Annotated in this window: 49 protein-coding genes (2 of these 49 running past the window's edge); 16 read left to right on the top strand and 33 right to left on the bottom strand. The window is 65.7% G+C overall.

The features are described from left to right. The 3 genes from CYJ07_RS09825 to CYJ07_RS09805 form a co-directional block, all read left to right on the top strand. Positions 1–282, top strand: partial view of a GNAT family N-acetyltransferase gene (locus CYJ07_RS09825; RefSeq protein WP_104203517.1) — the 3' portion only. 243 nt of this gene lie to the left of the window's left edge; the window shows 282 of its 525 coding nt (coding positions 244–525); the start codon falls outside the window, past its left edge; the stop codon is at positions 280–282. Between the two features lie 456 nt (positions 283–738). Further along, a complete protein-coding gene (locus CYJ07_RS09810) occupies positions 739–1,296 on the top strand; it encodes a dihydrofolate reductase family protein (RefSeq protein ID WP_104203516.1) in 558 nt (185 codons plus the stop codon). Positions 1,297–1,381: 85 nt separating this feature from the next. Beyond that, on the top strand, positions 1,382–1,519 hold the full coding sequence (locus CYJ07_RS09805; protein ID WP_231489593.1) for a DUF1304 family protein: 138 nt from the start codon (positions 1,382–1,384) through the stop codon (positions 1,517–1,519). Positions 1,520–1,642: 123 nt separating this feature from the next. Here CYJ07_RS09805 and guaD read toward each other — a convergent pair whose 3' ends face one another. The 4 genes from guaD to xdhA all read right to left on the bottom strand — a co-directional run bounded on the left by guaD (position 1,643) and on the right by xdhA (position 7,902). Further along, positions 1,643–2,965: a guanine deaminase gene (gene guaD, locus CYJ07_RS09800; protein ID WP_104203515.1), complete on the bottom strand. Its 1,323-nt coding sequence runs from the start codon at positions 2,963–2,965 to the stop codon at positions 1,643–1,645. 161 nt (positions 2,966–3,126) lie between these two features. Further along, on the bottom strand, positions 3,127–3,990 hold the full coding sequence (gene xdhC / locus CYJ07_RS09795; RefSeq protein WP_104203514.1) for a xanthine dehydrogenase accessory protein XdhC: 864 nt from the start codon (positions 3,988–3,990) through the stop codon (positions 3,127–3,129). Beyond that, on the bottom strand, positions 3,990–6,461 hold the full coding sequence (xdhB, locus tag CYJ07_RS09790; RefSeq protein ID WP_104203513.1) for a xanthine dehydrogenase molybdopterin binding subunit: 2,472 nt from the start codon (positions 6,459–6,461) through the stop codon (positions 3,990–3,992). Before xdhB ends, xdhC begins: the two co-directional genes overlap by 1 nt. After that, the gene (gene xdhA / locus CYJ07_RS09785; RefSeq protein WP_104203512.1) at positions 6,445–7,902 is read right to left on the bottom strand and encodes a xanthine dehydrogenase small subunit; all 1,458 of its coding nucleotides are present in this window, start codon (positions 7,900–7,902) and stop codon (positions 6,445–6,447) included. The genes xdhB and xdhA overlap by 17 nt, the downstream gene beginning before the upstream one ends. Before the next feature lie 318 nt (positions 7,903–8,220). Between xdhA and CYJ07_RS09780 the strand changes: the two genes are divergently transcribed. Further along, the gene (locus CYJ07_RS09780) at positions 8,221–8,904 is read left to right on the top strand and encodes a TetR/AcrR family transcriptional regulator (RefSeq protein ID WP_104203511.1); all 684 of its coding nucleotides are present in this window, start codon (positions 8,221–8,223) and stop codon (positions 8,902–8,904) included. Here the strand turns inward: CYJ07_RS09780 and arsJ are convergent. Further along, complete coding sequence (gene arsJ / locus CYJ07_RS09775) at positions 8,876–10,093, bottom strand: organoarsenical effux MFS transporter ArsJ (RefSeq protein ID WP_104203510.1); 1,218 nt, start codon at positions 10,091–10,093, stop codon at positions 8,876–8,878. The two genes, CYJ07_RS09780 and arsJ, sit on opposite strands and share 29 nt — an antisense overlap. Beyond that, on the bottom strand, positions 10,090–11,106 hold the full coding sequence (locus CYJ07_RS09770) for an ArsJ-associated glyceraldehyde-3-phosphate dehydrogenase (RefSeq protein WP_104203509.1): 1,017 nt from the start codon (positions 11,104–11,106) through the stop codon (positions 10,090–10,092). The genes arsJ and CYJ07_RS09770 overlap by 4 nt, the downstream gene beginning before the upstream one ends. Before the next feature lie 64 nt (positions 11,107–11,170). Between CYJ07_RS09770 and hrpB the strand changes: the two genes are divergently transcribed. Beyond that, positions 11,171–13,636 carry an ATP-dependent helicase HrpB gene (hrpB, locus tag CYJ07_RS09765; protein WP_197038311.1) on the top strand — a complete coding sequence of 822 codons (2,466 nt, stop codon included), beginning with the start codon at positions 11,171–11,173 and terminating at the stop codon, positions 13,634–13,636. Here the strand turns inward: hrpB and CYJ07_RS09760 are convergent, their stop codons facing one another. Beyond that, positions 13,637–16,423, bottom strand: coding sequence for a cation-translocating P-type ATPase (locus tag CYJ07_RS09760; protein WP_104203507.1), 2,787 nt, complete (start codon positions 16,421–16,423; stop codon positions 13,637–13,639). It abuts the gene before it with no gap. 221 nt (positions 16,424–16,644) lie between these two features. On the opposite strand from CYJ07_RS09760, the gene CYJ07_RS09755 reads away from it, so the two are divergent. After that, on the top strand, positions 16,645–17,130 hold the full coding sequence (locus CYJ07_RS09755) for a YchJ family protein (protein ID WP_104203506.1): 486 nt from the start codon (positions 16,645–16,647) through the stop codon (positions 17,128–17,130). Between the two features lie 11 nt (positions 17,131–17,141). Here the strand turns inward: CYJ07_RS09755 and CYJ07_RS09750 are convergent, their stop codons facing one another. The 5 genes from CYJ07_RS09750 to hutI all read right to left on the bottom strand — a co-directional run bounded on the left by CYJ07_RS09750 (position 17,142) and on the right by hutI (position 24,059). After that, entirely contained in the window at positions 17,142–18,488 is a 1,347-nt protein-coding gene (locus CYJ07_RS09750) for a Na+/H+ antiporter family protein (RefSeq protein ID WP_104203505.1), read from the bottom strand. 108 nt (positions 18,489–18,596) lie between these two features. Continuing rightward, a complete protein-coding gene (gene hutH, locus CYJ07_RS09745; RefSeq protein ID WP_104203504.1) occupies positions 18,597–20,129 on the bottom strand; it encodes a histidine ammonia-lyase in 1,533 nt (510 codons plus the stop codon). Then, complete coding sequence (gene hutU, locus CYJ07_RS09740; protein ID WP_104203503.1) at positions 20,126–21,832, bottom strand: urocanate hydratase; 1,707 nt, start codon at positions 21,830–21,832, stop codon at positions 20,126–20,128. The genes hutH and hutU overlap by 4 nt, the downstream gene beginning before the upstream one ends. A 36-nt stretch (positions 21,833–21,868) precedes the next feature. Further along, positions 21,869–22,846 carry a formimidoylglutamase gene (hutG, locus tag CYJ07_RS09735; protein WP_197038310.1) on the bottom strand — a complete coding sequence of 326 codons (978 nt, stop codon included), beginning with the start codon at positions 22,844–22,846 and terminating at the stop codon, positions 21,869–21,871. Beyond that, positions 22,839–24,059, bottom strand: a complete 1,221-nt coding sequence (hutI, locus tag CYJ07_RS09730) for an imidazolonepropionase (RefSeq protein ID WP_104203502.1) — start codon at positions 24,057–24,059, stop codon at positions 22,839–22,841. The genes hutG and hutI overlap by 8 nt, the downstream gene beginning before the upstream one ends. Before the next feature lie 325 nt (positions 24,060–24,384). Here hutI and CYJ07_RS09725 point away from each other — a divergent pair, with 325 nt between their 5' ends. Beyond that, a complete protein-coding gene (locus tag CYJ07_RS09725) occupies positions 24,385–25,716 on the top strand; it encodes a YjiH family protein (protein ID WP_104203501.1) in 1,332 nt (443 codons plus the stop codon). A 64-nt stretch (positions 25,717–25,780) separates the two neighbouring features. On the opposite strand, the gene hutC is transcribed toward CYJ07_RS09725, so the two are convergent. Beyond that, complete coding sequence (gene hutC, locus CYJ07_RS09720; protein ID WP_104203500.1) at positions 25,781–26,497, bottom strand: histidine utilization repressor; 717 nt, start codon at positions 26,495–26,497, stop codon at positions 25,781–25,783. A gap of 119 nt (positions 26,498–26,616) precedes the next feature. On the opposite strand from hutC, the gene CYJ07_RS09715 reads away from it, so the two are divergent. Beyond that, entirely contained in the window at positions 26,617–28,002 is a 1,386-nt protein-coding gene (locus CYJ07_RS09715; RefSeq protein WP_104203499.1) for an HTH domain-containing protein, read from the top strand. Positions 28,003–28,028: 26 nt separating this feature from the next. Here CYJ07_RS09715 and CYJ07_RS09710 read toward each other — a convergent pair whose 3' ends face one another. After that, positions 28,029–29,522: a GGDEF domain-containing protein gene (locus CYJ07_RS09710; RefSeq protein ID WP_197038309.1), complete on the bottom strand. Its 1,494-nt coding sequence runs from the start codon at positions 29,520–29,522 to the stop codon at positions 28,029–28,031. Between the two features lie 229 nt (positions 29,523–29,751). Between CYJ07_RS09710 and CYJ07_RS09705 the strand changes: the two genes are divergently transcribed. Further along, positions 29,752–30,987, top strand: a complete 1,236-nt coding sequence (locus CYJ07_RS09705; RefSeq protein WP_197038308.1) for a DUF418 domain-containing protein — start codon at positions 29,752–29,754, stop codon at positions 30,985–30,987. A gap of 49 nt (positions 30,988–31,036) precedes the next feature. Here the strand turns inward: CYJ07_RS09705 and CYJ07_RS09700 are convergent, their stop codons facing one another. Next, on the bottom strand, positions 31,037–31,288 hold the full coding sequence (locus tag CYJ07_RS09700) for a hypothetical protein (RefSeq protein ID WP_104203497.1): 252 nt from the start codon (positions 31,286–31,288) through the stop codon (positions 31,037–31,039). Positions 31,289–31,448: 160 nt separating this feature from the next. On the opposite strand from CYJ07_RS09700, the gene CYJ07_RS20295 reads away from it, so the two are divergent. Continuing rightward, positions 31,449–31,589: a hypothetical protein gene (locus tag CYJ07_RS20295; protein ID WP_156085487.1), complete on the top strand. Its 141-nt coding sequence runs from the start codon at positions 31,449–31,451 to the stop codon at positions 31,587–31,589. 52 nt (positions 31,590–31,641) lie between these two features. Further along, entirely contained in the window at positions 31,642–32,253 is a 612-nt protein-coding gene (locus CYJ07_RS09695; RefSeq protein ID WP_104203496.1) for a DUF938 domain-containing protein, read from the top strand. Between the two features lie 5 nt (positions 32,254–32,258). Here CYJ07_RS09695 and CYJ07_RS09690 read toward each other — a convergent pair whose 3' ends face one another. The 9 genes from CYJ07_RS09690 to speB form a co-directional block, all read right to left on the bottom strand. Beyond that, the gene (locus tag CYJ07_RS09690; RefSeq protein ID WP_231489592.1) at positions 32,259–32,474 is read right to left on the bottom strand and encodes a hypothetical protein; all 216 of its coding nucleotides are present in this window, start codon (positions 32,472–32,474) and stop codon (positions 32,259–32,261) included. Positions 32,475–32,550: 76 nt separating this feature from the next. Beyond that, positions 32,551–33,810 carry a TRAP transporter large permease gene (locus CYJ07_RS09685; RefSeq protein ID WP_104203495.1) on the bottom strand — a complete coding sequence of 420 codons (1,260 nt, stop codon included), beginning with the start codon at positions 33,808–33,810 and terminating at the stop codon, positions 32,551–32,553. After that, positions 33,807–34,349, bottom strand: a complete 543-nt coding sequence (locus CYJ07_RS09680) for a TRAP transporter small permease (protein ID WP_231489591.1) — start codon at positions 34,347–34,349, stop codon at positions 33,807–33,809. Before CYJ07_RS09680 ends, CYJ07_RS09685 begins: the two co-directional genes overlap by 4 nt. Next, positions 34,350–35,345, bottom strand: a complete 996-nt coding sequence (locus CYJ07_RS09675) for a TRAP transporter substrate-binding protein (protein ID WP_104203494.1) — start codon at positions 35,343–35,345, stop codon at positions 34,350–34,352. It lies immediately after the preceding gene. Positions 35,346–35,436: 91 nt separating this feature from the next. Beyond that, positions 35,437–35,925 (bottom strand): GNAT family N-acetyltransferase, encoded by a 489-nt coding sequence (locus CYJ07_RS09670; RefSeq protein WP_104203493.1) that lies wholly within the window; start codon positions 35,923–35,925, stop codon positions 35,437–35,439. Positions 35,926–36,049: 124 nt separating this feature from the next. Next, positions 36,050–37,501 (bottom strand): aldehyde dehydrogenase family protein, encoded by a 1,452-nt coding sequence (locus tag CYJ07_RS09665; protein ID WP_104203492.1) that lies wholly within the window; start codon positions 37,499–37,501, stop codon positions 36,050–36,052. A 39-nt stretch (positions 37,502–37,540) separates the two neighbouring features. Further along, the gene (locus CYJ07_RS09660) at positions 37,541–39,148 is read right to left on the bottom strand and encodes a 5-guanidino-2-oxopentanoate decarboxylase (RefSeq protein ID WP_104203491.1); all 1,608 of its coding nucleotides are present in this window, start codon (positions 39,146–39,148) and stop codon (positions 37,541–37,543) included. 12 nt (positions 39,149–39,160) lie between these two features. Continuing rightward, positions 39,161–40,543 carry a YjiH family protein gene (locus CYJ07_RS09655; RefSeq protein ID WP_104203490.1) on the bottom strand — a complete coding sequence of 461 codons (1,383 nt, stop codon included), beginning with the start codon at positions 40,541–40,543 and terminating at the stop codon, positions 39,161–39,163. Positions 40,544–40,595: 52 nt separating this feature from the next. Then, the gene (gene speB, locus CYJ07_RS09650; protein ID WP_104203489.1) at positions 40,596–41,546 is read right to left on the bottom strand and encodes an agmatinase; all 951 of its coding nucleotides are present in this window, start codon (positions 41,544–41,546) and stop codon (positions 40,596–40,598) included. A gap of 218 nt (positions 41,547–41,764) precedes the next feature. On the opposite strand from speB, the gene CYJ07_RS09645 reads away from it, so the two are divergent. Then, positions 41,765–43,180 carry a sigma-54 interaction domain-containing protein gene (locus tag CYJ07_RS09645; protein ID WP_104203488.1) on the top strand — a complete coding sequence of 472 codons (1,416 nt, stop codon included), beginning with the start codon at positions 41,765–41,767 and terminating at the stop codon, positions 43,178–43,180. Here CYJ07_RS09645 and CYJ07_RS09640 read toward each other — a convergent pair. The 7 genes from CYJ07_RS09640 to CYJ07_RS09610 form a co-directional block, all read right to left on the bottom strand. After that, the gene (locus CYJ07_RS09640) at positions 43,177–44,289 is read right to left on the bottom strand and encodes a pyridoxal phosphate-dependent aminotransferase (protein ID WP_104203487.1); all 1,113 of its coding nucleotides are present in this window, start codon (positions 44,287–44,289) and stop codon (positions 43,177–43,179) included. The two genes, CYJ07_RS09645 and CYJ07_RS09640, sit on opposite strands and share 4 nt — an antisense overlap. Positions 44,290–44,341: 52 nt before the next feature. After that, positions 44,342–45,268: a DMT family transporter gene (locus CYJ07_RS09635; protein WP_104203486.1), complete on the bottom strand. Its 927-nt coding sequence runs from the start codon at positions 45,266–45,268 to the stop codon at positions 44,342–44,344. A 5-nt stretch (positions 45,269–45,273) separates the two neighbouring features. Next, complete coding sequence (locus CYJ07_RS09630; RefSeq protein WP_104203485.1) at positions 45,274–46,665, bottom strand: FAD-binding oxidoreductase; 1,392 nt, start codon at positions 46,663–46,665, stop codon at positions 45,274–45,276. A gap of 23 nt (positions 46,666–46,688) precedes the next feature. Continuing rightward, a complete protein-coding gene (locus CYJ07_RS09625) occupies positions 46,689–48,311 on the bottom strand; it encodes an ABC transporter ATP-binding protein (protein ID WP_104203484.1) in 1,623 nt (540 codons plus the stop codon). An 11-nt stretch (positions 48,312–48,322) separates the two neighbouring features. After that, positions 48,323–49,159, bottom strand: coding sequence for an ABC transporter permease (locus tag CYJ07_RS09620; RefSeq protein ID WP_104203483.1), 837 nt, complete (start codon positions 49,157–49,159; stop codon positions 48,323–48,325). Then, a complete protein-coding gene (locus CYJ07_RS09615) occupies positions 49,156–50,133 on the bottom strand; it encodes an ABC transporter permease (protein ID WP_104203482.1) in 978 nt (325 codons plus the stop codon). The genes CYJ07_RS09620 and CYJ07_RS09615 overlap by 4 nt, the downstream gene beginning before the upstream one ends. A 70-nt stretch (positions 50,134–50,203) precedes the next feature. After that, entirely contained in the window at positions 50,204–51,760 is a 1,557-nt protein-coding gene (locus tag CYJ07_RS09610) for an ABC transporter substrate-binding protein (protein WP_104203481.1), read from the bottom strand. A 177-nt stretch (positions 51,761–51,937) separates the two neighbouring features. On the opposite strand from CYJ07_RS09610, the gene CYJ07_RS09605 reads away from it, so the two are divergent. The 3 genes from CYJ07_RS09605 (at position 51,938) to CYJ07_RS09595 (ending at position 54,539) form a co-directional block, all read left to right on the top strand. After that, complete coding sequence (locus CYJ07_RS09605) at positions 51,938–52,624, top strand: GntR family transcriptional regulator (RefSeq protein ID WP_104203480.1); 687 nt, start codon at positions 51,938–51,940, stop codon at positions 52,622–52,624. A gap of 91 nt (positions 52,625–52,715) precedes the next feature. After that, on the top strand, positions 52,716–53,171 hold the full coding sequence (locus CYJ07_RS09600; RefSeq protein WP_104203479.1) for a tellurite resistance TerB family protein: 456 nt from the start codon (positions 52,716–52,718) through the stop codon (positions 53,169–53,171). 123 nt (positions 53,172–53,294) lie between these two features. Then, on the top strand, positions 53,295–54,539 hold the full coding sequence (locus tag CYJ07_RS09595; RefSeq protein WP_104203478.1) for an NAD(P)/FAD-dependent oxidoreductase: 1,245 nt from the start codon (positions 53,295–53,297) through the stop codon (positions 54,537–54,539). Between the two features lie 61 nt (positions 54,540–54,600). Here the strand turns inward: CYJ07_RS09595 and CYJ07_RS09590 are convergent, their stop codons facing one another. Continuing rightward, the gene (locus tag CYJ07_RS09590) at positions 54,601–55,029 is read right to left on the bottom strand and encodes a hypothetical protein (RefSeq protein ID WP_104203477.1); all 429 of its coding nucleotides are present in this window, start codon (positions 55,027–55,029) and stop codon (positions 54,601–54,603) included. Between the two features lie 197 nt (positions 55,030–55,226). Between CYJ07_RS09590 and pyrC the strand changes: the two genes are divergently transcribed. Further along, entirely contained in the window at positions 55,227–56,264 is a 1,038-nt protein-coding gene (pyrC, locus tag CYJ07_RS09585) for a dihydroorotase (RefSeq protein ID WP_104203476.1), read from the top strand. 87 nt (positions 56,265–56,351) lie between these two features. Here pyrC and mtnN read toward each other — a convergent pair whose 3' ends face one another. Continuing rightward, positions 56,352–57,069: the 3' portion of a 5'-methylthioadenosine/S-adenosylhomocysteine nucleosidase gene (gene mtnN / locus CYJ07_RS09580; protein ID WP_104203475.1), read on the bottom strand. Its footprint extends 23 nt past the window's final position; the window shows 718 of its 741 coding nt (coding positions 24–741); its start codon lies beyond the right edge, outside the window; the stop codon is at positions 56,352–56,354.

Below are 57,069 nucleotides of genomic sequence, written 5' to 3'. Positions count from 1 at the left end.
ATTAAGTCCATGAGGACTGCAAAGCGGTACTTGCGAAAGGGTATTGCGTCAAAGCTCCTTTCGCACATAGTGCTTGAGGCACAAAAGTACGGGTACAAGCAGCTCAGCCTAGAAACCGGATCAATGGAATACTTCAAACCTGCGAGGGAGCTGTATGCTTCCTTTGGATTTACTCCATGCTCCCCTTTCGGAGATTACGTGGAAGATCCAAATAGCGCATTTATGACCAAGTCCATAGATGAGGATAAGCGCCTAACAAGGGATGCTTGCCCATTACACTGAGCAGACACAACACAGCATTGAGATGCTGAAGGCGGTTCTGGAGGCAGGCAAGAGCGCACTACACTCCTTACTAATCATCAACGGTGGCGCAGTCGTTGCGCTACTTGGAGTTCTAAGCAATCTAGTCGGAAAGGCCAGTGGTCCCGATTTTGCGCTACGCTATTTTATCCAGGCATGCTACTCCGAGAGCGATGACGACAACGACAACTATGAGAAGTGGGGCGATCGCTTTCGGTATTCAGCCATTGCTGCTGCACTCGCGGGATATACTCTGTTCGGTACAGCTATCGTATACTCCTATAAAGCGGTACTTTTGGCGTTCATGCCCTAACAAGGCCAGGCACAGCGACGGTTTTTCCGTTGCGGCTTCGCCTACACTACAAAGCCGCGCGTGCTGGCGGCGTTAGCAGCTAGTGACAGTTCAGCGTGTCGCCAACTCGGAGTAAACTCGTATCCATGGGACTTTTAACCTTCAGCATCAACGTCACCCTCGACGGTTGCGTCGACCACCAGGAGGGAAGCGCCGACGACGAGACACACGCTTTCTTCACCTGTCTCATGGACGAGGGAGGGGCGATGCTGTGGGGCCGCGTCACCTACGAGATGATGGAGAGCTACTGGCCAGCGGTCGCCCGCGGCGACGTGGAGGCACCGCCGGCGATGCGCGAGTGGGCGGCCAAGCTGGAGGCCAAGCCGAAGTACGTCGTGTCCTCGACGCGAAAGGAATTCTCGTGGACCAACAGCCACCACATCGCCGACGACCTGCGCGCGGGTGTACAGAAGCTCAAGGACGCGACCCCGAACGGCGTACTCCTCGGTAGCGGCAAGCTCGCGACCGAGCTGGATCGGCTGGATCTGATCGACGAGTACAAGTTGCTAATCCACCCCAGGATCGCCGGTCACGGCCCGACCCTGTACGAGAGCGGGCTGCCCAGCACGCGACGGCTAGAGTTGATCTCGGCGAAGCCGCTCCGTAGCGGCGCGGTCGCAATGTACTACCGGCGCGCGCGCTGACTTGGAGATGGGGCATGTCGCCTAACAAGCGCAGTCACGACGATGGCTTTTTCGTTGCGGCTTCGCCTCCACTACAAAGCCACGCGTGCTGCGTGACGTTAATTGCCAAGGAGTCAATTTGGTCGCTGGTCTCAATGGCGGCCTGTCTGCGAACAAGAAGATTCTCCTCATTCAAGTCGTTCCCGCCGCGCTTGGCCTTGTTTTGCTGCTTCTTGCTTCGTAACAAACCGAGCTTAACCCTGTGCTCGAGCTATCGAGCGTTTCACCTATGGCGAGTAGTCCTCATGAACCCTGTTCTAATGGAACAGTGGATTCACGAGAACCACTCGCCATTTTCGTTTTAGTGTTAGGCCTGCTCGCGCCGGTGCTGGCAGCTCCCGCTGGCCCAAGTCTCCAGTATGCTGCGGTCGTCGCCGAGCATCATCAGGGCGAACAGCCGCTCACCGAGGGTTTTGCAGCGTGCATGGCGGCGAGCCAGCAGGGGAGCGCCGTCGGGGTCGATCACGACGAAGTCGGCCTCCATGCCGGTGGCGAAGCGGCCGATTTTGTCATCCAGCGAAAGTGCCTTGGCATTGCCCAGGGTGAGGCCGTAGAGGCCTTGCCAGGCGGTGAGCGGCTGGCCGCGCAGCTGGCCTACCTGATAGGCGGCCTTGAGCGTGGCGAGGCCGGAGAGGTCGGTGCCGCCGCCGACGTCGCTGGCGTAAGTGACATTGAGGCCGACTTCACGTGCCGCCAGGCGGTCGAACAGGCCACTGCCGAGGAACATGTTGGAGCTGGGGCAGAAGGCCAGGTTGGCGCCGCGCTCGGCCAGCCGGGTACGCATCTGCTGGTCGAGATGGATGCCGTGGGCAAAGGTGCTGCGCGGGCCGACCAGGCCGGACTGCTCGTAGACCTCAAGATAATCGCGGCTCTCGGGGAATAGCTCGGCCACCCAGTCCAGCTCGCCGGGGTTCTCGGAGAGGTGGGTCTGCAGCCACAGGCTATCGTCGTTGCGCAGCAGGCTGCCGGTGGCGTCGAGCTGCTCGCGGGTGGAGGTCGGCGCGAAGCGTGGGGTCAGGCTGTAGCCGAGTCGCGCGGTGCCATGCCAGTCACCGATCAGCCGTTCGGTGTCGCGAATGCCGCCATGGGTGTCGTCGCACAGCGCCTCGGGGGCGTTGCGATCCATCAGCACCTTGCCCGCCAGCATGCGCAGGTCGCGCTCGCGGCAGGCCGAGAAGAAGGCTTCCACCGAGGTGGGGTGGCTCGAGCAGAACACCTGGGCGGTGGTGGTGCCGACCCGCAGCATCTCGTCGAGGAAGGCGTTGGAAATGACATCGGCGCGCTCGCGCTGGGCAAAAGCGCACTCCTCGGGGAAGGTGTACTCGTTCAGCCAGTCGAGCAGTTGGCGTCCATAGGAGGCCATGATCTCAAGCTGCACGTAGTGCACGTGGCTGTCGATGAAGCCGGGCATCACCAGCTTGCCGCGATGATCCACCGTCTCGATGCCTTCGGGTAGTCGTGGCGACAGTGTCGCGTAGTCATCGATGGCTTTGATGCGGCCGTTCTCCAGCCACAGTACGCCGTCGACGTAGTGACGTACGCTGCCTTCGGCGGGGCTGTCGCCTTCGCCGGGGTCGGCATCGAAGCTCAGCAGTTCGGCGCGTATCACGCGCGAGTTGTTCTGGTTCATCTTGTCAGGGCCTTAATGGATACGATGGCTGGGGCTGTTCCGGCGACAGACCTTCGGGGAGGCGCTGTAAATCCTTCCTTGGACGCTACCTTCGCCATCCATGGCAAAGGACCTCCCCTTTGGCCTGTCTCGGGAGCCCCTAGTCTTGGCATTGCTATGCATCATCGTGACTGTTCGCTGAACAGAGCTCTAAGCTCTGCCGGCTCCAGGCCGCGCTGGTCGACGCGCTCGGCGCTGCCCACCATCGGCAGCAGCTCGGCCAGGGCGGCGATGGCGATGGCGTAGGGCGTCTTGTCGCCGCCGGTGCCGCCGCAAGCTGTGCCGATGGGGCAGCGCACCCGGGCCAGGGCGTCGGCGTCGTGGCCGGCATCGGTAAGCCGTGAGCGGAAGTTGGCCCACTTGCTCTTCGAGCCGATCAGGCCGATGGAGGCGATGTCGTCGCGGCGCAGCAGAGCGTCGACCAGAACGCGATCCTCGGCGTGATCGTGGGTCAGCACCAGCGCGTGGCTGCCGGCCGGCAGCGCCGCCACGGCGGCCTGTGGGTCGGCGGCGTGGCGGCAGTTCAGCCGTGACTGATCCGCGGCCCAGGCCGGGAAGACGTCATCACGGCTGTCGTGCCACAGCACCCGCCAGGGCAGCGGGGCGGCCAGTCGTACCAGCTCGGTGCCGACGTGGCCGGCGCCGAAGAGGGCGAGCGTCGCCGCGCTGCCGGGAAATATCTCCAGCAGCACGTTGACGAAGCCGCCGCAGCATTGGCCGCTGCGCCCGCCCAGGGCGAAGGCCTCGAGGCTCATGCCGGCTTCGCCCCGCGCCAACTTCTCGCGGGCCGCGTCGATCACCTGGAACTCGAAAGTGCCGCCGCCCAAGGTGTCGAACACCTCGCTCTCGGCGATCACCATGCGCGCGCCAGGCTCACGAGGCGTGGAGCCGGCACTGGTCACCACGGTGGCCAGCGCATGGGGCAGTCCCTCGCGCTGCAGCCGATGCAGCGCCTCGTGCCAGGCCTGCGGGCGCGGCGCGTTCATCACACCGCTCCCTGTGCCTGTGCGGCGTCGTATCGGCTGCGCAGGGCCTCGGCGGCCATCAGCACCCGCTCCGGCGTGGCCGGGGTGTCGAGGCGCGGGGCCTCGGCGTAGTCGGCCAGGCTCGCCAGGGCGTCGCGCAGCGCCGACCACACCGCCATGCCGAGCATGAAGGGCGGCTCGCCGACCGCTTTGGAGCGGTAGATGCTGGCCATGGAGTTGGGGTGGCCCTCCATCAGCTTGACGTTGAACACCGGCGGCAGGTCCCCGTAGGTGGGGATCTTGTAGGTGGCCGGGCCGTCGGAGATCAAGCGTCCGGCCTCGTTCCACTTCAATTCCTCGCTGGTCAGCCAGCCCATGCCCTGGATGAAGCCGCCCTCGACCTGGCCAAGATCGATGGCCGGGTTCAGCGAGTCGCCCACGTCGTGCAGGATGTCGACCCGGTCGACCTGGTACTCGCCGGTCAGGGTGTCGACGCTGACCTCCGCCACGGCGGCGCCGAAGGCGTAGTAGTAGAAGGGGCGGCCCTGGCCGACATTGCGGTCGTAGTGGATCAGCGGCGTGGCGTAGAAGCCCTTCTCGGAGAGCGAGATACGGTTCAGGTAGGCGGACTGGACCAGCTCGCCCCAGGGGATGCGACGCTCGCTCTCGCCGTAACCGGCAACGAGATGACCGGACTCGAGGCGCATGTCTTCGCGATCGAGTCCTTGGTCCTTGTAGAGGTGCTCGTGGGCGAAATCGAACAGGCGCTCCTTGAGCTTCACACAGGCGTCGCGTGCGGCCTGACCGTTGAGGTCGGCACCGCTCGACGCCGCGGTGGGCGAGGTGTTGGGGACCTTGTCGGTGCGCGTGGCGGTAATGCGCACCTCGTCGGTATCAAGCCCCAGTTCGCGGGCCACCACCTGGCAGATCTTGGTGTGTAGGCCCTGGCCCATCTCGGTGCCGCCGTGATTGATCATGACACTGCCGTCGGTATAGACGTGCAGCAGCGCACCGGCCTGGTTCAGATGCTTGGCGGTGAAGGAGATGCCGAACTTCACCGGCGTCAGCGCCAGGCCGCGCTTGACAATGGGGCTTTCGGCATTGAACTCGGTGATCGCACGGCGCCGTGTCCAGTACTCGCTACTGGTCTCGAGCTGTTCGACGAGTTCGCGCAGCAGGGCGATCTGATCCACCTGCTGGCCGTAGTGGGTCGTCTGCCGGCCGGGGCGGTAGAAGTTCCGCTTGCGCACCGTCAGCGGGTCTTCGCCGATGCGCCGAGCGATATCGTCCATTGCCGCCTCGATCGCCATCATGCCCTGGGGGCCGCCGAAGCCGCGGAAGGCAGTGTTCGAGGCGGTGTGGGTGCGCGCGCGATGGCCGGTCACCCGGGCCTCGCCCAGCGAGTAGGCGTTGTCGCTGTGGAACATGGCGCGGTCGACGATGGCGTCGGACAGGTCGGGGGAGTAGCCGCAGTCGCCGATCACGGTGATCTCGCCGCCCTGGATTACGCCTTGGTCGTCGACACCCAGACGATAGCGGTTATGGAACGGGTGGCGCTTGCCGGTGGCGCGCATGTCATCGGCGCGGGGCAGGCGGACGCGAGTGGCGCGGCCGGTACGCCGGGCGATCAGCGCGGCGATGCAGGCCCAGGGCGAGGCCTGGGTCTCCTTGCCGCCGAAACCGCCACCCATGCGGCGAACCTCCACGGTCACGGCATGGAACGGAATGCCCAGCACCTCGGCCACCAGTTTCTGGGTCTCGCTGGGGTGCTGGTTCGAGGTATGAACGATCACACCCTCGTCCTCGGTGGGTTGCACCAGGCAGGCCTGGCCTTCCAGGTAGAAGTGCTCCTGGCCGCCGACGAACTGTTCGGCTTCGATCACATGGGCGGCATTGGCCAGTGCCTGCTCCCAGTCGCCGCTCTGCTGCACGTGGGTGGGGCGCACGAACTCGCCGCGCTCGGCGGCGGCGACCGGGTCGAGGCAGGCCGGTTGTTCGTCGATTTCCACGCCTGCCGCTTGAACGGCTTCCCGCGCGGCGCGATGGCTCTCGGCGGCCACGGCGAACATGACCTGGCCGACGTAGCTGATCTCCTCTTCGACGAAGATGGGGTCGCCCGGGAAGACGGGGCCGATATCGGTATGCCCAGGTACGTCATGGAAGCCGACCACGTCGACCACACCCGGCATGCCGCGCACCTTGTCCAGGTCGAGCCGCGTGAGGCGGCCGTGGGCGACCGGAGAGAGGCCCAGCGCCACGTGCAGGGTGTCGGCGGGCGCTTTCAGATCGTCGATGTAGGCGGCGCGACCGGTGACGTGCTTGACCGCGCTCTCATGGGCCTGTGCATGCGGATGGGGAGCCGCATGCATGGTATCCCGCGCCAAGGGGCTTGAGCCCTTGATGCGACCGTCGAGTTCGTGGCGGGCGGTTGCCGACTCGGCACTCACGTCGTCGGCGACAGTGGAATTGTTCAGCTTAGTGAGCGTACGCATGGAGCATCACCTCCCGGGGGCTGTCGGTCTCGGCTTGCGCGATAACGAGACGCAGGCGCTCGAGCAGATTGGCGGCGGAGAGCCGGCGATAGTCGGCGCTTCCACGCACGTCGGACATGGGCTGGAAGTCCTCGGCCAAGGCCTCGCGCGCGGCAAGGAACGCTGACGCGTCGGGGGCATGACCCTCCAGAGCCGCCTCGGCGCGAGCGGCACGCTTGGGCGTCGCCGCCATGCCGCCGAAAGCCAGGCGCACGTCACGCAGGATCCCGTCTTCCATGCGCCAGGTGAAAGCGCCCAGCACCGCCGAGATGTCGTCCTCACGACGCTTGGACAGCTTCCACACCTTCAGAGTTTGGCCCGCGGCGGGGCGGGGCAGGAAGATGGCGCGAATGGCCTCGCCCTCGCGCAGGGCGGTGCGCTTGTAGTCGAGGAAGAACTCGTCGAGGGGCAGTTCACGCTCGCCCTCGGGCCCGACCAGGCGCAGGCGCGAGCCCAGCGACAGCAATACCGGCGGAGTGTCGCCGATGGGCGAGGCGTTGGCGATATTGCCGCCCAGGGTGCCGCGGTTGCGTACCTGCTGTGAGCCCAGCCGATGCAGCAGGTGGGCGAAGGCGTCGTAGTGCTCCTCGAGCAGCGGTTCGAGGCGCGAATAGGTGACGGCGGCGCCGACCCACCAGCCGTGCCGGCCATCTTTCAGCGTGGCTTCGTCTACGGCATTGAGTTCGGCGACGCGGGTGACGTCGATGATGCGCTCGAAACGTGCCAGGCGCTGGGTGGTTTCGAGCCATAGATCGGTGCCGCCGGCCACCAGGCGAGCCCGGGGATGCCGCTTCAGGCATTCGTTCAGCTCGGCGAGAGAGGTCGGCTGCAGGAAGGTGGCGTCGGCCGGGGGATCGGCTTGCTCGCCCTGTTTCGGCGCGGCCGCGTCCAGCCACAGCGGGCGATGGTCCGGGTGCGCGCTCATGGTCATGGCGGCGTCGCGGATCGGCCGATAGCCGGTACAGCGGCACAGGTTACCGCCCAGCGCCGCTTCCAGGCGCTGAGGGGTCAGCGGGGCCGGCGCCTGGCGCTGTTGTTCGTGCAGGGTGAACAGCGACATGACGATGCCCGGGGTGCAGAAGCCGCACTGGCTGCCATGGCATGCCACCATGGCCGCCTGGGCGGGATGCAGCGCTTCGCCTTCGGCCAGGCCGTCCACGGTAACCAGGTGGCGACCGTTGAGCTGATGGGCCGGGGTGATACAGGCATTGGCGCTGTGGTAGCGCAGCTCACCGTCGGGCCCGGGCTCGCCGATAGCCACGGTGCAGGCGCCGCAGTCGCCGGAGGCGCAGCCCTCTTTGGTGCCGGTAACGCCGAGCGTCTCGCGCAACAGCTCCAGCACGCTGGTTTCGGGGGTCGCCTCGCATCGGCGCGGCTGCCCGTTGAGCATGAAGTCGATCATCGCCTTGTCTCTTGTGAACTCTCTTGTTGACGGACTCTCGTCGATGTCTCGCGTTGACCTTGTGTTCGCAGACCTGACGTAGTCGTTCGCACGGCTTGGTGGGATCGCCACCTGTTGACCAAATGGTCAGGATATATTCAGCATGGGCCAGAATGTCGCACTTTGCAAGCCTGGGAATAGCTCCCGGCGAGCCCCACCGCAGCGCACCGGGAAGATATCCCTCCTGCCGCGGCGCGCCTGCCATGGTCGTATTTGCAGGAAACGCCCGCCTCGGGCACTCTCTTTGCTTCACAGGACCACCACAGGCAGGGGCCGTCGATGACAGACGCGACCGAAACCGAGACCTTGCAACGCCCATCCCAAAGCAGTGAAAGCAACGGCGCCACCCGCGAGCGTAACGAGCGCTCCATCCTGTCGGCCGCCGAGCGGGTCTTCGCCCAGTACGGCTATCGCGGTGCCAGCGTCCAGGCCATCGCCGAGGAAGCAGGGCTGCCCAAGTCCAACGTGCTCTACTACATGGGCAACAAGCGCGGTCTCTACGTTCGCCTGCTCGAGCGAATGATGGCGCGCTGGAACGCACTGCTGGACGACATCAGCGTCGAGGACGATCCGGCCCAGGTGCTGGAGGCGTTCATCCGCAGCAAGATGCAGCTCTCGCGTCGTCACCCGGAGGGCTCGCGCCTGTTTGCCGCCGAGATCCTCGGCGGCGCACCGTTCCTCCAGGAGTACCTGCGCGGCGAGCTGCGCGACTGGGTGCAAACCCGGGCGAAGGTCTTCGAGCAGTGGGCGGAGCGGGGGCTGATGGACCCGGTCGACCCGGTGTGGCTGATCTTCCTGATCTGGTCCGCCACGCAGCACTACGCGGACTTCGAGGCCCAGGTGCTGGGTATTACCGGCAAAGACGAGATCACAGACGCCGACGTGGAGCGGATCACCCAGTTTCTGACTCAGGTGATCCTGAAGGGGTGTGGGGTCAGGCCCCCCTCGGCAGTGACAGGCTGATCGCTACCGTCAGCGCGAGCATGGCACTCGAGACCCATAGCGTGGCGGTGAGCCCGCCGGTCATGTAGAGCCATCCGGAAAGCAGGGTGCCGAGCAGTCGCCCCATGGCATTGGCCATGTAGTAGAAACCCACGTCCAGCGAGACGCCGTCGGCGCGGGCCAGCTTGACGATCAGAAAGCTGTGCAGGCTCGAATTCACCGCGAACACCGCGCCGAACAGCAGCAGGCCGCCGAGCAGTACGACAGGCGGTTGCCAGCCCGGGTCCGATGGCTCCAGGCCCAGCGCGATCAGCGCCGGCAGGAGAGCGAGCCCAGCTGCCCACAGGATGGCGGCCGAGCGGCCCGCGTGGCGCCCGGTGATGCGCGGCGCCATGGCCTGAACCGCGCCGTAGCCGATCACCCAGAGGGCCAGGAAGCCACCTACGCGCCAGTGATCCCAGCCGAACCGGGTGGCGAGAAACACCGGGAGAGCCACCACGAACCAGACGTCCCGTGCACCGAACAGGAACAGTCGCGCCGCCGAGAGAATGTTGATGGCGCGGCTCTTGGAGAAAATCTCGCGAAACTTCGGCTTGGCCTTGGCGCGACCCAGGTCGGCATCGAGCCGTACCAGCGACAGGGCCAGCACCGCCAGCAGCATCAGCGCCATGGCCAATATCGCGCCCCGGAAGCCGATCAGGGTGAGCAGCAGTCCGCCCAGGAAGAACCCCACCCCCTTGAGGGCGTTCTTGGAGCCGGTGAGCAGCGCCACCCAGCGGTAGAGAGCGGCGTGGCCGGCCTCGCCGGCGGGCACCAGGGTCTTCACCGCGCTCTTGGCGCTCATCTTGTTGAGGTCCTTGGCGATACCCGAGAGCGCCTGGGCGACCATTACCCAGGGCACCGTCAGCCAGGCCGTGGGGACCAGCAGCATGGCCAGCGCCACCACCTGCAGACCCAGCCCCAGGTTCATGGTGCGATTCAGGCCCAGCCGTGCGCCAAGCCAGCCGCCCACCAGATTGGTGATCACGCCGAAAAATTCGTAGAACAGGAACAGCAGAGCCACTTCCAGCGCCGAATAACCGAGCTGATGGAAATGCAGCACCACCAGCATGCGCAGGGCGCCGTCGGTCAGGGTGAAGGCCCAGTAGTTGCCGGTGACCAGCAGGTATTGGCGGACCTCGCGGGGCAGGGCGGTGGCGCGTGCGATCATGCGTCGGTTTTCCCCACCTTGGCCGCGAGTTCCACGGTGCGGCAGGCGTAGCCGTACTCATTGTCGTACCAGGCGTAGAGCTTCACCTGGGTGCCGGCCACCACCATGGTGGAAAGGGCGTCGACGATGGAGCTGCGCGGATCGCTGCGGTAGTCGATCGACACCAGCGGGCGCTCTTCAAAGCCCAGGATGCCGGCAAGCTCGCCCTCGGCGGCCTGCTTCAAGAGCATGTTGACTTCCTCGGCCGTGGTCTCTCGCTCCACCTCGAAAACCATGTCGGTGAGCGAGGCGTTGGCCAACGGCACGCGCACGGCGTGGCCGTTCAGCTTGCCCTCGAGTTCGGGGAAGATGGCGGTGATCGCCTTGGCCGAGCCTGTTGTGGTGGGAATCAGGCTCATGCCGCAGGCCCGGGCCCGGCGCAGGTCCTTATGCGGGGCGTCGAGGATGACTTGGGTGTTGGTGATGTCGTGAATGGTTGTCATCGAGCCGTGGCGAATGCCGAGCTGCTCATGGATCACCTTGACCACCGGCGCCAGGCAGTTGGTGGTGCAGCTCGCCGCGGTGACGATGCGATGCTGGTTGGGATCGAACAGATGGTCGTTGACCCCCATCACCACGTTGAGCACGCCTTCCTCCTTCACCGGGGCGCTGACCACCACGCGCGACACGCCCTGATCGAGATAGGCCTTCAAACTTTCGCGGGTCTTCATCTTGCCCGAGGATTCGATTACCACGTCGCAGCCGGACCAGTCGGTATCGGCGATATCCCGATTGGCGCTGAATGGGATGCGCTGGCCGGCCACCATCAGGGCGTCGTCGTGAGCCGTGATATCATCGCCGCCGCCGGTCCACTGTCCGTGCACCGAGTCGAACTGCAGCAGGTGGGCGAGGGTCGCGGCGTCACCGCCAGGGTCGTTGATGCGCACGAAATCGAGCTCGGGATTCGACCAGCCGGCACGTAGCGCCAGGCGCCCGATGCGGCCGAAACCGTTGATGCCGATGCGAAGGGACATGAGGGGCTCCTGTGCCGTTGATGATATATATGGCAAATCGTATATGAAGGACGATGACTTTTCGATGACGTCCGCCGGGCTGCCTATCGCGTCGCGCCTGGACGAGCTGCGTGATGCCCTGGCGCGACATGCGCGCGTCTTGCTGGTGGCCGCGCCGGGGGCGGGCAAGACCACTCGGGTGCCCCTGGCACTGCTTGACGAGCCCTGGTGCTCGGGCGAACTCGGGAATGGCAAGCTGTTGCTGCTGGAGCCCCGGCGGATCGCCGCGCGGCTGGCGGCCGGTTACATGGCCCAGTCCCTCGGTGAAAACGTGGGCGAGACCGTCGGCTACCGCATGCGGGGCGAAAGCCGGACGGGGCCGACCACGCGAATCGAAGTCATCACCCAGGGCGTGCTGACGCGCATGCTGCAGGACGATCCACTGCTCGACGGGGTGACAGGCATCGTCTTCGACGAGTTCCACGAGCGCAGCCTGGAGGCCGATCTGGGACTGGCGCTGTCGCTCGACGCCCATTCGGTGCGCGATGACCTGCGCCTGCTGGTGATGTCGGCGACGCTCGACGTCGATGCGCTGCTGGGTGTGTTGGGCGAGGATGCGCCGTTGATCGACTGCCCAGGGCGCAGCTTTCCGGTCGACACCCGTTACCGGCCGCTCAACAGCCGCGACGATACGGCTCGTCAGCAGGCTACGGCAGTGAGCGATGCGCTTGCCGTTGCCGAGGGCGATGCCCTGGTGTTCCTGCCCGGCGTGGCCGAGATTCGCCGGCTGGCGCAGGAACTGGGCCGGCGAATGCCCGACCTGGCGATCCGCGAGCTGCACGGACGGCTGTCGCTGGCTGCCCAGCGCAGTGCCCTGCAGCCCGAGGCCGATGGGCGTCGGCGGGTAGTGCTGGCCACCGCCATCGCCGAGTCGAGCGTCACCGTCGACGGGGTGCGTATCGTCGTCGATGCCGGCCTGGAACGGGTGCCGGTGTTCCAGCCGCGCAGCGGCCTGACGCGGCTGGAGACGCGCCGTGTCAACCGTGCCAGCGCCGACCAGCGCCGCGGTCGCGCCGGGCGTCAGGGTGCCGGGTTGTGCCTGCGGCTGTGGGCCGAGGAACAGCCGCTCGTGCCCCACGGCGAGCCCGAGATTCACCTGGCCGACCTGGTGCCGCTGGCCTTCGAGCTGGCGCGTTGGGGTATCGTCGACCCGGCTGATCTGGCCTGGGTCACGCCACCGCCCGTCGCTGCGCTGTCAGCGGGGCGGGAGCTGCTGCAGCGGCTCGGCGTGCTGGACGACGCCTTTTTGCTCACTGCGCTGGGGCGTGCGTGCACGCGCTGGCCCACCCATCCGCGGCTGGCGGTGATGCTGGAGCGTGCCGATGCCCTCGGCGCGCGATCGCTGGCCTGCGCGCTGGTGGCGGCACTCGAGACGCGGGACCTCGACGACGAACAGGATCTCGAACGTGGACTAGCGGCGCGCCTGGCGAACCCGCGCGCGCACGGCGCCTGGCAGCGCGAGGCGCAGCGGCTGGCTCGCCTTGCCGGCGTGCGCCTCGACGTGGACAGCCTGGCCCCGCTGGGCGAACTGCTGGCATTGGCTTATCCCGAGCGAGTGGCACAGCGAACTGCTCATCAGTTCGGGCCGGGACGCTTCCGCCTGGCCTCCGGCGGCCTCGCCACCTTGCCTGAGCGGCATCCGCTGGCCCATGCCGAGCTGCTGGTGGCCGCCGAGCTGGACGGTCAGGCCAGCAGAGCGAAGATCTTCCGTGGCGTAGCGATTGCCCGCGAGCGACTTGAGGCCCTTTATCCCGAGACCAGCATCTGGCGTGCCAGCCTAGCGTGGTCCGAGGGGCAGGGGAAACTGGTCGGCGAGCAGGTGCGTGGTCTTGGTGCGGTGGTGCTCGAGCGCAGGCCGCTGCAGTCGCTGCCGCCCGAAGCAATTCGAGAGGCGCTGCTGGATGCGCTGCGCCGTCGCGTCGAGCTGCCCTTCGATGAAAACGACGAGCAACTGCGCGGCAGGCTGGCACTGCTGCGCGGGGCGCTGGGCGAAGACTGGCCCGACTGGTCGATGCCTGCCCTACTGGACACGCTCGAGACATGGCTGGGGCCCCATCTCGACGGCGTCCAGACGCTCCAGGCCGTGGAGCGGCTACCACTGGGACGCTTCCTGCTCGACAGCCTCGAATGGGCGCAGCGCCGTCGACTGGAGGCCTTGGCGCCGGAACGCCTCGACGTACCGAGCGGCTCGCGACTGCGCGTCGATTATACGCCCTGCCTGGAAGCGCGCCCGCCGGTGCTGGCGGTCAAACTCCAGGAGGTATTCGGCTGGCAGACCTCACCGCGAGTCGCCGACGGGCGGGTGGGGGTCTTGCTGCACCTGCTCTCGCCGGCCCGGCGCCCCCTGCAGGTCACCGGCGACCTGGCGAGCTTCTGGGCCAACGGCTATCCCGAGGTGCGTCGCGAAATGCGCGGCCGCTACCCCAAGCATCCCTGGCCGGAGGACCCGCTGACCGCCGTGGCCACCGCGCGGACCAAGCCGCGCGCTTGATCAGCCGGCGGCGGCCTTCTCTTTTTCCTTGCCTGAATGGGGCGATTGCGCCGCGGAGACCTCCCGGCGGCGCAGTAGCCACTTCTCCGCCTCCACGACAAGAAACACCGCCACGCCGGCGACTGCGATGACCGCCCAGTGCAGCAGGGAGAGACCCTCCGTGCCGAAGATCATCTGCATGAAGGGCAGGTAGGTCCAGCCGAGCTGGAACAGCGCCACCAACGCAATGGCCACCAGCGCAGCGTGGCTGCCGAACAGCCCCCGCCACGACAGGCTGCTGTCCAGCAGGTAACGGCTGTTGATCAGGTAGACGATCTCGCCCGCCACCAGCATGTTGACCGCCCCGCTGCGTGCCAGCGCCTCGCTGCCGCCCTGGCCGTGCAGTATCCAGGCGAAGATGCCGAACACGGCGAGCACCAGCAGCAGCGAGACGAGAATCACGCGCCACAGCATGAACATGTCGAGCAGTGGGGCGTGAGAGTCGCGCGGTTGGCGCGTCATGACGTTCTCCTCGGCGGGCTCGAAGACCAGCGCGATACCCAGCGTCACTGCAGTGATCATGTTCACCCACAGCACCTGAAGGCCAGTGATCGGCAGGGTAAAGCCCGCCACGATCGCCAGCAGGATGGCCAGGCTCTCGGCGCCGTTGGTCGGCAAAATGAAAGTGATGGATTTGCGGATGTTGTCGTAGACCTTTCGCCCCTCGGCCACGGCGGCGACGATGGTGGCGAAGTTGTCGTCGGTAAGGACCATCTCGGCGGCTTCCTTGGCCGCCTCGGTGCCCTGGACGCCCATCGCCACACCGACGTCGGCACGCTTGAGCGCCGGCCCGTCGTTGACGCCGTCCCCGGTCATCGCGCAGATGCCGCCGCGTGCCTGCATTGCCTTGACCAGGCGCAACTTGTGCTCGGGGGCCGCCCGGGCGTAGACGTCGACCTCGGTGATATCGCGCTCCAGTTCCTCATCGCTCATTTCCTCGATCTCGCGGCCACTCAGGGCGCGATCCGTGCGCGCGAAACCGAGCTGATCGGCGATCGCCCGCGCGGTGACCGCGTGGTCGCCGGTAACCATCACTGGGCGGATCCCGGCCTGCTGGCAGTTCTTGACCGCCTCGATGGCGGCTTCACGGGGCGGGTCGAGCAGGCCGACGATGCCGAGCAGCACCAGCCCCTCCTCGGCGTCGGTATCGCTGAGCTCTCCCGTCAGGTCGTCGGCCGGCTTCTCGGCCAGGGCGAGTACGCGCAGGCCACGTGAGGAGAGTTCATGGATGCGTTCCTCCCACGCCTCGCGGTCGAGTTCCGCGTCGCCGTCGCTGCCTCGTTCCTGTGAACACATCTCGAGCAGGCGATCAGGCGCGCCCTTGACCAGCAGGCGCTTGCCGTCGTGCTCGTTGAGGGTGGCCATGTATTTGCGTTCGGAGTCGAAGGGAATGGCGTCCTGGCGGGGGTGCGCGTCGCGCAGCTCACGCGTGTCGATACCCGCCTTGGCGGCCGCCACGACCAGGGCGCCCTCGGTGGGGTCGCCGTTGATGCACCAGCCATCCTCCTCTTCGTTGAGGTCGGCGTCGTTGCATAGCGCCCCGACTTCGAGGAAGTGGGCCAGGGCGGGATAATCCTGTAGCGAGATCGCCTCGCCGAATTCGTCGACCGCACGCTCTTTGTCGCGCGGGGCCAAGTGCAGGTCGCCCTCGGGAGCGAAGCCGATACCGGAAAGACGGAACTCGCCCTCGGGCAGCCGGATGGCCTGCGCGGTCATCTCGTTGCGGGTCAGGGTACCGGTCTTGTCGGAGAAGATGGTGGCGATGGAGCCCAGGGTCTCCACCGCCGGCAGCCGCCTTACGATGGCGTTCTTGTGGGCCATGGCCTGTACGCCGAGTGCCAGCGAGATGGTCACGATCGCCGGCAGTCCCTCGGGGATGGCGGCGACGGCCAGCCCGACGCTGGCCATGAACATTTCGGTCCATGGCTGACCGTGTACCAGCACGCCGAAGGCCCCGGTCAGCAGTGCGGCGCCGACGATGAACAGCGCCAGGATGCGCCCGGCACGATCGAGCTGCTCGACCAGCGGCGTCTTGAGTTGTTCCACGCCCCTCAGCATTTCGGAAATGCGACCAATTTCGGTATGCTCGCCTGTCTCGACCACCACCCCGGTCGCGGTGCCCTTGGCCACGATGGTGCCGGCGAACAGCATGTCGCTGCGCTCGGCCAGTTCGGCGTCCTCGTCGACCGCCTCGTCGGCCTTGTCCACCGGCGTGGATTCGCCAGTCAGAGCCGCTTCCTCTGCGTTCAGCCGCTTGGCCTCGAGAATGCGTAGGTCGGCGGGTACGCGGTCGCCGCTTTCCACTTGCACGATATCGCCGGGAACGAGTTCCTCGGCATCGATTCGGACCTCACGCCCGCCGCGCAGGACCGAAGCCTGCGGCGAGAGCATCCCGCGTATGCTCTCCAGGGCCTTCTCGGCCTTGCCCTCCTGAAAGAAACCGATCAGGGCGATGATCACCACCACGCCGAGAATGACCGCGGCATCCAGGGGCTTGCCCAACAACAGACTGGCGATCGCCGCGACGATCAGGATCAGCATCAATACATTGTTGAACTGCGCCAGCAGCCGTTTCCACCAAGGCTTACCTTCATCCTGCTGTAGTCGGTTGGGTCCGTACTGCTCGAGACGCCGCTTGGCCTCGTCGTCGTCGAGCCCTTTCGATTCGGCCTCGAGGCGCTCGAGCGCCTCGTCACCGGTCATGGCGTGCCAAGGCGTGCGCTCTGCCTGATCATCGCGTTCGGGCATGCTGCTCCTCCTAAGCTTTTGGAATCCACCAAGTGTCTCTAGAGGTAGCACACACGGGGCGGCGCTGCAGGCGTGACGCGTAGCGTAATGTCATTGCCTCCTGTCGAATGAGGTCGCATCGACAGGGCGGAGCCGAGAGTGAGCGGACGGGGCAGCCCCGGTGATGCTCGGAGCCCACGAGCGGAGTATCCTGCCGCGACATGCACCGATTGGAGACTTTCATGCCTTCCGCCGACGTCCTTTCACCGAGCGCGGGGGAGCGCTGCCCATGCGGCAGTGGCAGACCTTATGCAGCATGCTGTGGCCCTTTTCACGACGGTGAGCCGGCGCCCACGCCCGAGGCGCTGATGCGTTCGCGCTACAGCGCCTTCGTCCTGGGCCTGGACGACTACCTGCAGACGACCTGGCACGCCAGCACGCGCCCGCTCGAACTTGATCTTGACGCCTCGACACGCTGGGTGCGATTGGAGGTGCTGGACCATGGGCAGGACGACGACAATGGCCGTGTACACTTTCGCGCCACGTTCCGCGAGGGTCGCGAGGGGCGTCGGTGGGGCGTGCTGGAGGAGGATTCACGCTTCGTACGCGAGGCGGGCCGCTGGGTCTACCTGGATGGTACGCCCAACGTCACTCGCTTCAAGCCGGGCCGCAACGACGCCTGCCCATGCGGCAGCGGGCGCAAGCTCAAGAGCTGCTGCGCCCGCTAGTCGCCACCAGCCTAGAGCATCATCGCCGCCAGCCAGCCGAAGCCGATCAGCGGCACGTTGTAGTGCAGGAAGGTGGGCGCCACGGTGTCCCAGATATGGTCGTGCTGGCCGTCGGCGTTGAGACCGGCGGTGGGGCCGAGGGTCGAATCCGAAGCCGGCGAGCCGGCATCGCCCAATGCCGCGGCGGTACCCACCAGGGCGATGGTGGCCATGGGTGAGAAACCGAAGCTCAGCGCCAACGGCACGTAGAGCGAGGCGATGATCGGCACGGTGGAGAACGACGAGCCGATGCCCATGGTGATGAATAGCCCCACCAGCAGCATGATCAGGGCCGCCAACCCCTTGTTGTCGCCGATCAGCTCGGTCGAGCCTTCCACCAGCGCCGAGACTTCGCCGGTCGCCTGCATCACCCCGGCGAAGCCGGCAGCGCTGATCATGATGAAGCCCACCTGCGCCATCATGCGCATGCCTTCGGTGAAGATGCCGTCCTGCTCGTGCCAGCGGAACACGCCGCTGACCGAGAGCAGCGCGAAACCGAACAACCCGCCGAGCACCATGGAGCCGGAAAGTAGCTGCGTCGCCACCGTACCCACCAGTGCGGCGGCGAGTACCGCCATCTGCCAGGGTGCCAGATGCCGAGCGGCTTGGGCCGGCGTCTCGTCGCCGTGGGCCAGGTCACGGTCTTCGTAGTGACGTGGGCCGCGATAGCTCCACAGCAGCGCCACGACGAGACCCAACGCCATGCCGCCGATGGGGATCAGCATGGCCACGGGCACCATGCCGCGCGTGACTTCAAGACCCAGCTCGGCACCGCTCTCGTTGAGGTTGGCGAGCAGGATGTCGTTGAGAAAGATCGAGCCGAATCCCACCGGCAGGAGCATGTAGGGCGCGGTGATACCGAAGGTGATCACGCAGGCGGCGACCCGGCGGTCCAGGCGCAGGTGGTTCATCAGCTTGAGCAGCGGCGGCACCAGCACAGGGATGAAGGCGATGTGCACCGGAATCAGGTTCTGCGAGCTGATGGCGGCGGCGAGCAGGGCCCCCAGCAGAGTGAAGGCGACCCAGCGGCGGCTGGGGGGCTGGTGGTCGAGGTGCAGGCCGCGAATGGCGCGCTCGGCCAGCAGCTCGGTCACGCCGGAGCGTGACAGGGCGACGGCGAAGGCGCCCAGCACGGCATAGGAGAGGGCGATGGTGGCACCGCCGCCCAGACCATCGTTGAAGGCGTCGAGAATCTCGGCCAGCGGCAGCCCGGCGACGAGGCCGCCGATCAGGCTGGCGACGATCAGGGCGAAGACGACGGAGACGCGGGCAAGGCTCAGGGCGACCATGACCAGGATGGCCAGAACGATGGCATTCATGCGTGGCTCTTTGGGTCCGGAAACGTTGGAATGAAGGCGCAAGGGTAGACGGAAAGCCCCGAAGCTCGGCTTCGGGGCAGCGTATATTACCTCATGCAAACGCTCGGGTCAGTGACTCGGCAGCAGCCGCATCGGTACCAGGCGATTCAGCACGCGGGAGGCGAGCAGGTGGGTGGCCGCCTCGATGTCGGGGGCGAAGAAGCGGTCGCGGTCGTAGTAGGGCACGCGCTCGCGCAGCGCCCGGCGGGCCTGCTCCAGTCCCGCGGTGGTCGCCAGCCCCTGGCGAAAATCGAGCCCCTGACAGGCGGCCAGCCACTCAATGGCGATGATGCCGCGAACGTTGTCGGCCATCTCCCACAGCCGCTTGCCGGCGGCGGGTGCCATCGAGACGTGATCCTCCTGATTGGCCGATGTGGGCAGGCTGTCGACGCTGTGCGGATGGGCCAGGGCCTTGTTCTCGCTGGCCAGCGCGGCGGCAGTGACTTGAGCGATCATGAAGCCGGAATTGACGCCGCCATTCTCGACCAGGAAAGGCGGCAGCTGTGACATGTGGGTATCCATCATCAGCGACACGCGCCGCTCCGTCAGCGAGCCGATCTCGGCCAGCGCCAGGGCCAGGTTGTCGGCGGCCATCGCCACCGGCTCGGCGTGGAAGTTGCCCCCCGAAAGTACGTCGCCGTCGTCGGAGAACACCAGCGGATTGTCCGATACGGCGTTGATCTCGATGGCCAGCACGTCGGCGGCTTGACGGATCTGGGTCAGCACCGCACCCATCACCTGCGGCTGGCAGCGCAGCGAATAGGGGTCCTGGACCTTGTCGCAGTGGGCATGGGAGTCGCTGATCTCGCTGCGCTCGCTCAGCAGGTGGCGATAGGCCGCCGCGGCGTCGATCTGGCCGCGCTGGCCGCGTGCCGCGTGGATGCGCGCATCGAAGGGGGCCCGCGAACTGAGCGTGGCCTCCACGGTCAGCGCGCCGCACACCGTGGCGGCGGCGTACAGATCCTCGGCCTCGAACAGCCCTTTGAGCGCATAAGCGGTCGAGACCTGGGTGCCGTTGAGCAGCGCCAGGCCCTCCTTGGGTGCCAGATCGAGCGGCACGAGCCCGGCAACCTCGAGGGCCTGGCGGGCCGGGATCCACTCGCCCCGATGGTGCGCCTTGCCTTCACCGAGCAGTACCGCGCTCATATGGGCGAGCGGTGCCAGATCGCCCGAGGCACCGACGGAGCCCTTGAGCGGAACGTGCGGATAGACCTCGGCGTTGACCAGGGCAAGCAGGGCGTCGAGCACCTCGCGACGAATGCCGGAGAAGCCTCGCGCGAGGCTGTTGACCTTGAGCACCATGACCAGGCGCACCAGGGCATCGTCCATGGCCTCGCCGACGCCGGTGGCATGCGACAGCACCAGCGAGCGCTGCAGCTCCTCCAGGTGATCGTGGTCGATGCGGGTCTGGGCCAGCAGGCCGAAGCCGGTGTTGATGCCGTAGACGGTGCGGTCCTCGGCCACCACACGATTGACGCAGTCGACGGCGCGCTGGATGGCGGCGTCGGCACTGTCCGGCAGCGTGACGCGGAGCGGCGCCTCGAAGACCTGGCGGGCCTGGGCCAAGGTCATCCTGCCGGGTTGAATCTCCAGCTCGGTCATGAAGCGCTTTCCTCATTCAGCATTGGCAGGTCGAGGCCGTTCTCACGGGCGCACTCCCTGGCGATATCGTAGCCGGCATCGGCATGACGCATCACGCCGGTACCCGGATCGTTGCGCAGCACCCGGCCGAGGCGGGCATGGGCGTCGTCCGTGCCGTCGGCGACGATGACCACGCCGGCATGCTGGGAGTAGCCCATGCCCACGCCGCCACCGTGGTGCAGCGACACCCAGGTAGCGCCGCCTGCCGTATTGAGCATGGCGTTGAGCAGCGGCCAGTCGGAGACGGCGTCGGAGCCGTCGAGCATCGCCTCGGTCTCGCGGTTGGGGCTCGCCACCGAGCCGGAATCCAGGTGATCGCGACCGATGACGACGGGGGCCTTGAGCTCACCGTTTCGAACCATCTCGTTGAATGCCTGGCCGAGGCGGGCGCGATCCTTGAGCCCCACCCAGCAGATCCGCGCCGGCAAGCCCTGGAAGGCGATGCGCTCCTGGGCCATGTCGAGCCAGCGGTGCAGGTGCGGGTCGTCGGGAATCAGCTCCTTGACCTTGGCGTCGGTGCGGTAGATATCCTCCGGATCGCCGGAGAGCGCCGCCCAGCGGAAGGGGCCGATGCCCTGGCAAAACAGCGGCCGGATATAGGCCGGCACGAAGCCGGGGAAGTCGAAGGCGTTGTCGACACCTTCTTCCTTGGCCATCTGGCGAATATTGTTGCCGTAATCGAAGGTGGGCACGCCCATGGCCTGGAAATCGAGCATGGCCTTTACGTGTACCGCCATGGAGCGCTTGGCGGCATGGGTCACGGCAGCGGGATCGGCCTTGCCGCGCGCGACGTACTCGTCCCAGTCCCAGCCGGCGGGCAGGTAGCCGTGCAGCGGATCGTGGGCGCTGGTCTGGTCGGTGACCATGTCCGGCTTCACGCCGCGTTTCACCATTTCCGGCAGCACATCGGCGGCATTGGCGCACAGGCCGATGGAGACCGCCTTGCCCTCGGCGGTGTAGCGCTCGATACGGGCCAGGGCGTCGTCCAGGTCATCGGCCTGTTCGTCCAGGTAGCGGGTGCGCAGGCGGAAGTCGAGGCGCGACTGCTGGCACTCGATGTTGAGCGAGCAGGCGCCGGCCAGGCTTGCCGCGAGCGGCTGGGCGCCGCCCATGCCACCGAGGCCGGCGGTGAGGATCCAGCGGCCGGTGAGGTCGCCGCCGTAGTGCTGGCGTCCGGCCTCGACGAAGGTCTCAAAAGTGCCCTGTACGATCCCCTGGGAGCCGATGTAGATCCAGCTACCGGCGGTCATCTGGCCGTACATCATCAATCCCTGCCGATCGAGCTCGTTGAAATGCTCCCAGGTGGCCCAGGCCGGCACCAGGTTGGAATTGGCGATCAGCACGCGTGGTGCATCCCGGTGGGTCTCGAATACCCCGACCGGTTTGCCGGACTGGATCAGCAGTGTCTGGTTGTCCTCCAGACGCTTCAAGGTCGCGACAATGGTGTCGAAACACTGCCAGTCGCGGGCCGCGCGGCCGATGCCGCCGTAGACCACCAGGTCCTCGGGGCGCTCGGCCACGTCCGGATGGAGATTGTTCATCAGCATGCGCAGGGGCGCCTCGGTCAGCCAGCTCTTGCAGGAGAGCCGACTGCCGCTGGGAGCGGCGATGTGACGGCTGGGATCGTGGCGCGGGTCGCTCGTGAAGGAAGGGGGCTGATTCATGGCTTGGTTCTCTTGTCGTGGTTCGTGGAAGGTCGCTCAGCTGTCCAGCGTCAACTGGTGGATCAGGCGGGCCGCCGCACGGGCGGTCCGACCGTCGATATCGAAGCTCGGGTTGAGTTCGGCAATATCGGCCAGACGCAGCTTGCCGCTGTCGCGTACCGCCTCGAGCAATGTCTCGATCTGAGCCAGCGGCACGCCGCGGGCGGCCGGGGCGCTGACTCCAGGGGCCTCGGCCGCCGGCAGCACGTCCAGATCGACGGTCAGGTACAGGTGGTCGCAGTGGGCCATGAAGCGCTGCAGGTCGCGCACGGTTTCCGCCAGCCGGTGCGGGGCGAGTTCGCAGTCCTCGCGTACCAAGGTGCGCAGGTCACGAGCGCGGGCAAACAGTGCCCGGGTATTGGCGGCCCGACTGACGCCCAGGCAGGCGTAGCGGAACGGCCAGCCGCGCGCTTCACACTCGGCGGCGATCTGGGCGAAGGGCGTTCCGGACGAGCGCACGTGTGCCGGGTCGCGCAAATCGAAGTGGGCGTCGAGATTGATGATGCCGACCCTGGGGCAGCGCTCGCCTCGGGCCTCCAAGTGTCGTGCCAGGCCGGACCAGCTGGCGTAGGCGATTTCATGGCCGCCCCCCAGCGCCACGGGCAGGTGAGAGGAGGCCAGCAGGGTGGCGAGCCGTTCGGCCAGGCGTGCCTGGGCGGCTTCCATGTCGTCATGCCCGTGGCAGCCGACATCGCCCGCGTCGAAGACCGGTGAGTGTCGATGCCAGGCGAGCGGTGCCAGCGCCCGACGCAGCGCCCGCGGTCCTTCGGCGGCACCGATGCGACCCTGGTTGCGTGCCACCCCGGCATCACAGGCGAAGCCGACCAGGGCGACACCCGGCTCGCCGTCGCGCTTGAGCGGCGTGACCACTTGATGCCAGCGCAGGCTGTCGGGCTCCGGGTCCTCGCGGCCGGCCCAGAGCGACATGTCGATGGTCGGGTCGGCCAGATGCAGGTCGGTGTGCGGCTCAGCCATGGGTCGTGTCTCCCTGGAAGATGCGTTGGCGCAGACGGCCGGGTTGCACGGCGTAGGCCAGCTCGGCCGGGGAATCGACGTTCCACAGACACAGATCCGCCGGGGCGCCTTCGACGATGCGCCCGAGCGAGCGATCGTGCAGACCCAGCGCCCGTGCACCGTGAGCAGTCATCCCGGCCAGCGCCTCTCGAGGCGTCAAATGGAACAGGGTGCAGGCGAGGTTGAGCATCAGCGTGGGCATGAACAGCGGCGAGCTGCCGGGGTTGGCGTCGGTGGCCAGTGCCATCGGTACGCCGGCCTCGCGTAGCGCGGCGACGGGCGGCAGCTGGGTCTCGCGCAAGGTATGGAAGGCGCCGGGCAGCAGCACTGCGGTGCTGCCGGCTTCGCGCATGGCCGCCACGCCAGACTCGTCGAGGTATTCGATATGGTCGGCGGACAGTGCCCCGAAGCGGGCCGCCATGGCGGCACCGCCAAGGTTGGAGAGTTGCTCGGCATGCGCCTTGATGGGCAGGCCGTGGACCTTGGCCGCCTCGAAGACGCGTTCGCACTGCGCCACCGAGAAGGCGATCTTCTCGCAGAAGACGTCAACGGCATCGGCCAGGCCTTGCTCGGCGGCGGCGGGTATCATCTCACGGCATACCAGATCGATGTAGCCGTCGGCGTCGTCGCGATATTCGGGTGGCAGGGCATGAGCGCCGAGCAGGCTTGTGACCACGCGTACCGGAAAGGCATCACCCAGCCGGCGCGCCACGCGCAGCATCTTCAGTTCGTCGGCCACGGTCAGGCCGTAGCCGGACTTGATTTCCACCGTGGTAACGCCGTCCGCCAGCAGGGCGTCTAGTCGCGGGCGGGCGATCTCGAAGAGTTCGTCTTCGCTGGCGGCGCGGGTGGCGCGCACGGTGCTGAGGATGCCGCCGCCGCGACGAGCGATCGCCTCGTAGCTCACCCCCTCCAGGCGACTCTCGAATTCGTCGGCGCGCGAGCCGCCGAATACCAGATGCGTGTGGCAGTCCACCAGACCGGGCGTCATGACACCGCCCCGGCCCATCGCCTCGCAGGCGGCGGTGTCGGCGGGATCGAGCGCGTCCATGGGCAGCACCCGTTCGATTCGATCGCCTGCGACGATTACCGCCATTGGCTGAGGAAGGGTATCGAGCCCATCGAACAGCGTGACGTCGCGCCATAGTCGGCGCGGCTGCGGCGTGGCTGGCATGCGGATCTCCTGTCGGTGATACATATTGTATATACATTTAATCCGTCATCTTGCATACGTCAAGCATCGATGAGCAAAAAGGGCTGTCGAAGCGTATGTCAAAGGCGGTGTGCAAAGTTAATCGTTTGATTTAAAAGTGTTTGAAAGCGAAATGAACGCTCTTCTCCTAGGTAGCGATTCGATTCGGTTCGACCATGGTATTAAGGCCGGGGACGTGGTTCGTGTTGGCGTGGTGAGTAAAGCTATTGTATATACAATAAGAAGAATCGTCATGATGCACGATCGAAGTCGGCGACGCCTACAATCACAACGAGAGGAGCTTTCCATGGATCTACCGGAATCGGCAGCCCAGGCCCCGCGAGGAGGCACCTGGCTCACGGCGATCAAACTGTTCGTACCCAGTGCGCTGGGTATCCTGATCTTCTTCGTTCCCGTCTCCATCGGCGGGCGCAGCACGATCCCGCTCGACCACATGGTCACCGGGGCGCGCTCCGCATTGGGCGAGGCCAGTGGCTACTATGCGCTGGCGTTGATCGTTGCCGGCGCGGCGTACCCACTGATCACGGGGAGCTGGCGGCGCAGCGCGACCGAGCGCGTCTTCACCGTGCTCAAGCTGGCCGGTGTGGCCGCCGCGCTCATGGCGATCACCGGATGGGGGCCGGCGCCGCTGCATGAACCGGACATGCTGCCGTTCCTGTTCGACAAGCTGGTCATTCCGGTGGGGTTGATCGTGCCGATCGGGGCGGTTTTCCTGGCCTTGCTGATCGGCTACGGGCTGCTGGAGCTGGTGGGGGTGCTGCTGCAACCGATCATGCGACCGATCTGGCGCACGCCGGGGCGCTCGGCCATCGATGCGGTGGCATCCTTCGTCGGCAGTTACTCGATCGGCCTGCTGATCACCAACCGGGTCTACCAGGCAGGGCAATATTCAGCGCGCGAAGCGGCGATCATCGCCACCGGCTTTTCCACGGTATCGGCCACCTTCATGATCATCGTGGCGCGCACGCTGAATCTGATGGACGTGTGGAATCTCTATTTCTGGCTGACCCTGGCCATTACTTTCCTGGTCACCGCCGTTACCGTGCGCCTGCCGCCGCTGGCGCGACTCGACGATGCCAGGTCCGACGGCGAACCCGAGCCGCCGGCGGGCAAGCGCCTGACGACCGCCTGGCACACCGGCCTGGCCGTGGCGGAGAAGGCGCCCGGGCTGCATCGCAGCGTGGCGCTCAACGTGCGTGAGGGGCTGCTGATGGCAATCAGCATCCTGCCCTCGATCATGTCGGTGGGGCTCGCAGGGCTCCTGCTCGCCAAGTACACGCCGCTGTTCGAATGGCTGGGCTGGGCGTTCTATCCCTTCGTGGCGATCTGGGGGCTCGACGACGGCGCGGCACTGGCCCAGGCCGCCGCGGCCGGGCTGGCCGAAATGTTCCTGCCGGCATTGCTGATGGCCGAGGCCGAGTTCGTGGCGCGCTTCGCCGCCGGGGTGGTGTCGGTGTCTGCAGTGCTGTTCTTTTCCGCTTCGATTCCCTGCATTTTGTCCACCAGCATTCCACTCTCGGTAGGGCGCATCGTCGTGGTGTGGTTCCTGCGCGTGGCGTTGAGCCTGCTGCTGGCGGTGCCGGCGGGCTACCTGGTGCAGGCGCTCGCTGGCGGCTAGCGCGGAGACGTACTGATAAAAGCGAGGCCGGGCATATGCCCGGCCTCGCTGCGCCAATACCCGTTCATGAGCCGTTACGATGCACGGACGAGCGCAGCTTGTAGCGCTCGCCGGGGTGTATCAACCGGGCGTAGCTGATCAGGTGTTCACCCGACCAGGTTCGTCGGGTCATGCTCAGGCACGGCAGGGCGGGCGCCATTTCGAGTCGCTCGGCGGTGGCGGTATCGACCAGCACCGCCTCGACCACGTGCTCGATGTCGGTGATGGGGCAGGTCGCTACCAGCACTTCGTTGGGAGTATGCCGGCCAAAGTCGGTATCGAGATAGTCGGGCACCCAGCGCGGATTGACGAAGCGATCCTCCAGCTGGATCGGCACGCCGTTCTCGCGATGCACGATACGGGTATGAAACACCTGGGTGCCGAGGCGAACCCCGAGGCGCAGCGCGACCTCATCGTCGGCGGCGATGGCTTCCGCCACCAGCACGTCGCAGCTATAGGCATGACCGCGGCCACGCACCTCCTCGGCAATGTTGTGCACCTCGACCAGCGAGGATTCCGCCTTGCGATCGGTAACGAAGGTGCCGAGTCCCGGCTGGCGGCTCAGGTAGCCCTGCTGAACCAGGTCGCGTATCGCCTTGTTGGCGGTCATGCGGCTGACGCCGAAGTCGCGGGCCAACTGCTCCTCGGGCGGGATCTGGTGATGCGCCGGCCAGTCGCCACCCTGAATCTTCTCGAGCAGGTGCTGCTGGATCTGCAGGTAGAGTGGGGGAGAACTGCCCATGTGCGGTATGTTCCTTGTGGCGAGGCGAATGACATGCTCAAGTCTACCCACCTCGCCTGCACGTGGCATCCACGAACGTTCGCGTCACGCTCACTGGCGCAATCGAAAGGCAAAAGCCCATGTCCCGAACGACGCGGTTGTTCGACCTCATGCAGATCCTGCGGCGCCATCGGCGTCCGATCAGCGCTGCGGTCCTGGCGCAGGAGCTCGAGGTGTCGCTGCGGACCGTGTACCGGGACATCGGTGCACTCAAGTCGATCGGTGCCGAGATCGAGGGCGAGCCGGGGCTGGGCTATGTGCTCAAGCCCGGCCTGATGCTGCCGCCGCTGATGTTCTCTGAAGAAGAGATCGAAGCGCTGACGCTGGGATTGAAGTGGGTGGGACGGCGAGCGGACGACGGGCTCTCCCGGGCCGCCGGCGAGGCGCTGGCCAAGGTGGCAGCGGTCCTGCCCGGCGAGCTGCGTCACAAAATGGAGGTTTCGATGCTATGGGTCGGCCCGGGCTGGGAGCGGCCGCAGACGGTCGACCTGCAGCTGCTGCGTCGCGCGATCCGCAGCGAGAATAAGCTGCGCATCGTCTATCGGGATCGCAAGGGGGAGCGCTCCACACGGGTCGTCTGGCCCTTCGCCATTACTTTCTTCGAATCGACACGTCTTCTCATCGCCTGGTGCGAATTGCGGCAGGCCTTCCGCAATTTTCGCACCGACCGGATAGAAGTGGCAGAACGGCTTGGAGAGCGTTACCCGCGCTGGCGTCATCAGCTCGCCGAGGAGTGGTTGAGCACCATGCTGCCAGGAACTGTCAGTGGGCGGGCCTATGCTGTCGTCACCCCCCAACGGATGCAGGAGAGAAGCATGCATCAGGACATCGTGTTCTACACCAATCCCTTGTCGCGCGGTGCCATCGTGCACTGGATGCTGGAAGAGATCGGCGTGCCCTACCACACGGAGACCCTCGAGTTCGGCACATCGATGAAGTCGCCGGAATACCTGGCGATCAATCCGATGGGCAAGGTGCCGGCCATCCGCCATGGCGACCACGTCATTACCGAAGCGGCGGCGATCTGCGCCTACCTTGCCGAGACCTTCCCCGAGGCGGGGCTGCAACCGGCGCCCGAGGCGAGAAGCGATTACTACCGCTGGCTGTTCTTCGTCGCGGGGCCCGTCGAGATGGCCCTGTCGCTCAAGGCTAGCGGCTTCGAGCTCACTCCCGAACACGAGATGCAGATGGGCTGCGGCGGCTATACCGCTGCGGTCGAGACGCTGGCCAAGGCCGTGGCGGGTCGGAAGTACATCGCAGGCGATACCTTTACGGCCGCGGATGTCTATGTCGGTTCCCACATCGGATGGGGGATGGAGTTCGGGACGCTCGACAAGCGCCCCGAGTTCGAGGCCTATTGGGCGGGCCTGAAGGATCGACCGGCCCATCGCCGCACCGAGGAAGTCGTCGCCGCGGCCATGGCCCGGCAGTCAGGTACCGATGAGGCGCAGCCAGCCAAGTCATGAGGTGAGCCGAGGCCGTAACCGCTGCGTCAGATGACCGAGATGCGGTCGCGTCCGTCGTGCTTGGAGCGATACATGCAGCGATCGGCTGCCTTGATCAGCGATTCCACGTTCTGGTAGGGCGTGCTGCGCTCTATCGTGGCCAGGCCGAAGGAAGCGGTAACCTGGAGGCGATCGTTGGCCGACGTGACCAGGGGAAGGGCGCCGATCTTGGCGCGCAGCACTTCGGCAAAGGTCCTGGCGCGTTCCATATCATAACCGGGCAGGACCAGGATGAATTCGTCGCCGCCGTAGCGCCCGGCATGGATGTCCTCCTCGCTCATGGCTTGACGCATGAGCGAGGAGAGCTTGATCAGGACCTCGTCGCCGACGGCGTGGCCGAAGCGATCGTTGACCTCCTTGAAGTGATCCAGATCGACGAAGACGATCGACAGAGGATTTCCGGTGCGACGCGTCTCGTCGAACTGATGCCGCAGCGTCTTCTCCAGATGTTCACGATTGTAGAGCTCGGTCAGCGAGTCCAGCTGCGCCTTCAGGGTAAGTTCCTCCTGCTCCAGGCGAAGCAGTTCCAGCTCCTGCTGCTTTTGCTGCAGCTCCTGATGCAGCCGTGCCGTTCGTTCCAGTAGCAGCATCTTGGCTTCGTGCATGATCTGATTGGGATCGAGGCGCTCGGGCGGGGTGACGTTGTAAAGCATGGCGACCGAAGGCAACTGCTCCTGCAGCGAGATCAGGTGGGCGATCATCTCGCTGGACTCCAGTCCGAAATAACTCGCCAGTTGGGTTGCGTGCCTGCTGGTGGCGGCCTCGCCCTGCAACCAGGCATCGGCGATCAAGCCGGAGGCGACGATACAGTTCTTCGCCTGCTGCTCACGTGTCTCGGCTATGGTCATGGCCTGATGACTGTCGCGTATCCATTTCGCGGTACGCTCCGAAAGCTTCCACTTGCGGGCCAGCCATTCGCCCACCTCGGCATGGTCGGTGCCGTAGGTGTCCCGCTCGAGCTCCACCAGGGAGCGATGATCCGACGCCCGATCCAGCAGGCTGAGGTAGCGAGCGGTATCCACGGCATGGATGCCTAGCATGCCGACGTCCTGGAGCAGGGCGGCGGTGAAGATGGCGCTGCTGTCGGTCGACAGACCGATGCTGTTCGCCAGCAGGCGCGCACTCATGGCGCTGACCAGCGAGCGCTGCCAGTAGCGCTCCAGGTTCAGGCTTGCTGCCGTTCGAGTATCGGTGGTGGCGACCAGACTGCAGCTCAACGCCAGCGACAGCGTGCGTTCGATGCCCAACCGGCTGACGGCCTGCTGAAGATCCTCCACGGAGCGCTGACTCGAGTAGAAGACGGTATTGGCCAGAGAGAGCAGTTGGACCGACAGCGACGGGTCGTTGCCAATGGTGGCGACCATTTCGCGCATGTTTACATTGGGATCGCGCGCCAGTTCGATGACCCTGAGCAGCACTTGTGGAAGCGAAGGTAGCTGTGTGCAACCTTCGAGCGAACGGCTTAGCGAATCAGGAAGCACAACCCATCTCCTCTTCCATGACAACATCCTTATCGGGCAGTGGGCATCGAGAAAAGTGTTGGTGCTTTGTGGCGATCGGCTTACTTGTTTTTTTGTTAATTATTCTTTGAACTCTTTTAACCTAGCGTTACATAGGAGTCAATCATATGGATGGGAAGAGTCGTTCCTGCATACTAGACGTGGCAACTGCCTGCGCTGCGCTGGCTGCGACGGTTTGTGCGAGGTGAAGGTGAAAACCAGGCGAACGAGCGAGGAAGTCGGGGACGCCACGCGTGGGCCGGATCGAATCGAGGCTCTCGATGTGCTGCGCGGGGTGGCGCTGCTCGGCATCTTGCTCATGAATGTCCAGGCTTTTTCCATGCCCTATGCGGCCTACATGAACCCTACCGCCTGGGGGCGTCTCGAGGGTATCGATCTGGCCGCCTGGCTGTTCGCCCATTTGGCGACGGACCAGAAGATGATGGCGATCTTCTCCATGCTGTTCGGTGCCGGCATCGTGCTGTTCAGCGAGCGCGCCGAGGCACGAGGAGAATCGCCGTGGCGGCTGCACCTGCGTCGCAACGTCTGGTTGCTCTGCTTCGGGCTCGCTCATGCCTACCTGCTCTGGTATGGCGACATTCTCTTTCTGTATGGGATCTGCGCGCTTGCGCTCTATCCGTGCCGTCACCTGCGTCCGTCCCGGCTATTCGCTCTCGGCCTGGCAAGCCTTGCGCTGGCATCGCTGCTGTTTCTCTATCTTGGCGGGGCACTGACGCAATGGCCCGAGGCGCAGCGGCTCGCCCTGGAGTCGGCATGGCAGCCATCGCCCGAACGCCTGGCCGCTGAGGTCGAACGGTATCGCGGCGGCTGGCTGGAGCAGCTGCCGCACCGGGCTGCGTTGGCGTTCGAGGCGCAAACCTCCACCTTAGTGTCATGGGGCTTCTGGCGTGCCGGGGGAATGATGCTGATCGGTATGGCCCTGTATCGGCTCGGTGTGCTGACCGGCCGGGCCGATGCGTCGGTTTACTGGAGTCTGCTGGGGGCGGCGCTGCTGCTCGGGCTGCCGCTGGTTGGCTATGGCGTATACTGGAACTTCGCCAACGATTGGGGACCGCGCTCGCTGTTCCTGGGCTCCCAGTTCAACTACTGGGGCAGCCTTCCGGTGAGCCTGGGGTGGGTCGGGGCCGTCATGCTGCTGTTGCGGCGGGGCCGTCCGACCGGACTGCGTCACCGCCTGGCGGCGCTGGGTCGCATGGCCTTCAGTCAGTATCTCCTGCAGAGCGTATTGTGCAGCTTGATCTTCTATGGCCATGGGCTGGGCTGGTTCGGCGGGGTGGAGCGCAGCGAGCAGTTGCTCATCGTCGTCGCGATCTGGTTTGTGCAGCTGTGGTCGGCGCCGTTGTGGCTACGTCACTTTCGTTTCGGGCCGCTGGAGTGGCTATGGCGATCGTTGACCTATCGCCGGCGGCAGCCGTTCTTGCGCTGAAGGCGCCGGCGCGCCGTGAGAAATCGAGGTGCGCCGGCGCCGGATGGACTCAGGGAAGCTCCTTGCCGCCCTGCGGGTCGGAGGCATCGTAGTCCTGGGTGTCGTCGGGGTCGGAGCCGGGCTGGAGCGAAGTTTCATGTTCGAAATCCCGGGCGGCACGAATCGCCTCGGGTTCCGTCTCGTGGCGCGAGATCTCCTGGGGCAGGTTGGGGTCGGTGACGTCGACCACTCGCCAGCCTGAGACGACGGTCGCCTCCTGGCGGTCTTCCCTGATCGGTTCGACACGTGCCGTTCGCGTCATGGCGTCCTCCTTGGTCGTCGATTTCCCTTAACCATGGCAAAGGATGGCGCGTTTTTCGACTCCTATCGCCGACGGGAACCGTTCCCGCTTACGCTTGACCCGTCTCCGTGCGAGGTCCATAAGAGGAAGAGGACACACTCCCGACAGCAAGGAGGTCAGGATGAAACGTCTGATAGGACTCGCCGCCGCCTGGTGGCTACGCAAGCCGGAGAACCGGGCGAGGCTGAAGCGCAAGGGCAAGCAGATGCTCGATGGCTTTCGCGGCAGGCAGACGCGCTCGAGCCACTCCCGCTACCGCTGATACTCGGCCCCGGTCATGCCGGGGCCGAATTCAAATGCCGACGGAAAATGACATGCATGACGCCTCGCGTCGACGAATGATGAGCCCGGCCGCGGCTCGCAATCGCCAGCCGATCCTTGACGTCCTGTCGCTGGTCTTGCCGGAGCACGCACGAGTGCTCGAGGTGGCCAGCGGCAGCGGAGAGCACGGCGTACACTTTGCCCGGGCCAAGCCAGGCTGGATGTGGCAACCCAGCGACCCCAATTCGGAAGCGCGTATTTCTATTGGCGCCTGGCGCGAGCATAGCGGGCTTGGCAATCTGCTCGACCCCGTGCCTCTCGATGTCATGTCCGTGTGGCCCTCGGGGCCGTTCGACGCGGTGGTGGCCATCAATCTGGTGCATATTTCGCCTTGGGAGGCCACCGAGGCCCTGGTTGCCAGGGCCGCGGAGCGCCTGGTCGAGGGTGGTGTTCTGTTCCTGTACGGCCCCTATCGCCGTGATGGTCGGCACACTGCGGAGAGCAACGCCGCGTTCGATGCCGACCTGCGGGCACGCGATCCGCGCTGGGGCGTGCGCGACCTCGAGCGCGTCGTGAGCGAGGCGCAACCGCACGGCTTCATGCTCGAGCAGGCCATCGAGATGCCGGCCAACAATCTCAGCGTGGTGCTGCGCCTGCACCCCTGAGCGGATTATTCTTCGCTTCTTCTCTCCTCGACCTGGCCCGGTACCCGGTAGCGCACGCCTTCGGCTTGGCGGTCGTCCTCGTAGCGCCGGGTCTCCTCTTCGGCGGGCACGCCCCACAGCGTCTTGTGGTTGCCGTCCTCGTAGGTATAGGTCGTGCAACCGGCAAGCAGCCCGGTGGTGAGTGCGAAGAGAGGCAAGGCGAGGCGCAGGGTCTGGTTCACAATGAATCCCTTCGGTAAGTGACGATCATGCGCCAGCGTGAGGCCGGACCGCATGGTCGTCAAGACGGTTTCTCGCCTAACCCGACAAGCCCATCAGAATCGGTGCATAGACCACCAGCAGCAGTACCCCTATCAGCCCCAGCAGATAGGGCAGGATGGCGCGGGTGATACGCTCCAGTGGGAGCTGCGTGACCGACGAGGCGACGTAGAGATTGATCGCCACCGGCGGGGTGATCATACCGATGGCGAGCCCCACCACGATGATGATGCCGAAGTGTATCGGGTCGATGCCGAGCTGCAATACCAGCGGCAGCAGCACCGGCGTCAGGATGATAAGGGCACTGGCCGTCTCGATGAACACGCCGGTGAGCAGGATGACCGCTACCACCAGCAGCATGATCACGTAGGGATCGGTGGAGAGCGACAGCACGGCCTGGGCGATGGCGCCCGGTACTTGCCAGCTCGAGAGCGTCCAGCTCAGTACCGCCGAGGTGGCGATCACCAGCATGATCACCGCCGTGGTAATCGCCGAACGGATCAGGATGCGGTAGACGTCGGCCAGGCCCAGATCGCGGTATACGAACAGCGATACCAGCAGCGCATAGTTGACCGCTACCACTGCGGCTTCGCTGGGCGTGAAGATGCCCGAGAAGATGCCGCCGAGGATGATCACGGGCGTCATCAGGCCCCAACTGGCGCTCTTGAGGGTGCGCCAAATCGTGGCCGTGGAAAGCGCGGTCCCCCTCGGGTAGTCACGGCGGTAGGCCTGGACGATGGCGATGGCCGCCAGGCCGATGCCCATCAGGATGCCGGGGATGATGCCGTTCAGGAACAGCTTCGAGACCGACTGCTGGGCGATCACGGCGTAGATGATCATCGGCACTGAAGGCGGGATGACCACGCCGATGGTGCCGCTCGCGGCGATCAGGCTCGCCGCCGAGGCCGGATCGTAGCCCTTGCGCCTGAGCTCCGGGACCAGGCTGGAACCCACCGCGGCAGTGGTGGCCGCTCCGGAACCCGAAATGGCGGCGAAGAACATCCCGGCGAGCACCGAGACGATCGACAGGCCGCCCTTGAGAAACCCGAACAGGGAATCGGCGAAATCGACCAGTTTCTCGCTCACCTTGCCCTGGGCCATCAAGTCGCCGGCCAGAATAAACATGGGCACGGCGACCAGCGCGAAGGAATTGATCCCCTGAAACATCTGCTGGGTGACCACCATCAGCGGCACGCCCTGGGCATTAAGCGCGAGCAGGGTACTGGCGCCGATGGCCAGGGCGATGGGCACGCCGAGCAGCATGAAGGCGAAGAAGAGCGCGAACAGCAGACCCGTCATGCCGGCGGCTCCTCGGCGGTGTTGCTACCGGTACCGGCAGCTCGCGGTCCATTGACGACAAGCTCGAACACGTCGACCAAGGCATACCAGCTCATGATCGAGGCGGATAACGGAATGACGGCGTAGATGTAGGTCATCGAGATTCGCAGCGAGGCCGAGCGCTGAAAGCTCTGCGCCTGCATGTAGCGGTAGCCGATGAAGATCAGCGCGACCAGAAACCCCAGCGCCACGAGCACCGCGGCGATGCGTGCCAGCTGCCGCAACCTGGCGGGCAGCGCATCGACGACGAAGGTCACGGCGATGTGACGGCCACGCTGGTAGGCCAGGGCGGCGCCGAGGAAGGTGATCCAGATCAGCAGAAAGCGGGCCACCTCCTCGGTCCAGCCCACCGCGGTGAAGAAGACGCGTGAGACGATCTGCAGCGTGATCACGCCGATCAATGCCGCCATGCCCAGAAACACGATGGGCTGAATGGCGGCGTCGAGGGCGCGTTCGCTACGCTGCAGCAGGCCCGTGAGGGCGTGCAGCGAGGCATTCACTTACTGCAGCGCCTCCTTGATGCGCGGCAGGTAGTCGCCGAACTGCTCGCCATACTGTTCATAGACCGGTTCAACGGCGGCCTGGAAGGCTTCGAGGTCGGGATCCTCGACGATCTCCATGCCTGCGGCGCGCAGTTCGTCGAGCTGGTCGGCTTCCATCTCGGCGTTCATGTGGCGCTCGTATTCGGCGGCCTCCTGGGCGGCTTCCACCAGTACGTCCTGGGCTTCTTCGGACAGCTGGTTCCAGGCTGGCGTGCCCATCACGAAGATCGCCGGGGCGTAGGTGTGGCGCGACAGGGTCATGTGATCCTGGGTTTCGTAGAGCTTGAACGAGTGGATGACATTGACCGGATTCTCCTGGCCGTCGATGGTGCCCTGCTGCATGGCAGTCAGCGCCTCGGTCCAGGCCATGGGAATGGCATTGGCGCCGAGTTCGCGGAAGGTGTCGGTGTAGACTGGATTCTCCATCACGCGGATGCGCAGGCCATCCAGGTCCTCCGGGGTGGTCACCGGACGCTCGCTGTTGGTCAGGTTGCGGAAGCCGCGCTCGGCGTAGGCCAGCCCCTTGAGATTGACGTCGCCAAGCTTGTCGAGCAGCTCCTGGCCGATCTCGCCGTCGAGCACCTCGTAGGCGGCTTCGGGCGAGGGAAACAGGAATGGCAGCTCGAACACCGCCATCTCCTCGACGAAGTTGGCCACCGGTCCGTTGGTGATTACGCCCATGTCCACGGTGCCGATCTGCATGCCCTCGAGCAGGGTGCGCTCGTCGCCCAGCGAGGCATTGGGATAGATGTCGATGGAAATGGCTCCATCGGTGCGCTCGGCGACCAGTTCCTGGAACTTGACCGCAGCGATGTGAAACCCGTCCTGCTCATTGACCACGTGGGCCAGGCGCAGGGTGATCGGATCCATGTCCTCGAAATCGGCTGCCTGGGCAGCGGAAACCAGGGCGAGAGAGATGCCAAGTGCCAGCGTGCGGCGTGCGAACGACTTCATTTTTAATTTTCCTTTGTCGGGTCAAACCGTTGTGAGCATGCCCCAGCCGACCCGACAGGGTCAATTGCCTTGAAATCGCGCAGGCATTTCTTTACAGCAGACGGTACATGACATGGGCGTCGACCAACCCCTGTTCCGGGTGCCGGAAGGCGCAGGGCAGGGTGCCGACAATCTCGAAGCCATGCTTCTGCCATTGACGAATCGCGACCTCATTGGTGGCGACGACCATGTTGTACTGCATGGCGGTGAAGCCGAGCTCGCGAGCGACGCGCAGGGAGTCCTCGCAGAGTTTGTTGGCGATGCCCTGGCCGCGCGCCTTTTCGGCCACTAGATAGCCGCAGTTGCAAACATGATCGCCGGGGCCTGGCTGGTTGGGCTTGAGAAAATAGGTTCCCAGCAGGTTGCCGGAGGTATCCTCCGCCACGCGCACGGCTCGAGGCAGCTCGACCCACATGCGGTAAGCGTCGGACTCGCCGATATCCTGCGGCACGGCGTAGGTGTCGCCAGCGTGCAGCACTGGGGCAATGAAGTCCCACATGGCGGGCCAATCGCCCGGCTGGTAGGGGCGAATGCGGATCATCGGTGTCCTCCTTGATACCTGGCATCGGTGCATGATTCTACGCCATGCCGGCGTAAAAAGGGCAGCCGCTTGGCGGGAGCCTGCCAAGCGGCAAACGGACAGCCCGGAAGCAGGTCCGGCCAGGTCAACTCGGGACGGGACCAACCAGGTGTTTCACGGCCAGATAGGCCGAGAGTCCCCAGGGCCCCAGTTCGCGCCCGATGCCGCTGCGCTTGAAACCGCCCCAACCGGTCTCGGGCAGCACCAGCTGCTCGCCGTTGATCCACACGCTGCCGGCCTGAAGGGCGCGTCCGATACGGCGGGCGCGCTCGGCATCGCCACTGACGACCGTCGCGGCCAGACCGAAGTCGCTATCGTTGGCCTGGCGTATCGCTTCCTCTTCGCTTGCTACGCTGCGTGCGCAGAGAACAGGACCGAAGATCTCCTCACGCCACAGCCGGCTCTGTGTCGGCACGTCCCGGTAGAGGGTCGGGGCGACGAAGAAACCGCTATCGGGAAGCCGGCGATGGCGCGAATCGCGAACCGCGGAGAGTCCTTCACGCTCGGCGATGGCGAGATAGGCGCGCACGACGTCACGCTGGCGGGCGCTGGTGAGCGGGCCCATGTCGGTGCCCTCGGCCAACGGATCCCCAAGCGTCAGGTCATCGATGCGTTCGGCCAACGCGGCGTAGAGCGGCTCGGCGATGGCGTCGTGGACCAGCAGCCGTGACGTGGCCGAACAGATCTGTCCGGCATTGGAGTAGATGCCGGCCATCACCCAGTCGGCCGCCTGCTCGGGGTCGGCGTCCTCCATCACTAGGATGGGCGATTTGCCGCCCAGCTCCAGCGAGACATCGGCGGTGCGCTCGGCGGCGGCGCGCATCACCGCCTCGCCGACCCGGTTGCTGCCGGTGAAGGAGACCTTGTCGACACCAGGATGGGAAGCCAGCGGAGCGCCGACGCCCTCGCCGTCTCCGTAGAGCAGGTTGAGCACCCCGGCGGGCAGGTCGACCTCGATGGCGATCTCCGCCAAGGTGCGCTCCGGCAGCGGCGTGACTTCGGAGGGCTTGAGCACGACGGTGCAGCCGGCGGCAAGCGCCGGAGCGAGCTTCCAAGCGCTGGTCACCAGAGGAAAGTTCCACGGTGTGATCAGCCCGGCCACGCCCACCGGATCGTGGTAGCAGCGAGCTTCGACGCCATCCATTTCGAGTTCGACGAGTCGTCCCTGGCGGTGGTCGAGCTCACGGGCCTGATGCGCGTAGTAGCGATAGCAAGCGATGGCATCGTCGAGGTCGATGCCGGCCTCGGCCAGCACCTTGCCGTTGTTGGTGGAAGAGAGCCGGATCAATTCGTCGCGCCGACGCGTCAACGCCTCGGCGAAACCCTCCAGGTAAGCTGCCCGCTCGGCGCCGGAACGAGCCCGCCAGGCGGGTAGGGCGCGTCGTGCCGCCGCCACCGCGCTGTCGACATCGGCCGGATCGCCGACGGTGACCTCGGCAATCACCTCTTCGCTATAGGGGTTCGTCACCGGTAGCCGGCGCTGCCCGGCCGACGGGACCCAGCGGTTGTCGATGAACTGATGGTCGAGCTGCTGCATGGTGTTCAATTCCTGTGAGAGGGCGATTGGCCGTCGTCGCTAGGCTGTCGCAACGGCTTTCTGCCAGTCGCCGGCGCTGATTTCGATCAGCAGGGGGGCATCATGTTGACGCGCCGTCAGCGCGTGGGCGAGTTCATCCGGAGTGCCCACGCGAATGGCGGCGCAACCGAATCCGAGTGCGACCTGCTGGAAATCGGGCGCGCGAAGGTCGACGCCGACGCGTTCGACGCCATTGGCGTCCATGTAGCGGCGGATCTCCTCATAGCCTTGGTTGTGCCACAAGAGGATCACCACCGGCAGGTGCTCCTCGACCGCCGTGGCCAGCTCCGAGAGGGTGAACATCACGCCGCCGTCGCCAACCAGCGCCACCACCGGCAGATCCGGTTGGCCCAGTTGGGCGCCCAGCGCCGCGGGCAAGCCATAGCCCAGGGTGCCGTAGCCGGTGGAGGCATTGAAATAGCGCCGCGGAGCGGGTTGTGAGACCAGGTGGTTGCCGGCATAGACCGGTGCGGTGGAATCGCCGACCAGGATCGCCTCGGGCAGCGCTTCGCGCAGGGCGGCATAGAGCGGCACGAAGGGGGCGAAGGCCGGGTCGTCTTCGAGTCCCAGCGCCTCCAGCGTGGCGGCGGTGCGCTCGGCTCCGCGGCGTCTGAGCGGCTCGGGAAAGCGTTCGGCCAGCAGCGCCAGGCTGCGCCCGGCATCGCCCACCAGGCCGAGCGACACATGCTGATTGCGCACCAGTTGCTGGGCGTCGATATCGATGCGGATCAGGCGTCCGCACAGCTCGAAGCCATCGTCGAAGACCACGTCGTAGTCGGTCTCACCGAGCTCGGTACCCACGGCCAGGATCACGTCGGCCTCGCGGGCGAGTTGGCGCACGGCGGGCAGCGCCGCGTTGGCGCCCAGGTCGAGCGGATGGTCGCGACCCAGCACGCCCTTGGCGTTGATGGTGGTCACGGTAGGCGCATCGAGGAGTTCCACCAGCGTGCGCGCCGCCTGCGGTGCCTCGACGCAACCGCCGCCGAGCAGCAGCAGCGGACGTTCGGCCGCATGTAGCCACTCGACGGCAAGGGCGAGCCCCTCGGGATCGGGTGCGGGGCGGAACAGGCGTATGGGCGGTGGCAGCTCGGTCAACCCGACGGGAGCATCGAACAGGTCGATGGGAATCTCGATGTGCACGGGGCCGGGGCGCTCGCCCTGGAACACGGCGAAGGCGCGTGCCAAGGTCTCGGCAAGCGCGGTGGGGTCGAGCAGGGTATGGCTGAAGCGCGCCAGCCCGGCCAGCAGCTGCTGCTGGCTGGGCAGCTCGTGCAGGCGGCCCTGGCCACGGCCCAGGGTATCGCGGCGATTGACGCTCGAGATCACCAGCATCGGCACCGAGTCGGCCAGCGCCTGGCCCATGGCGGTGGCGATGTTGGTCATGCCCGGCCCGGTGATGATGAAGCACACCCCGGGGCGGCCGGTGGCCCGGGCATAACCGTCGGCCATGAAACCCGCGCCCTGTTCGTGGCGCGGGGTGACGTGACGCAGGCCGCCTTCCTCGAGGCCGCGGTACAGCTCCACGGTATGCACCCCGGGAATACCGAACACGGTATCCACGCCATGGGCGTCGCGCAGCAGGCGAATCAGCAGTTCGGCACAGGTCATGTCGATCGCACCTCAGAAGAAGAATACATGCGCCATGAAGGCGATGACGGGCAGAGTAATGGCGGTGCGCAGCAGGAAAATGACCAGCAGTTCCCACAGCTTGAGCGGGATCTTCGACTTCATCAGCAGAGCACCGATCTCCGACATGTAGATCAGCTGTGTCAGCGACAGGCAGGCGATCACGAAGCGGGTCAGTTCGCTCTCGATGCCGTTCGCCAGCACCGCCGGCAGGAACATGTCGGCGAACCCTACCAGGGTGGCCGGGGCGGCGGCTTCGGCCTCGGGGATACGCAGCAGTTCGAGTACCGGCACCATGGGATAGGAGAGCCAGGTGAACAGCGGCGTAAATTCGGCGAGCATCAGCGCCACGGTCCCGATCGCCATCACCAGTGGCAGCAGCGCCAGGAAGATGTCCGCCACGTTGAACAGTGCGATGCGTGCCAGCTCGCGCGGGCCGGGCGCCTTGTCGGCCCGGTTCACCGCCTGCATCAGGCTGAAGCGGAAGATGCCCAGTTCGCCGGTGCCCTCCTCGACCAGGCGACAGCCGACCGGCTCGTAGTAGGTATCGGGCTTGCGCGACAGCGGTGGCAGGCGCGGCACGATCACCGCCGCGATCAAGCCGGCGACGACCACGGTCAGGTAGAACGGTACGAACAGATGATTGATGCCGATGAAGCTGGTCACCAGCAGGGCGAAGGCGATCGACACGATGGAGAAGTTGGTGGCGATCACCGACGCCTCGCGGCGGTTGTAGTAACCGCGCTCGTACTGCTGGGTGGTGATCAGCACGCCCACCGTGCCCGAGCCCATCCACGAGGCGGTGGCGTCGATGGCGCTGCGACCCGGCAGGCCGAAGATCAGGCGAAACGGCTTGCGCACCAGGCTGCCGATGAACTCCATGAAGCCGAAGTCGACCAGAAAGGGCAGCAGCAGCGCGGCGAAGAAGAAAAAGGTCAGCAGCACCGGGGCGAGGTCGTTGAGCATCACGCCGCCGGTGAAGTCGGCGGTCACCACGGTCGGGCCGAACTGGAAATAGGTCATCAGGGCGAAGGCGGCCCCAAGCACACGCATGGCGAACCAGAGCGGGCCGACATCGAACATCTCGTTCAGCGCGCCCTTGCTGGCCCATTGCGGCTTGGCCAGCTTGACCCAGGCGGTCAGCAACACCGACAGGCACAGCACCGCGACCGCGATGGCCGGCAGGGCGTCGCCGAGCAGCGCCTTGAGCCCGTCGGCCATCAGCCCCATGCCGATATTGATGGTGTCGCCGACCTGAAACGGGATCAGGAACAGGCTGATCCCGATCAGCGAGGGAATCAGAAACTTGAGAAGATTGCGTGTACTCATCGAGCCATTGCTCGCCGGGCTCTCCGGTGTCGTGTCGATGGCGGACATGTAGGTGACCTCACAGGTTATTGTCGTTGGGTAACGTAGGCAAAGAGCGGGTTCAGCTACGCCGTTTCACGCCCGGCAGGACGCAGAGCATCTCGTAGAGCAGCGTGGCGCCCATCAGCGCGGTGTTGCCGCTGGGGTCATAGGGAGGGGAAACCTCGACCAGGTCGCCGCCGACGACGTTGAGACCGGCGGCACCGCGAACGATCTCTAGCCCCTGGGCCGAGGTCAGGCCGCCCATTTCGACGGTGCCGGTGCCGGGGGCCACCGAGGGATCCAGTCCGTCGATGTCGAAGGTGATATAGACCGGCGTATCGCCCATCATCTCGCGTACCTCGGCCATCAGGGGGGCGAGCGAGCGATACCAGCACTCCTCGGCGGTGACCACGCGGAAGCCCTGCTGGCGGCACCAGTCGAAGTCCTCGGCGGCGTAGCCAGTCCCGCGCAGACCGATCTGCACGACCTTGCCCTGTGCCAGCAGCCCCTCTTCCTGAGCGCGACGAAACGGTGTGCCATGGGCGATGGGCTCACCGAACATGTGCTCGTTGACGTCGGCGTGCGCGTCGATATGAATCAGACCCACCGGCCCGTGCCTGGCGGCCATGGCGCGCAGGATCGGCAGGGTGATCAGGTGGTCGCCGCCGAGGGTGAGCGGGATGCAACCGTGGCCGAGGACCTCGTCGTAGAAACGGCTGATGATGTCGACCGTCTTGGGCAGGTGGAAGGTATTGATCGGTACGTCGCCGATGTCGGCCACCTGCAGGCTGTCGAACGGCGCGGCACGGGTGGCCATGTTGTAGGGGCGCAGCATGCGCGATTCGTCGCGGATCTGACGCGGCCCCAGGCGTGTTCCGGGGCGGTTGGAGGTGGCGATGTCCAGCGGTACGCCGACGAAAGCCACGTCCAGCCCTTCTGCCGTGGGCTGGGTCGCCAGGCGCATCATCGTGGCGGGGCCGGCGAAACGGGGCATTTCATTTCCGCCGAGCGGCTGGTTGTAGTCGGCCATGGGTTTCTCTCCTGTCGCATTCGTCGGAGGCCTCGCCAGTTGATTGGCAGGGCTATACCCCATATCTAGCAGGTTCCGTGCCAACTCGTTCCGGGCCGGATGGCCGGGGCGCAGGGTTAGATCGATTCATAAATGAATCAATCGAGGGCAAATTTCGATACACTTATGCATCACGATTCATTATTGAATCTTTGCGGGGTCCATGGCGGGTAAGAGCGATGAGCGATATCGAGCGCAAGGTTCTGGAAGTCATCGTCGAGACGGCCAACGATCACTTCTTCATCGTCGACGGGAAAGGGCGCGTGCTGGACGTCAGCCCCGGGGCGGCGGCCGTCTACGGCATGTCGCGTGAGCGCTTGACCGCGACCACCGTGCAGCAGCTTCAGGCGGATGGCGTGCTCAAGCCCTCCATCACTCTGGAGGTGATCCGCACCGGCAGGCCAGTTCAACTGATGCAGGTCACGGGCACGGGAAGACGAGTGATTGCCGAGGCGCATCCCGTCTACGTCGATGGCCGGCTCGAGCGTATCGTCAGCCGTTCGCGTGACCTCACCGACCTGCAGCTGCTGCAGGACGAATACACGTTGCTGCAGAAGCGCTTCAACGAGCATCTGCGTCGCAGCCAGGGCGGGGCATCCGCCGAGGACGGCCAGCTCGACGATGCGCTCGACGAACTGAGGGTGCGCAGCGGTGTGATGCGTGAGTTGGCGCTGTTGCTCAAGCGCGTGGCTCCGTCCGACGCCACGGTGCTGATGCTGGGCGAGTCAGGCGTCGGCAAGACCGCTTTCGCCCGGCAACTGCATCGCTGGAGTCGACGCCGCCAAGGGCCCTTCGTCGAGGTCAACTGCGCAGCTATCCCCGAGAACCTGTTTGAGTCGGAGATGTTCGGCTACCAGCCCGGCGCGTTCAGCGGTGCGGCCCGGCAGGGCAAGGCCGGGCTTCTCGAGCAGGCGCAGGGCGGAACGCTGTTCCTCGACGAGATCGGCGAGCTGCCGTTGCCGATGCAGAGCAAGCTGCTCAAGGTGATTCAGGACGGCAGCGTCACTCGCCTGGGCGATACCCGCTCGCGGCGGGTCGATTTTCGCCTGGTGGTGGCGACCAATCAGGACCTGGCCCGGCGCGTGGAGACGGGCGCCTTCCGCCTCGATCTCTACTACCGGCTCAACGTCATCCCGGTGACGCTGCCACCGCTACGCGAGCGCCGCGAGGACATCCCGGTGCTGGCGGAAGCCTGTCTCGAACAGCTCAACCAGCGCTACGGTCAGCGCAAGCTGCTGCATGGCAGCGTGTGGTCGGAGCTGATGGGCGGCGACTGGCCGGGCAACGTGCGAGAGCTGGAGAACTGGCTGGAGCGCGCCTGGCTCTCAAGCCCAGGGGACCTGATTCATTCTCCGACCCTGGGCGGGAGCAGCGAGACGGCGCCCAGCCTGGCACTCACCGGCGAAGCGACAAGTGGGCCGAGGCTGGGAGACGACGAGGGCCTGAGCGCCTACCTGGCGCGCGCCGAGTGCGGTGTGCTGGAAGCGCTTTGCCGAACGCTGCCCAGCACCTATGCCATTGCCGAGCGACTCGGTATCAGCCAGCCCAGCGTGGTGCGCAAGTTGCGCCGTCACGGATTGCAGATCCAGCGCTAAACCGAATTTTCTACGATGGCGCGCTCGAGAATCTCGAAGCGGCCGGGGACGAGGGCATCCTCGACAGCGGTGATGCGCAGTACGTGACCGAGGTCGGGATGCGCGGGCCGGGCGATCAGGCGTCCGGCTTCCAGCAGTTCCTGGTTGAGCCGTCCTGCCAGCTCGGCGCTGGGCAAGCGTAAGGCGATGAAGTTGGTCGCGCTCGGCAGTACCTCGGCTCCCAGTGACGAGAAGTGCTCGGCCAGTCGCGCCCGGCGCGCCTTGACCTCGCGTACATGCCGTTCCACCTCGCTGTGATGATCGAGCACCGTCTCGGCGGCGGCCTGGGTCAGGGTCGAGACCGCATAGTGGATGCGTACCTTCATCATCATGGCGAGGGTATCCGGCTCGGCGATGGCGTAGCCGATACGCAGTCCGGCCAGCCCATGGGCCTTCGACAGGGTACGCAGCCGGATTACCCCCGGCAGCACCTCGCGACTGAAGGAGGAGTCCGCGTCGTCGCGAAAGTCGTGGTAGGCCTCGTCGAGCAGCAACCAGCAATCCGTCGGCAATTCGTCACGCAGCCGCCGAATCTCCGCGTCGCTGTGCAGATGGCCGCTGGGATTGTCGGGATTGGCCACATAGACCAGGCGTGCCTGATGCTCATGGGCGGAGGCGAGCAGGGCGTCGAGATCCGGCGCCAGTATGCCCGGGCCCTCCCGGTAAGGACGCTCGATCAGGCGACAGCCCTGCCCCAGGGCGAAGTAGCCGAAGGTGGGGTAGGTGCCGCTGGCGCTGATTGCCGCGCAGCCCGGGGTGGCCACCGTGCGCAGGGCCAGGGCGATCAGGCTATCCGCTCCGGCATCCACCAGCGTCGCTTCCAGCGGCAGGGCATAGAGTGAGGCGAGGCGTCGGCGTATGCCCAGCGCCTCGGAATCGCCATAGCAATAGACATGCTTGACCATGGCGTCGCCGAAGCGTTCGCGCAGCGCCCGATGCGGCATGTCGAGCCCCTCGTTGGAACCCAGGCGATGGGGAATCTCACGACCGATCCGTCGCTCCAGCACCTTGATGCCGGGAAAAGGGTTGTTGGGGCCGGGGCCGGTCAAGTGATCGGGAAAGCGAGGCATGGGGAACTCCAGTGACAAGTTATGACGATCGTTCCAGAGCGAGGCGAATGTCTCAACCCGTGGGGCGACGCTGGGTCATGACACTGACCACCGCCGCCAGAATCAGACACAGCGCCAGCAGTACCTGTGGGGTCCAGGACTCGCCGAGCAGGACGATGGCACTGGTGACGCCGACCACGGGAATGATCAGGGTACTGATGGTGGCCTGGCCGACGGTAAGCCGGTTGACGTTGCGAAACCACAGCATCTGCGCCAGGCAGATGGCGAAGACCAGGTGATAGCCCAGTCCCAGCCAGGTGGTCGTGCGCCAGCTGCTGATCGCGGCGGGTGACTCATGGGCGGCGGCCAGCATCGCCACGGGCAGGGTACACAAGGCGAACTGCCAGCCGGTGATCACCACCGGGTGCGCCCGCCAGCTGCCGCGGCGCTTGATCAGCACGGTGCCCAGCGCCCAGGAGAGCGCCGCACCCAGCACCAGGAACGGGCCGACAAGACCATCGAAACCGGCCTGCCAGGCTGCCGGGCCGAGCAGAACCAGCAGGCCGGCCTGACCCAGAGCAAGCCCCAGCCACTGACGTGTCGTGACCCGCTCGCCGAGCAGGCCCATCGCCATGAGCAGTGCCCAGCAAGGCATGGTGAAGGCGACGATGGCGGCCTGGGAGGTGGGCATGTGCAACTGACCGAAGGCGGTGCCGACATTGAAGCCGAGGATGGTGAAGAGACCGGTGACGATCAGCCAGCTGCGTTCGCCACGCACGATACCGAGCGGCAGGCCCCGCAGCCATGCCCAGCCGAGCAGCAATAGCGCGCCGGTACCGAATCCGATGGTGCGCAGGGTGAAAGGGGGTATATCCATCAGGCTGAAGCGTACCGCCGGCCAGTTGCCACCCCAGAACAGGCCGATGGCGCCAATCAGCAGCAGCGTGCCGGCGGTGCCACCGGTCTGAAGGGGAGTGGGCGTGGCCTGCTGGGGCGGCATGCGATTCAGCTCTCCATGGAAAGGATCTTGTGCCGGTTGAGCAGCCCCTGGGGATCCAGCGCTCGCTTGAGGGTGCGCATAAGCGCGATTTCCTCGGGCGTACGCGAGATTGCCAGGTAATCCCGCTTCTCCAGCCCGATGCCATGCTCGGCGGAAACCGAGCCGCCCAGCTCGGCCAGCGGGGCGTAGACGAGGCGCTCCACTGCGCGCCGAGTGTCGGGATCGTCGCTGCCGACGCTGACCGAGACATGCAGATTGCCGTCACCGAGATGGCCGAACACCACTAGGCGACCGTCGGGCCAGTGCTCGTGCAGAGCCGTCTCCAGGCCTTCGGCATAGGCGGGCATGTCGGGGATGGGCAGGCTGACGTCGAAGGTGAACAGCGGCGCCAGGTGCCGGATGAGCCCTTCGATGTCCTCTCGAATTGCCCAGATGCCGCGTCGCTGGGTATCGGACTGGGCCAGCACCGCGTCCTCGATCAGGCCGGCATCGAGTGCCGACTCGAGGGCCGCCCCGAAGCGGGCGGCGTTCTCTTCGTCGGCGCCGCCCAGGGACTCGATGATGGCGTAGTAGGGCCAGCGGGCCGGCAAGGGCGGAGTATTGCGGCCGCTCTCCTCGGTGAGCAGGGAGTAGTGATTGCGCCACATGACCTCGAAGGTCCCCAGGCTGCCGCCCAGCTCGCGGCCCATGTGCCCGAGCAGGCCGGCGACGCCCTCGAAACTGGAACAGGCCACCAGCGCGGTGCGCTCGCTGCCCGGCTTGGGCTGCAGCCGCAGCACGGCGCGGGTGACGATACCCAGCGTACCTTCGCTGCCGATGAAGAGCTGCTTGAGGTCGTAGCCGGCATTGTTCTTGAGCATGCGGTTCATCGAGCTGATCACGGTGCCGTCGGCCAGCACGGCTTCGAGCCCGAGCACCTGCTGGCGCATCATGCCGTAGCGGATCACGCGAACACCGCCGGCGTTGGTGGCGATGTTACCGCCGATGGTGCACGAACCGCGTGCGCCCAGGTCGAGCGGGAAGACGAGGTCCTTGGCGTCGGCGGCTTCCTGGACCGCCTGAAGTGGTGCGCCGGCTTGGACCGTCATGGTACCGCCGATGGAATCGATTGCTTCGATGGCGGTCATGCGCTCCAGCGAGATGGCGAGCTCGTCCGGGCCGGCCTCGCCGCCATGAACCAGCCCGGTGAGGCCGCCGTGGGTCACGACCGGCTGCCCGGCGGCATGGCAAAGGCGCATCACCGCGGCCACTTCGTTGGTGTTGCCCGGGCGCACGATGGCGCCAGCGCGGCAGCTCGCTCCGGTCATCCAGTCCACGCGGCGCTGGGCGACATCGGCTCCGGTGAGTACGTTGCCGGTACCGACGATGGCGGCGATCTCCTCGAATCTTACGTGCATGATGTGTCCTTTCCTGGATGGCGTCAGGCCATGGCCGGTTCATGGGCGCGGCCGGGTATGGCGTCCAGCAGTTGGCGGGTATAGGGCTCCCGGGGGTTCAGGAAAACTTCTTGGGCCGTGCCCTCCTCGACGATACGCCCCTGCTGCATGACGATGATGGTGTCGCAGATCTGGGCCGCGACGCGCAGATCGTGGGTGATGAACAGCAGCGATAGCGACAGCTTGCGCTTGAGCTCATCGAGCAGCTCGAGCACCTGGGCCTGGATGGAAACATCGAGCGCCGATACCGCTTCGTCGGCCACGATCAGCTCCGGATCGAGGGCCAGGGCACGGGCGATGCCGATGCGCTGACGCTGACCACCGGAGAACTCGTGGGGAAAGCGGTCCACTGCCACCGCGCCGAGTCCGACCAGCTCCAGCAGTTCCTCCGCCCGGCGCATGGCCTGGGCACGCGGAACCCCATTGGCGATCGGTCCCTGGGCGATGGCGTAGCCGACTCGATGCCGGGGATTGAGCGAGGCATAGGGGTCCTGGAAGATCATCTGCACGCGATGTCGCTCACGACGCAGCGTATCCCCCTTCAGCGACGAGTAGTCGATGCCGGAGAGCATGACCGAGCCGCTATCGGGATGTTCGAGCCTGACCACGCAGCGCCCCAGGGTCGACTTGCCGGAACCCGATTCGCCGACGATGCCCACGGTCTCACCGGGGGCCAGGGTGAAGCTGATGTCATCCAGCGCGCGCACCTCGCGGGCGGGCTTGAACAGCCCGCCGCGTGAGCGGAACACCTTGTGCAGGTGCTTCACCTCGAGCAGCGGGGCCGGTCGTTCGGCGTCTCGCGACTGCGGCACCACATTGCTCGGAATGGCATCAAGCAGGGCGCGAGTGTACGCGTGCTGCGGATTGTCGAGTACCTCTCCGGCCGTGCCCAGTTCGACGATCCGGCCATGTCGCATCACGCACACGCGCGTTGCGATCTCAGCTACCACGCCGAAGTCGTGGGTGATGAACATCACCGCCATGCCGTGTCGGCGCTGCAGGTTGCGGATCAGCTCGAGGATCTGTGCCTGGGTGGTCACGTCGAGTGCCGTGGTGGGCTCGTCGGCAATCAGCAGCTCGGGTTCAAGTGCCAGCGCCATGGCGATCATTACGCGTTGGCGTTGCCCGCCGGAGAGCTGGAAGGGGTAGGCGCGGATCGCCCGCTCGGGCTGTGGGATGCCGACTTCATCGAGCAGCGCCAGGGCGCGCTCCTGGCGCTCGCGAGCGTTGTACTTGCCGTGGGCTTCGAATACTTCGGCGATCTGGGCGCCGACCCGCATCAGCGGGTTGAGCGCCGTCATCGGCTCTTGAAAGATCATGCCGATACGAAGTCCGCGCAGTTGGCGGTGCTGTTTTTCGTCCAGCGTCAGCAGGTCTTGCCCGTCGAAGAGCACCTCGCCGCCAGAGGCGCTCACTCCCTTGGGCAGCAGGCCCATGACCGCATTGGCGGCCATCGACTTGCCGGAGCCGGACTCGCCGACCACGCACATGATTTCGCCGCGAGCCACGTCGTAGCTGACGTCTTCTACCGCGTAGTCGCGATCGGCGCCTTCGGGCAGTGCCAGAGTCAGGTCGCGAATGCTCAGTACCGGAGTGGTATCGTTCATGCAGTGTCTCCTTACGAGCGCTCGCGGACGAGCTTGGGGTTCAAGGCATCGTCGAGCCCTTCGCCGACCAGGTTGAGCGCCAGCACGGTGAGCAGGATCGCCACGCCGGGGAAGAAGCTCAGCCACCAGGCCTGTCGGATCACCGTGCGCGCCGCGCCGATCATGTAGCCCCACGACATCACGTTGGGGTCGCCCAGGCCCAGGAAGGAGAGCGCCGATTCGAGCAGGATGGCGGTGGCCACCATCAGCGAAGCCAGCACGATGATCGGCGACAGGGTGTTGGGGAGTATCTGGCGCAGGATGATGGTGCCGTTGGTCTGGCCGACGAGTCGCGCGGCTTCCACGTACTCGCGATGGCGCAGCGACATGAACTCGGCGCGCACCAGGCGCGCCACCGGGGGCCAACTGACGATGGCGATGGCCAGCACGATCGAGACCACGCTGGGCTGCATGATCGCCACCAGCACGATGGCCAAGGCAAAGTTGGGTATGGTCTGGAAGAACTCGGTGAAGCGCATCAGTCCATCGTCGACCAGGCCACCGTAGTAGCCCGCCACGGCGCCCAGCGGAACGCCGATGAGCAGCGCCACGGTGGTCGAGACAAGGCCGATGAGCAGGGACACCCAGGCGCCATGCATCAGGCCGGCGGCGACGTCACGGCCCATGGTGTCGGTGCCCAGCCAGAAGCCCTCGGCCTCCATCGGTGCGAGAAACGGTCGCTGCACCATTCGCCATGGCGATTCGGGATAGAGAAACGGAGCCAGGATGGCCATGCCGATGATGGCGATCAGGATAAGCAGGCCGACCAGGGCTCCCCGGTTCTGGGCGAAACGGGCGAAGAAGCTCATGACGCCTCCTTGATGCGCGGATCCGCCAGGCGATAGACCAGGTCGGTGACGATGTTGAAGACGATGACCAGGGCGGCGGAGAAGAAGAAGATGCCGAGCAACAGGTTGTAGTCGCGCTGTTGCAGTGCCTCGAACATCAGTCGGCCGATGCCGGGCCAGGCAAAGACTGTCTCGGTGAGGATAGCGCCGCCCACCATCTGGCCTGCCTGCAGGCCCGCCAGGGTGATGATCGGCAGCAGGGCGTTGCGCAGGATATGACGGCGCTGAATCACCCGGGGGGAGAGCCCCTTGGCGCGGGCGGTCTTGACGTAGTCCTGCTGACTCGCCTCCAGCATCGAGGCGCGGGTCATGCGGGTGTAGATGGCCATGAAGAACAGCGCCAGGGTAGTCGCCGGCAGTACCAGATGCTTGGCGACGTCGAGCATGAGCGCCAGGCCGGTATGCCCCGCGCCCACCGTGTACATGCCATAGGCGGGCAGCCAGTCGAGATAGACCGAGAACAGCACCACGGCCATCAGCGCCACCCAGAACAGCGGCGTGGCGTAAAAGATCAGCGCCAGCGCCATGATCAGCGAACCGGAGGGCTTCTTTACCCGCGCCGCCGCCATGGAACCGGCGACGATTCCCAGTACCAGGGACAGCACGAAGGCGGTTCCGGTGAGCAGCAGGGTGGCCGGCAGGCGCGCCAGGATCAGGTCGAGCACCGGCATGCCCTGGCGATAGGACCAGCCGAAGTCTAGCGTGGCGATGCCGGAGACGTAGTGCCACAGCTGCACGTAGAGGGGCTGATCAAGCCCGAACCGTTCGCGCAGCTGGCGCAGGAATTCTTCGTCGGTGGCACCGGCCTCGCCGGCCAGGATGGAGGCCGGATCCCCTGGTGCCAGCTGTATCAGCACGAAGTTGAAGATGACGATCAAGAACAGCACGACGACGGCCTTGAGCAGCCGCATCACGATCAAGCGGGCATAGAGCATGCAGCAAGCCTCTGAGGTCGGAGGGGCGGGGTGGAGCGGCCGGCGCGGCCGCCCCCGTCATGCAGAGCGCTCAGCGGTCGAGCCAGGCGTCGCGGAAGGCATCGTTGATGCCGACCCCGGAGGTGATCAGATCCTTCACGTCGCAGCGATAGATCGTCGGGAAGCCGAGCTCCATCAGCCAGCCCACCGGTACGTCCTCGTGGAGAATCTCCTGTGCCTCGTGGTAGAGCGCTTCACGCTCCTCCTCCGGATAGGCGGTAGCGGCCTCGTCGAACAGCTCGTCGATACGCTCGTTCTCGTAACCTTCGACGTTGTTCCAGGGCGAGCCCTTCTCGATGTTGTCCGAACGATAGGAGCGCGTGATGCCCAGCGCCGGGTCGCCATACTGGTAGAGATAGGTAAAGGCGAGATCGTAATCCCAGTCGCCCAGGCGCTGGTTCCAGCCGCCCACGTCGGTGGCGACGGTACGAACATTGACGCCCACCTCGCGCAGGTTCTGCTGCACGGCCTCGGCCCAGCGATTCCAGGTCTCGCCGTAGGGTAGTGGCAGCAGGCGTATCTCCTCGCCGTCGTAGCCCATCTCCTCCAACAGTTCGCGGGCGCGCTCGGGGTCGTGGTCGTAGGGTTCGAGCCCGTCATGACGGAACTTCGCATTCGAGCCGAATGCGGAGAGCGGTACCTGGCCCATGCCGTTCCACAATACGTCGCGGGCGAACTCGCGGTTCATGGCGTACATCACCGCCTGGCGGAAGCGCTTGTCGGCGGTGGGGCCTTCGCGATTGTTCATCCACAGCATGGCGAAGGGGCTGAAGTACTCGTTGCCCTTGTCGGTGATGCACGAGTTGTCCATGGCGGAGAGGCGGGGAATGTCGAAATTCTCCACGGTGCCGTTGGGTAGCACGTCGACGGTGCCGTTCTCGAAGGCCACCGCGCGGGATGCGCCGTCGGGAATGATGTGCCAATTCACGCCGTCGAGGTAGGGCAGGCCTTCCTCGTAGTAGTCATCGTTGCGTACCAGTTGGATCACGGTGCCGCGGTCCCAGCTGTCGAACTTGAACGGGCCGGTACCGATGGGGTGGTTGTTGGCCTCGTTGTCGCGGAAGTCGGTGCCTTCGTAAATGTGCTTGGGCACCATGGTGAAGGTGCCCGCCTCGAACGAGATCAGGAACGGGCCGAAGGGTTCGGCAAGGGTGAAGACGACGGTGTGGTCGTCGGTCGCCTCGATGCTCTCCACGTGTTGCAAGACGGCGCGGGCGCTGGGGTTGAGTTCGCGATGGAAGACGTCGGCCGAGAACACCACGTCTTCGGCCGTGAAAGGCTCGCCGTCATGCCACAGCACGCCTTCGCGCAGATGGAAGGTGTAGGTCAGGCCGTCGTCGCTGACCTCCCAGGATTCGGCGAGTTGCGGGATCGGCTCCAGGTCGGTGGAGTAGCGCAGCAGCCCCTCGTAGATATTGCCGGCGACCTTGCGGGTCGGGTCGTTCTGTACCATGCCCAGCACCAGGCCCGGTGGCTCCGGTTGGATGATGGTATCGATGGTGCCGCCGCGCTTGGGCTCGTCGGCAAGAGCGAAGGTGGTGGTGAAGGCCAGGGCAGCGATGGCGGCGGCCAAGGGCGTCTTTCTCATTGTCGCGTTCCTTCTTGTTGTCTCGGCAGTTTGTTTGTCTTGTGGTGTGTGCCGTGTCAGCAGCCATTCTGACCATAGCAGTGAGGTTTCAAGCTGTCGACAGTCGTCAATCGACGGTCGACAGATCGCCAGAAGCGTCTTACTGTGACGATTCATGCCGACAAACGAGTGAGAGCCGTGAGCACGACGCCCTCCAACGCCCTCGGTGGGGCTGTCATCATCCAGCAGCGCAACCTGGTGGAACAGGTAGCCGATTACCTGACGCAGGCCATCATCGGCCAGCGATTCGCGCCGGGCGAACGCCTGTCGGAGATGCAGCTGGCGCGCGACCTCGGCGTGAGCCGTGCTCCCGTACGTGAAGCGGCTCGCCTGCTCGAGAGTCGCGGCCTACTGGTGTCGCAGCCGCGCCGTGGTTTCTTCGTGCGTGCGCTGGATACCGGTGAGCTCAGTGACGTCTTCGACCTGCGACTGTGCCTCGAGCGTCACGCCCTGGCTCGGCTGGTTACTGTCTTCGATGCCGAAAAGGAGCTCGCCCTGCGTCGCCAGGTCGATATCATGTGCAACGCGGCGACCGGCGACAGCGACAGTCGCAAGATCGAAGAGGATCTTTCCTTTCACCGCATGCTCATCGCTTATGCGGGCAATCGCCGGCTGCTCAAGGCCTTCGACGACATTTCCCACGAGCTGCGGCTGTGCATCGCGCTGATCGGCAAGACCCATGCCGATCCCGATTCCATCGCCACCTCTCACTGGGCACTGCTCGATGCCTTGGCCAGTGGCGATCCGGCACGCTGTCGCGAAGCGATCGACTACCACATCGGCGTAGCCCGGGACTACGTGGTGAAGGGAATCGGAGAGGCTTGAGTCGTTTTTCTGCGCACAGGCGGACAGTGAGACTGCGCGGAACGCTGGCGTGCGTCACGGGTCAGATGCGATAGACGGCCAGGGGACGATCATGCTTGATACCATCCAGCGCTTCTTCCAGCAGGCCCTGTCCGAGCCCGAGGGATCGGACAGGAGCGAACCGACGCTTGAACGTGCCACCGCTGCCCTGCTATGCGAGGTGGTGCGTGCCGATTATCATACCGACGAAGCGGAGCTCGATGCCCTGCGTCCAATGCTCCAGCGTCACTTCAGCCTCTCCGATGCCGAAGTCGAGGAGTTGATGGCAATGGCCCGCGAGGAGGTGGAGACCTCCGTCGATCACTACCAGTTCGTCAGCCTCATCAAGCAGCACTACGACTATCCGCAGCGCTGCGAGCTGGTGCGCATGATGTGGTCTCTGGCTCACGCCGATGGCGAGTCGCATCATCTGGAAGAGCATCGTATCCGCAGGCTGGCCGACCTGCTTCACGTCAGCCACTCCGATTTCATCCGCGCCAAGCTGCAGGTCCAGGGCGAGGCCGAGTAGCGTTCTGCAGGCGGGCGAGCCGGTTCGCGCTCGCCTTGCCTCGGCGCTTAGCGCTCCACGCTGCTAGACTGTGCGCTCGTTCCGGCAGGGCCGGAGGCCGTCTGCGCAAGCTGGAGGAGTGGCATGTCTCGTGAAACCATCGTTCTGGGAGCCGGCATGGTCGGCGTCTCCGTCGCCTGGCATCTGACCCGCCGGGGCCGCTCGGTGCTGCTGGTGGATCGGCGCCCCCCGGGGCGGGAGACCTCCTACGGTAACGGTGGCTTGATACAGCGCGAGGCGGTGCGGCCCTATCCCTTCCCACGTGAACTGAGCAAGCTGCTCAGCGCGGTGCCCAATCATCGGGTCGATATCCGCTATCGTCTTCAGGATATGCTGCGCTTCGCCGGACCGCTGTTCAGCTATTGGCGCAATTCGGCGCCACGGCGACATGCCGACATCATTCCCGAGTACGCCTCTCTAATCGCTCTGTCGACCCAGGAGCATGCGCCCATGATCGAGGCGGCGGATGCAGACCACCTGGTGCGCAAGGAGGGCTGGCTCGAGGTTTACCGGCATTCCGCCGGTCTGGAGAAACGAACCCGGGAAGCGCACGATGCGGCCGAGCGCTTCGGTGTCACGCATGACCTTTTGGACGCGGCCCAGCTGAAGAAGCGCGAACCGCAGATCAGCGACGGACTGGCGGGTGCCATTCACTGGACCAACTCCTGGGGCGTGTCCGATCCGGGAGCGCTGGTCGCCGCCTATGCGGCTCAATTCGAGCGCGAGGGAGGGCGCTTTCTGCAGGCCGAAGTGCGCGATGTAGCGCGGCAGGGGCAGGGCTGGCGAGTGGTGACCGAAAGCGGGGCCCACGAAGCGCAGGAGGTCGTCGTGGCACTGGGGCCTTGGGCCGGCGATTGGCTCAGGTCGCTGGGCTATCGCCTGCCGACCTTCGTCAAGCGCGGCTACCATATGCATTACGGTGCTCCCGAAGCGCGACGCCTTCGTCACTGGCTGCTGGATGCCGACGTCGGCTATATCCTGGCCCCGATGCGCCCCGGTATTCGCCTGACGACCGGAGCGGAGCTGGCGGCGATGGGCGCACCCCCGCAGTACGGTCAACTGGAGGCGGCGGAGCGCAAGGCTCGGGAACTCTACCCGGAACTGGGAGAGCGGCTGGAGGAGACCCCTTGGCAAGGCGCGCGTCCCTGTCTGCCCGACATGAAGCCGGTGATCGGTCCGGCACCGCGCCATGCGGGGCTGTGGCTGGCCTTCGGTCACGGTCACCAGGGGTTCACGATGGGACCGGTGACGGGGCGGGTGATGGCGGAGATGATGGAGGGAGACCCGACGGCGGTGGATATGCGTCCCTTCCGCGCCGACCGCTTTTGAATGTGCGGCAGCCACAGCACCCGGTCATGCCGTGTCGTCCCACGTGGCATGGCGCGCCGGATCAGCGTTCTCCGCGCGCACGGCGCCGACGCCACTGGTGATGAATGAACTTGATCACCAGGGTCATGACGTAGACCACCCAGCCGGCGGTGGCCAGGACATTGAACAGCAGCATCTTCTGCTGGCCGCTGAGCGGCGCGATCAGCAGTTCGATGACCACGCCGAGTAGCAGCACCAGGGCCATGGGCAGGGCGAGGATGTGCATCCACATCTCGGTACGTCGCTTGCGCACATGGAAGCGGCTGAGATGGATGCGAAACGGGCGGTGCACGAAGCTGACCAGAATCATCGCGCCGAGGCCGAGCATGGCGGCCAGGGTAGGCTCGACACTGTCCAGACGCGCCGAAATGCTGATCGACCAGAAGAAGATCACCCACATCAGTCCCGCCAGTATGGCGACGATATCGGCGTAATGACGGACCCTGGGCATCGGTGACGTCTCTCTTGCTGAAAACGGCGTCGATGATACGGCAAAAACGCCACCCTTGCTGCCTTCGTCCTGTGCTCGTCAATATTGCAGCCCGAGCGCTATCGGACCCGCGCCGCCATGATCATCGGGGCGGCAAGGCCGAGGCCGGATCCGGTATACTGTGGCTCCCTACTTCAAGCCGAACGACAGGATACGCCGTGAATGTGATCACCCTGACCCGCCCCGACGACTGGCACCTGCACGTACGTGACGGCGAAGCGCTGGCGGCCGTAGTGCCCGCCACCGCGCGCCAGATGGGACGGGCGATCATCATGCCCAACCTCAAGCCTCCGGTGACGACCACGGCGCAGGCACTAGCCTACCGCGAGCGTATCCTTGCTGCTCGACCCCCGGGCTCGACCTTCGAGCCGCTGATGACGCTTTATCTCACGGACGACACCCCGGCCGAGGAGATAGAGCGCGCCGTGGCTTGCCGAGAGGTGCACGCGGTGAAGCTCTATCCCGCGGGGGCGACGACCAACTCCGCATCCGGCGTCACCGACCTGGCCCACTGCGATGCAGCCATCGCCGCCATGGCGCGGCTGGGGCTCCCGCTGCTGGTCCATGGCGAGGTCACCGACGCCGAGATCGACATCTTCGATCGCGAGGCGGCCTTCATCGAGCGTGTGATGAAGCCGTTGTTGGAACGACATCCCGATCTCAAGGTGGTCTTCGAGCACATTACCACCGCCGACGCGGCGGATTTCGTCGCCCAGGCACCCGACAACATAGCAGCCACGATCACAGCACATCACCTATTGTTCAACCGCAACCACATGCTGGTGGGCGGTATCCGGCCGCACTATTATTGCTTGCCGATCCTCAAGCGCGAACGGCATCGCCAGGCGCTGCTGGCGGCGGCGACGTCGGGCAGCGGCAAGTTCTTCCTCGGTACCGACAGCGCGCCGCATGCGCAGGGTGACAAGGAATCGGCATGCGGTTGTGCCGGCGCCTACACGGCCCCCGCCGCAATCGAGTTCTACGCCACCGCCTTCGAGGAAGCCGGGGCCCTGGATCGTCTCGAGGGCTTTGCCAGTCACTTCGGCCCCGACTTCTACGGCCTGCCGCGTAACGCCGATACCGTTACCCTGGTGCGCGAAGCGTGGGCACTGCCGGCGTCGCTGCCGTACACCGGGGGGCAGCGCATCGTGCCTCTGCAGGCGGGTGAGACGCTTTCCTGGAAGCTCAAGGACTAGACCGGGCGACCCCGGGCGGCATCTCGTCGAAGCGGGAACGACAGCGGCCGCCCAGGGGCGGCTGCTGTTCGTCGAGCCGACCGAAGGTCAGCCGGCGACCGGCTCGGTGTCGGTCTGCGGAGCGGGCTGGGCCAGTCGGGCGATCATGCGTTCGACCATGCGCGCCGAGTGCGCGGCGGCCTGCTCGAGAAACTGTTCGAACGAGAGATGGTTGTCACCGCCGCCAGCGATGTCGGACAGCGAGCGAATGACCACGAACGGGCAACCGTAGAGATGGCAGGTCTGGGCGATGGCGGCGGCTTCCATTTCGGCGGCTAGCATGGTGGGGAAACGGCTGCGCGTCTTCGCCACCAGCTCGGGGCAGGCCATGAACACGTCGCCGGTAGCGATCAAACCCTCCACCACGCGCACTTCGCCGAGCGCTTCGACGCACTCGCGGGCGAGCGTCACCAGGCGCGGGTCGGGGAGGTAGGCGGCCGGCATGGCCGGCACCTGGCCGTGCTCGTAGCCGAAGACCACCGCGTCGACGTCGTGGTGACGCACCTCGCTGGAAACGACCACGTCGCCGATCTCGAGTCCCTCGCCGAAGCCTCCCGCCGAGCCGGTGTTGATGATGGCCTCGGGCTGGTATACGTCGAGCAGCAGAGTGGTGCCGATGGCAGCGTTGACCTTGCCAATCCCGGACTGCAGGATCACCACGTCGACGCCGTGCAGGGTGCCGTGATGGAAGGTGCAGCCGACATGGCTGCGAGTGCGGCAACCCTCGAGCAGCGAAGCGAGATAGCTCACCTCCTGCGCCATGGCG

The sequence above is a fragment of the Billgrantia saliphila genome (assembly GCF_002930105.1).
Classification (GTDB): domain Bacteria; phylum Pseudomonadota; class Gammaproteobacteria; order Pseudomonadales; family Halomonadaceae; genus Halomonas; species Halomonas saliphila.
This window is presented reverse-complemented; position numbering and strand designations above follow the sequence as displayed.

Coding starts and splice junctions, on each gene's coding strand:
- CYJ07_RS09760 (WP_104203507.1), bottom strand. CDS start 16,423: ATGCCCGAACGCGATGATCAGGCAGAGCGCACGCCTTGGCACGCCATG.
- CYJ07_RS09615 (WP_104203482.1), bottom strand. CDS start 50,133: ATGCTCTATGCCCGCTTGATCGTGATGCGGCTGCTCAAGGCCGTCGTC.
- CYJ07_RS09755 (WP_104203506.1), top strand. CDS start 16,645: ATGCCTTCCGCCGACGTCCTTTCACCGAGCGCGGGGGAGCGCTGCCCA.
- hutI (WP_104203502.1), bottom strand. CDS start 24,059: ATGCCAGCCACGCCGCAGCCGCGCCGACTATGGCGCGACGTCACGCTG.
- CYJ07_RS09660 (WP_104203491.1), bottom strand. CDS start 39,148: ATGACCTGTGCCGAACTGCTGATTCGCCTGCTGCGCGACGCCCATGGC.
- CYJ07_RS09780 (WP_104203511.1), top strand. CDS start 8,221: ATGACAGACGCGACCGAAACCGAGACCTTGCAACGCCCATCCCAAAGC.
- hutU (WP_104203503.1), bottom strand. CDS start 21,832: ATGAATCAGCCCCCTTCCTTCACGAGCGACCCGCGCCACGATCCCAGC.
- CYJ07_RS09810 (WP_104203516.1), top strand. CDS start 739: ATGGGACTTTTAACCTTCAGCATCAACGTCACCCTCGACGGTTGCGTC.
- xdhB (WP_104203513.1), bottom strand. CDS start 6,461: ATGCGTACGCTCACTAAGCTGAACAATTCCACTGTCGCCGACGACGTG.
- CYJ07_RS09700 (WP_104203497.1), bottom strand. CDS start 31,288: ATGACGCGAACGGCACGTGTCGAACCGATCAGGGAAGACCGCCAGGAG.
- CYJ07_RS09770 (WP_104203509.1), bottom strand. CDS start 11,106: ATGTCCCTTCGCATCGGCATCAACGGTTTCGGCCGCATCGGGCGCCTG.
- xdhC (WP_104203514.1), bottom strand. CDS start 3,990: ATGAACGCGCCGCGCCCGCAGGCCTGGCACGAGGCGCTGCATCGGCTG.
- CYJ07_RS09590 (WP_104203477.1), bottom strand. CDS start 55,029: ATGCCCAGGGTCCGTCATTACGCCGATATCGTCGCCATACTGGCGGGA.
- xdhA (WP_104203512.1), bottom strand. CDS start 7,902: ATGATCGACTTCATGCTCAACGGGCAGCCGCGCCGATGCGAGGCGACC.
- hrpB (WP_197038311.1), top strand. CDS start 11,171: ATGACGTCCGCCGGGCTGCCTATCGCGTCGCGCCTGGACGAGCTGCGT.
- hutH (WP_104203504.1), bottom strand. CDS start 20,129: ATGACCGAGCTGGAGATTCAACCCGGCAGGATGACCTTGGCCCAGGCC.
- CYJ07_RS09695 (WP_104203496.1), top strand. CDS start 31,642: ATGCATGACGCCTCGCGTCGACGAATGATGAGCCCGGCCGCGGCTCGC.
- CYJ07_RS09750 (WP_104203505.1), bottom strand. CDS start 18,488: ATGAATGCCATCGTTCTGGCCATCCTGGTCATGGTCGCCCTGAGCCTT.
- CYJ07_RS09645 (WP_104203488.1), top strand. CDS start 41,765: ATGAGCGATATCGAGCGCAAGGTTCTGGAAGTCATCGTCGAGACGGCC.
- CYJ07_RS20295 (WP_156085487.1), top strand. CDS start 31,449: ATGAAACGTCTGATAGGACTCGCCGCCGCCTGGTGGCTACGCAAGCCG.
- CYJ07_RS09670 (WP_104203493.1), bottom strand. CDS start 35,925: ATGATCCGCATTCGCCCCTACCAGCCGGGCGATTGGCCCGCCATGTGG.
- CYJ07_RS09685 (WP_104203495.1), bottom strand. CDS start 33,810: ATGACGGGTCTGCTGTTCGCGCTCTTCTTCGCCTTCATGCTGCTCGGC.
- CYJ07_RS09620 (WP_104203483.1), bottom strand. CDS start 49,159: ATGAGCTTCTTCGCCCGTTTCGCCCAGAACCGGGGAGCCCTGGTCGGC.
- CYJ07_RS09665 (WP_104203492.1), bottom strand. CDS start 37,501: ATGCAGCAGCTCGACCATCAGTTCATCGACAACCGCTGGGTCCCGTCG.
- CYJ07_RS09600 (WP_104203479.1), top strand. CDS start 52,716: ATGCTTGATACCATCCAGCGCTTCTTCCAGCAGGCCCTGTCCGAGCCC.
- CYJ07_RS09625 (WP_104203484.1), bottom strand. CDS start 48,311: ATGAACGATACCACTCCGGTACTGAGCATTCGCGACCTGACTCTGGCA.
- CYJ07_RS09595 (WP_104203478.1), top strand. CDS start 53,295: ATGTCTCGTGAAACCATCGTTCTGGGAGCCGGCATGGTCGGCGTCTCC.
- CYJ07_RS09655 (WP_104203490.1), bottom strand. CDS start 40,543: ATGTCCGCCATCGACACGACACCGGAGAGCCCGGCGAGCAATGGCTCG.
- CYJ07_RS09675 (WP_104203494.1), bottom strand. CDS start 35,345: ATGAAGTCGTTCGCACGCCGCACGCTGGCACTTGGCATCTCTCTCGCC.
- speB (WP_104203489.1), bottom strand. CDS start 41,546: ATGGCCGACTACAACCAGCCGCTCGGCGGAAATGAAATGCCCCGTTTC.
- CYJ07_RS09640 (WP_104203487.1), bottom strand. CDS start 44,289: ATGCCTCGCTTTCCCGATCACTTGACCGGCCCCGGCCCCAACAACCCT.
- arsJ (WP_104203510.1), bottom strand. CDS start 10,093: ATGATCGCACGCGCCACCGCCCTGCCCCGCGAGGTCCGCCAATACCTG.
- guaD (WP_104203515.1), bottom strand. CDS start 2,965: ATGAACCAGAACAACTCGCGCGTGATACGCGCCGAACTGCTGAGCTTC.
- hutC (WP_104203500.1), bottom strand. CDS start 26,497: ATGGGCAGTTCTCCCCCACTCTACCTGCAGATCCAGCAGCACCTGCTC.
- CYJ07_RS09610 (WP_104203481.1), bottom strand. CDS start 51,760: ATGAGAAAGACGCCCTTGGCCGCCGCCATCGCTGCCCTGGCCTTCACC.
- CYJ07_RS09715 (WP_104203499.1), top strand. CDS start 26,617: ATGTCCCGAACGACGCGGTTGTTCGACCTCATGCAGATCCTGCGGCGC.
- CYJ07_RS09725 (WP_104203501.1), top strand. CDS start 24,385: ATGGATCTACCGGAATCGGCAGCCCAGGCCCCGCGAGGAGGCACCTGG.
- hutG (WP_197038310.1), bottom strand. CDS start 22,846: ATGGCTGAGCCGCACACCGACCTGCATCTGGCCGACCCGACCATCGAC.
- CYJ07_RS09635 (WP_104203486.1), bottom strand. CDS start 45,268: ATGCCGCCCCAGCAGGCCACGCCCACTCCCCTTCAGACCGGTGGCACC.
- CYJ07_RS09630 (WP_104203485.1), bottom strand. CDS start 46,665: ATGCACGTAAGATTCGAGGAGATCGCCGCCATCGTCGGTACCGGCAAC.